Here is a 57,671-nt window from a genome sequence, read left to right as displayed (position 1 = left end):
TGTAATTGGATGATAAATATGACACTCTTAAAAACTCTAGCAATATCAACACTTACCTTGATTTCGCTCGTCGGATGTAAAAGCGTGCCAAGTTATACATCTGATTATCGTGAAGCAGATAAAAATATTACAGGTGTGACTCTTGATCAAGAAAAAGCACAAATGATTGGTAATCGTTTTGTGAATGCCTTTAATACTTTAGGTACACCAGATTTTGTTAAAAATGCCAGTGAATTATATGCAGATCGTCTATTTATCAATGACACACTTTCTCAATTTTCAAATAAACAAGACCTAATCAAACACTTTGAAGGCATGAATAAACGTGTGAGTAATGTCACGGTTAAACTTGTGAGCGCTACACATCAACGTGACTCTGCTTATATTCATTGGTATATGGCATATGACTTTAAAATGTTTGGTCGAACCAAATCTATGGCTTCATACGGTGTCACTCAGATGAAAATAAATGGTTCGAATCAAATCATTTTCCAACAAGACTATTGGGACCCAGCAAATGGTTTGTATCGCTCATTACCATATGTCGGAAGTGGTTATTCTATGATCTTACCGTTCAAAAAATAGTTTAAAATTCAGCCCCCTTTAAGCAGAAAATAAATTATGGAAATCAATTTATTATCAAAACAATTAAAACGGATTAAGGGTTTAATTGTTCTAGCGCTGATCGATGCCTATGATGGTTCGATTCTCGAATACTTTGGTGATGAATTTTTCAATATTGATTTAGCTGCTGCTGAAGGGGCTAATTTACTCAGCTATCAACGACAACTGATGGCTGAGCTTGATTCAAATGATTACTTAGAAGGAGTTTTGGTCACAATGCGCGATCAATATCATATCGTGACGCCATTGGAAACCAATCATACGCTTTTCCTCTATGCTGTTTTAGATCGTACCAACACAAATCTTGCTTTCGCACGGTATGAGATACAGCAAGTTGAACGAAACCTTAATTTCTATACCTATTAAGCTCGGTCTATATAAGGCTAGATCTACATTTGAAAACTGAGGATTTGTTATGTTTTACCACAGAAAAATCATAGTGCTCTCAAGTGTACTATTTCTCTCTCTCACAACAAATCTTAGTCATGCAAGCACTCAATTTTGTAAAAACGCCCCGATTATCGTGACTAAAAAGAATGTTGGTACAGTCAGTTATTATGCTAGTGACTGTGGTCAAAAATGGGATAGTCAAGATATACAGCTCGACTTCATGTACACACGTGATATTCCAGAATGGGCTTTTAAAAGAGCAGCCACCCATTTCCTCAAGAAAAATGTCAGCAATTTTACGGATAATTCTGCGTTAAATAAAATTACATCTTTATATAAGCCTGTCCGTAAAGGTGATCTTTACTCATTAAAATATAGTCATTCCAATCAAACACTTTCGCTGTCTTTAAATCAAAAACCACTTGGAAAAATTACGGATACTGAAGCCAATCAGTATTTTAAAATTTGGTTTGGAAGCCAGCCATTTAATGCTAAATTAAAGCAACAATTACTAAATCAATAACTTGACTATTATTATGAGCAATCAATTTATTCTGATGGTTGAAGATCACTATGAACTTGCAGCGACAGTGTGTGAGTTTCTAGAAGAGCATGGCTTTGTGATCGATCATGCACGCAACCTCGATGCGGCACGAAATTTTCTAAAGAACCAACCCTACCATTTGCTACTTTTAGATATCAACCTTCCCGATGGTTCAGGCTACGACTTATGTGAATGGCTTAGAAATGATCAAGGTAAAGATATTCCTATCTTGATGTTAACAGCGAGAGATACCTTAGATGACAAATTAAAAGGTTTTACTGCTGGAACAGATGACTATTTAGTTAAACCTTTTGATTTTAATGAATTAGTGATGCGTATTCGTGCGTTAATTAAACGATCTCTTGGAGAGGTTTCTTCTAGTAAAATTCAAATCCATGATCTTATTTTAGATAGCTCTACCCAAACAGTTACCCGTGCAGGTCAACATATTGAGTTGCCAAGAATTCAGTTTAAATTACTCAAAATTTTGATGCGCAATTCACCTAAAGTGATCACTAAACAAGAAATTATCATCGAACTATGGGGAGATGAAGAACCTGAAAGTGATGCCTTACGCAGCCATATCTATAACTTACGCAAAATGGTCGACAAACCATTTGACCAAAAGTTAATTCATACCGTCTCAGGTGTTGGCTTAAAAGTCGCTTTTGAAGATTATTAAACTCAATTCATATACACCACAACGATTAAACCCGTTGTGTTTTCCAGTTTAAGATATTTGCGTGTGCTCAAATAATATTGTCGATCAAATAGCTCAACACGCCAACCTAATTGATTACAGAGTTTTTGTACCAACTGTAATCCGATACCATGCCCTTTTGCCTTAAGTTGCAGTTGAGTCGTATTTAATTCTTGAACTTTGGAATCATTCGGCATCGTGATTCCAATCCCATTATCCGCAATCACAATACTATTTTTACGTTGAATAATATGAATGTTTGAGCCTTGGGAATAATTCAGTGCATTACGCAAGATATTGCTCAGAACCATTTTAGTCATCGATGGGTAAATCATACGAGGAAATTCTTGAGGATCGTATTGAACCAGAATCTCCATTCCTTTGCTTTGACTCACTGGATCTAAGTCACTTACCAAATCACGAATGATCGTTGATAGAGTCATTTGTTCAGCGGTTAGCGTGTTCGTGGTGTTTCGAGCAATAGCCAATAGCGTATCAACCAACAATTGCATATCTTCGATAGTATTCGAAATTCGATTTAGTGATTTATCTTCACCATATTTCGCCTGACAAAGTTGCACGTTGCCTTTCAAAATCGTTAGCGGAGTACGCAATTCATGGCTCACATCACCCGTAAACTCTCTTTCTCGATAAATAAATTCAGTTAAAACTTGATGATATTTTTCCAGCGCTTGTTTTAGGTATTCCGCTTCTAAATTGCCATTGGTACTAATGCCTTGAAACGGCGATGCTTCTTTATTTTGATGCGCCCAATCAATATGTTCTAAAGCATTAGCTAATCGGGTTATCGGTGAAAAATAGCGTTTAGCACGGCGATTAGACCACCATAAAATACTATAAAGCACAATAAGGCTAAACATTAACGGTGCGAGTCCGAACATCCATACAATTTTATTAACGTTACTTTCGCCAAAAACCAATAAAACGTGCTGACCATTTCGCTCTCCGTAAACAGTCATACGTTCTTTTCCATCCACAAAGATGCGGTGTACACCTTGTTCTAAACGTTGTCCTTTAAAAGCAGCGGGCGGCATTGCTGTGTTCCAACGATAGCCGTACAAATTCTTTGTGTCAGGTAAATCTGCATTTGGATTACGATCGACTCGAAGCCAATAATGTTCCATCTCTTGCTCGAGTGCAGTTTTAAGTAAAGAACCCTTAATTACCCATGCACTACACACAATACCAATAATGATTGAAAGTGCGATCAGCCCTATTTGCAACCAATAATGACGATTAAACATCTTGCTCAATGGATGTGTATTCACGCCATGATTTTTCGGTTTTAACATAAGCTGATCTGCAATAAACAATAGTTAATTATACGACTTTCTTATTGAACAGGAAGTGACCAATCACCCACTCTTGTCCTTGTTCAAATCCAAATAACTCGGCACAAGCCATAAAGAATATACGCCAACGTTGCCACCATGCATCTGCATCTTGTGCGTAGACTTGCTCAAACAAAGGTCTTAACTCATCGGCATGACGATCCATATTTTCTAGCCAAGCATTAGATGTTTTTTCATAATGTGTGCCTGACCACTGCCAATGCTGCGCAAGCTCTAAATGATCTTGGAAATGTAAGAATGTAGACGTTGATGGCATCAGACCACCCGTAAAAAAGTAACGTGACATCCAGTCATATTCACTTTTGATTTCAAAAGGATAGTGTAAGAAGCGATGACAGAAAATATGACACCACAACTTACCATCTTCTTTAAGCCAAGACTGAATTTTCTCAAAGAGTTTCTGATAGTTTCTAACGTGTTCAAACATTTCAACCGAAACTACACGATCGAACGTATTGGTCTTTAATTCAAGCACATTGACATCGCAAGTGATGATTTGAATATTATTCAAATTACGTTTTTCAGCTTCAGCTAAAATATGCTGGCGTTGAGTTGCAGAATTTGAAACACCTGTGATCTTCGCATTTGGATAACGCTCAGCCATCCATAGGGTAAATGATCCCCAACCACAGCCCAATTCTAAAATCTCTTGACCATCCTGCAACTGTGCACGATCACTATATATTTGCAGTGCAAATTCTTCGGCTTCATCTAGTGTGGTGTGCTCATGTGGAAAGAAACAGGCACTATATTTCAAACGTTTGCCTAAGACAGCCTGAAAGAAAGCAGTCGGCAACTCATAATGTTGCTCATTGGCTTTGTCTGTTTCAATCGCAATCTCACTGTGCTTCAACATATTGAGCACGTCCATATAACGCTGTGCACCTTGCTCAGGATCATAGCGCCCTTCTTGAATCAAACGCTTTTTACTCAATGCACGGATTGCTGCACGAATTGCCTGATCTGGAACTAAACCGCTTTCAACGAGTTTTAAAGATTTTTGAATAATAAAGTCCATGTGCAGTACCTACTGTTTGGGTTTCCACGGAATAAACATTGAAGTTCGTTTTTGATAATTGAGATAATTTTGACCTCGATTTTTTAATGCTTGTTGCTCACTGAATGGAATACCCGTGATGTAATACAAGAATAACCACATCAAAATTGGATAGATCCACAAGCTTAATAATCCTGCAGCTACTCCTATGATGGGATAAGCAAACCAATGCAGCCATTCAAAGAAGTAGTTTGGATGCCTTGAATACTTCCACAGACCTTGATCCATTGTTTTGCCATGATTTTTAGGATTTTGCTTGAAACGATATAATTGTTGATCTGCAACCGTCTCACCGACGAATGCAACAAACATAATTAGACCTGCAATAATCAGATAATCATTGGTATCCATGCTCCAAGACATGCTTGTCACATTGAGCAAGCTCCACATCGGAATGCTAAATAAAATGGCTAATCCAGCCTGAAACATGAAAAATAGAAAGAAACCAAAATGTTGATATTTGCCCATTGCTCTACGCATGTTGGCATATCGACGATCTTCTTCATGCTCAGCTAAATAACGACGGAATAGATGCAAAGTTAGACGCAAGAACCATATTGAACTGAATACGCCGAGAAACAATCTGACATTTAACGGAGCGATCTCAACAAACAATGCTGTAATGGCAATATTGAGAACAATACAGAAACTCCATGCGACATCTACGATACCTGCACGATGGTTTACTGTTGCCCACAACCAACAAAACGTCATCACAAGGGCATCAAGTAAAAACAATTGCCATATCATAACTGCCTCCTTGATGCTTAAAATAATGAGAAATTAATAAGGACTTGCTTCAAATAAAAGGTGTACATCGCTGATCACCCCTTCTTTAAAGCCACCTTCGCAATAGCAAAGATAGAAATCCCACATCCGAATAAAGTTTTCATCAAATCCCAAAGCCAAAACTTGTTCTTTGGCATTTAAGAAACGCTCACGCCATTGATGAATCGTCTCAGCATAGCTCAAACCAATATCTTCAAGATGTTTTAAGCGTAACTGTTGTTCAGATGCCGCTTGTGTTAAAACGCTGATACAAGGGATAAAGCTCCCTGGGAAAATATAGCGTTTAATGTAATCCACGGTATTCAAGGCTTTTTTATAGCGCGCATCTTCAATCGTAATAGCTTGAATCAATCCCAACCCGTTCGGTTTTAATAAGGATCGGCATTTATTAAAGTAGGTCGATAAATATTGCTCACCTACTGCTTCAATCATTTCAATCGAAACCAGCTTATCGAATTTGCCTTCTAACAATCGGTAGTCTTTGAGCTGAACATTGACACGATGACTGAGACCAGCATCGGCAATACGTTTGGTTGCTTCATCGTATTGTGCTTGAGAAATGGTGATCGTAGTCACTTTACAGCCATAATGCTGAGCAGCGTAGATCGCAAATCCGCCCCAACCACTACCGATCTCAACCAAGTGATCCATCGGTTTGAGTTGTAATTTCTGACAAATCAGCTCTTTTTTATAATCAGAAGCTTCTTCTAGAGTCATATCTTTGTGCTTATATACTGCACTGGAATACATCATTGAAGAATCGAGAAAGAGTTTGAAAAAGTCATTGCTCAGGTCGTAATGTTCTGCAATATTTTTTCGACTTCCTGACAATGAATTTTTACGTGTTTTGTACCAAGCTTTTAATACAAGTTGGCTGGCTTGAGAAATCACATTCTGATTAATCTTATCAAGCACATGACGGTTTCTCGCCAAAATTTGAATGACTTCAACGAGGTGTTCACTGCTCCAATAGCCGCGAATATAACCTTCAGCCGCACCAAGTACACCGTTTTTAAAAATCAGATCGATCAATTCTTTATTATGAATATCTATCGTAGCTTCTAAATCTGAAAGCTCTCCCACGGTACCATTCCATTCTCCACGAAAATGAATTTGACCATGACGAAGTTTGAGCAAGCTCCGAAGAACCAAAGGCAGTGAATCGTGTTCACCGAAAATAAGCGTTTTCATCATGTTGTTTTAAATCCTTATCTTTTTTAGGGTGCCGATAAAATGGAACTTTCTTTCGCCACAGATGAAAAGCTTGAAGGTAGATCGAAGCTAACATCTTGAAAGGTTCAAAGATATGATGAATAGCATAACGATTCAGTTGTGAAGGAACTGTGATGCTGGTTAAAGTGAAACGCATCGTTGCATCAAAGATAAATTTATCTGATTGATAAAGCTGCATATGAATCACATTTTGTTCATCTGAAAAGTTAAAGCACCATTTATAGTGAATATCCATCGGCATAAATGGAGACACATGAAAACTCTTTTCAAATTCGAACTCATAACTTTTGAAATGACTGTGCTCTTTTAATTTTTGACGGCAGTCATGCACATAAACTTTACGTTCATTCCAAGGGGTATTGGTGATTTCACTCAATATGAAAACTGGTTGTTTTTGAGGATTGAGTACAAAATAAAAGATGACTGAATTAAAACTAAATCCTAAAGTTCTTGGCAATGCGAGCACACGAATTTCTGATTGAGTCGATAAAATCGTGTCCACTTGCTGCAAAAGGATTTTCTTAATTCGTTCTCTGATCGAACCTGTATAGCCTTTTAGAAAATCATTTTCATAAAGATTTAAGATATTCCAACGCGAAGTTGAACAAAGCCATGAACGATCTAGGTTTTGATCGATACGATCTGGATCAAAACATAAATAGCTCAAACTAGACTGAAAATCGTGTGCTTTGGGATGAAAGCGCCGATGTCTAATCTGAGCTTTGGCTATGGAAAGTGAATCTTCAAACATGTGATCACCTCCAAATTAGTCTTTAATTCTTAATAGCTTATCTACTACACGCTGAGCACTTCTCGCCCCATCTTCATGAAAGCCCCAACCCCAATATGCTCCACAGAATGAACTGCGGTTTTGACCATTGATCAGTTCCCAACGCGCTTGTGACTCAATTGCTTTTTTATCAAAAACAGGATGTCGATAATGACGTTCGACATAAATCTTATCTTTCGCGATCGGCATATTCGGATTCAATGTAGAAAATACCTGCGTTTTACAAGGTAGATTCTGCAAGCTGTTCATCCAATAGGTAAATCCATAGTGTGCTTGATGAGCTTTGCTATTTTTTTCAGGTTTTTCTTGAGCAGTGACATGCACATGCCAACTCGCCCATTGAGATTGACGCTTCGGCATAATCGAAGTATCGCGATGTACCACCATAAAGTTATCTTGATAATCAAAACAACCTAATACATCTCGCTCATCTGCCGAAGGATTTTGAATAAGCTTTAACGTATCATCAGCATGACTCGCAAACACAACCCAATCAAAAGTTTCTTGTTCTTGATTCGTGACAATATGAACTAAATCATTTTCACGAATCACTTGTTGAACTTGCGCTTTCTTCCAAATAATCGATGGGCAAGCTTTTTGAATCGCTCGTATATAAGAAGCTGAACCACCTTTTACTGTCTGCCATTGTGGTCGATCAGCCAACTGCAACATACGATGATGTTGAAAGAAACTCACCACAAATTTGTAGGGTATCTTCCCAACTTGATCAACTGGACTTGACCATAGTGCGCCACACATTGGATAGAGATGTTCTTCTCTAAAAACCTGAGAGTAGTCATTTCGATTTAGATAATCTTCAATACTTAACTCAGCATCACATTGATCCACGACAACATCTTTATTCTCCTGATAAAACCTGATCAAATCAGACAGCATCAATCGAAAGTTCTTATTTAAAAAATTTTGCGGGCGAGTCAATAATGACCATTTTTTAGATGGATTGTACTGTAGACCAGTGACCTGATTATTCACAGAAAAACTCATATCACTATTCTGTGCTTGGACACCAAGTTCAGCAATCATTGCACTGAATAAAGGATAGTTATAGTCATTAAATACAATAAAGCCACTATCTACTGCAACATTCTGTTCATCAATCCAAAGATCGTGGGTGTCAGTATGCCCTCCGAAATAATTCTCTTTTTCAAAGATCGTGACTTGATGCTGCTGTGATAATTTCCATGCGGCATACATGCCTGAAATACCTGAACCTACAATTGCAATCTTCATCAAGACTTCTCACTTTGAATTTTATTCGCGTTCATTTTTAAATTTTGTATTTGAGTTTTGTGCGCATCATAAACGCGCTCAGGTACTGGTTTGATCGCCCAAATGAGACCTAAAAAAGACATCATTTTTAAAATGTAATAAGTAATATCGATTTGCCACCAGAAAAAACCTTGTCGAGTGCTACCTGCATAATAGTGATGATTATTATGCCAACCCTCGCCCAATGTAATAATCGAAAGGAATAAGTTATTTCGACTATTGTCATTAGTCTCAAAATCTCGGCTTCCATACAAGTGAGCAAGCGAGTTAATACATAAAGTTGCGTGAATCAACAAAACTGTTGAAACCACAAAACCCCAAACCAGCAATTGCAAACCTGATGTACCTAGAATTGGATAAGCAACCGCTAACCACTCACCCAAACCATAGATTGATAAAGCCGTCAGTAACACAACGGGTAAACTAAATCGGTCTAACCAAACTAATTCTGGAAATTTGATCCAATCTTTGATGACTTCCTTTCGCGTTGTGAAATTCTGTTCATTTAGGAACCAGCCGATATGGCTATACCAAAAACCATGCTCTGATGAATGTGGATCATGCTCTGTATCGGTAAAACGATGATGATAGCGATGATGAGCAGCCCACCATAAAGGACCACGTTGTGCACTCATCGTTCCAATCAAGACAAATATAAATTGCACAGGACGAGAAGTCTGAAATGTTTTATGTGACAAATAACGATGAAAGAATGCCGTGATCGCAAACATACGAATAAAATAAAAAAACAGCATAAACGCGACTGCAAACCAAGATACACCGACCCAGAAAACGGCTAAACATGCGATATGCAAAAAAATAAATGGAAGGATTCGCAACCATTGAATTTTAGTATCTTTATATGTTTTAAACGTATCAGACTCATTTGTCTCAGAAGTTTGTGTAGTTGACCAACTGTCTATCCATCGCAGAAAAAATTTAAACATTGATTCTTCCTGACCCATTTCTCTTATAATTTTGATTTTATAAAATTTGGTATGAAATTTATGTGAAGATGAATTATATAAAAAATATTAGCAAAATGAGCATGTAAAATGATTTAAAAACAAAAATTTATTTATACTCATTAGCCTATTCCTAAAAATAGGCTAGTCATAGAATTTCATTTTTTAAATATGACACTTTCTATAAAAATAGTACAGAAAGACTTGTCCAAATTAGGTAAACAGCGACACCGATTACAACAGTTGCAAATATCTTTTGCACTGTTTTTAGATCAATCAAATTAATGAGTCGTCGTCCGACCAACATCCCTAAAATGCAAGCAACCACAAAACTGATCGTTACTGAAGCTGGATATTGGAAGCCATCGAGTACGTGGATAGAAATGCTAACACCGCCAATCAGAAAAATAATCATTAACGACGTTGCAACTATACTACGCATATCGAGATCCGTTGCTTTACGCAGCGCTGGAACAATGACAAATCCACCACCGACACCAAGCAATCCAGTCAACAAACCTGCAACCACACCAATAAGACCCAATACACTGGCTGTTTTCACATTCCAAATAAGTTTTCCAGTAGACTGATTAACCTTACATGGTGGATCTTCAAAATCATGAACTTTATTGAAGAAAATTCGATAGGCAACAACCATCATCACTAAACTAAAAGCTAGGCTTAACCATGTGGGAGAGATGATGTTAGATAAATGCACGCCATATCTAGCCGATGGAATACTAATCAAAGCAATCCATATTGCAGCTTTATAGCGTACGATTTTTTTCAATAAGCCTTGTACACTCCCTACAAACGCAGAAAGTGTAATTGCAAGCAGTCCGACAGGTGCAGCTTGTGAGACAGTCCATCCTTGACTCGCCATCAGTGCGGGAACGGCTAAAATTCCTCCTCCCGCACCTGTTAATCCAAGCAAGCATCCGATTGCTAGACCTTCCAAGACTAATAACCACATATCCATAAAGGACCTCATGAAAAATGAGATACACTTTTTCAAGTGTGAAAAAACCTAACCCAGCTCTAAATTTAGAGCTAAGCTAATGATTTATTGGATCTAATGAATAAATTAAAGTTTAGGTTTTACCAGCCACTCATGCCCTTTTAACATGCCATCCCAATACATCGGGGGTAGGATTTGTTCTTTTAATAGCCATGCCATACGTGAAGGTTTTTGACCATCCAAGAACCACTTTGGAAAACTCGGTAGCAGTTTCCCACCATAGCCAAATTCTGCAAGAACGATCTTGCCTCGCTCAACAGTCAAAGGACATGAACCATAACCATCGTACTGAGCAAATTGATCACTACCTTTTAAGTACTGCAAAACATTCACTGCAACAATTGGCGCTTGTTTACGTGCTGCAGCAGCAGTTTTCGCATTCGGAGCATTCATGACATCTCCAAGTGCAAAAATGTAAGGATATTTACTGTGCTGCAAAGTATTTTGATCAACGCTCACCCAACCTGCTGCATCAACTAAATTACTTGCACGAATAAAATCAGGTGCTTGTTGCGGTGGAACGACATGAATCATGTCAAAATCAGTTTCTAACAGTGATGTACTTTCATCTTGATTGACCTTGAACCATGCACGTTTGTTTGCACCATCAACTTTTACCAGCTGATGGTTGAAGTGCAGATTGGCGTTATAGCGTTTCACATATTCCATCAATGCTGGCACATAAGCTTCAACACCAAATAACACCGCACCCGTATTGAAGAAATCAACTTGGATATCTTTCAATACGCCTTGTTTTTGCCAATAATCGGCAGATAGATACATCGCTTTTTGTGGCGCACCAGCACATTTGATCGGCATAGGTGGTTGAGTGAAAATCGCCTTACCACGTTTCATTTGACTGACTAACTGCCATGTATACGGCGCTAGATCATAACGATAATTCGAGGTCACACCATTTTTGCCCAATGTTTCAACTAAACCGTCAATACCGTGCCAGTTGAGCTTCAAACCTGGGCAAACCACCAATACTTCATAGTTGATCGGCTTACAGCCCTCTAACAACACCTGTTTATTGTCTGGATCAAAGGCCGCCACAGCAGCTTTTATCCACTGTACTTGCTTGGGTATCAAACTCGCCATGGTTCGAACTGTTTTTTCAGGTGCAAAAATTCCACCACCGACCATCGTCCAACCGGGTTGATAATAATGAATTTCGGCTGGATCAATCACAGCAATATCTAGATTTGGCTCTCGTGAAAGTAAGCTTGAAGCAACTGAAATCCCAGCAGCTCCACCACCTACGATCACCACCGAAAATTTAGGCACGTTATTTAATTGTGTCGGGTGTTGATTGAGGATTCTTGGAACTAAACCTTGTAAGTCATAACCCAGAGTTTTAGACACCAATAGCATTTGATCCAGACTTAATCCTGAAACCTGAGATAATCCCCAAAGCGTGATTGAACGTGTACCTGTTCGGCAAAACGCCAAGATTGGCTTTTGAGCTGCTTGATAAACTGATTTAAACTCTTCAGCCTGCTCATCAGTTACACGGCCACTCACCACAGGTAAATACTCAACTTGAATCCCGTGAGTAGATGCTACTTCTTGTATTTCAATGATATTGGGTTGATCAGCACCCTCACCATCAGGACGATTACAAATAATTGTTTTGATACCTTTATTTGCAAGTTCAGCCACATCTGGTTGAGAAATTTGATCTGCAACATAAAATTCTTGATTCACTTGTTTTAATTGCATGCCACTCTCTCCTATTACTGACCGCAGGCTTTATTCGCAGGTAAAGCAATATCAATTTTCTTTGGATAAGGAAGATTGAGGTTTTCCATCAAAATAATGAAGTCTTGCTTACTTTTGCCTTCTCCCAATCGAGAGTTATGTAGTCGCTCTTGTCCAACCGTAGAGGACAAACGCCCCTTATAGTCATGACCTGGATATACAATAGTTTCATCAGCTAAAGTGAATATCTGTTGATGAATACTGTCATACAAAGTTGCCGCATCACCTTCTTGGAAATCAGTACGCCCGCACCCATCTATAAGCAATGCGTCACCCGTAAATACCATGCCGTCCACTACATAACTGGTACATGCGTTTGTATGTCCAGGCGTATAGCGAGCTTCAATTAAAATCTCCCCTACGCGAATTGCACTGCGGTCAGATATAAAAATGTCACCACATGCAACTTCGGAGTTGCGATGTAACACTGTTTTACATCCAAAGCGTTCACGTAACAGATTTGCTGCCGTTACATGATCTGCATGCACATGCGTATCAAGGCTATAAACCAGCTTCAAATTATTTTGTTCAAGCATGTCCGCATAACGCTCAATTTCCGATGCAACAGGATCAATCAGTACCGCTTCACGTGTCTGTTCAGATGCGATGAGATAGGTATATGTTGAACTTTCATTTTCAAAAAACTGATGAAATATCATGTGGATCAATCTCGATGTACTTATTTATATATTCTTAAATTGCAAACAAGATGCCAACTCTATGCACAAATTATTATATTCAAATAAAACAATATATTATTACATATTATTTAATGATTTCTTAAATTCATGTTTCACCATCAGTTCATTTTATGTTTCAATTAAACATTCAAAGAAACAACACCTGAAACAATATGAATCAATCCATTGATTTTATAAAACAAGTAGATTTGGAAAACTTCTTAGGATATTTACAACAACTCATTACAGACTGCGCCCTGTTTATTGTTGATCAATCAAACTCAGCTATAATTTATGAGTTCAAATCAACACGTTTTAATCCCTCTATTGCTCAACTGACTAAACAAAAAATACTAAACAATCTATTAGAAACTGGGAAAATTCATCTGCAATCTGCCACAGCTTCAATTGAGCTTTTATGTCACCAACACAATATCCAAGTTTCAGATCAGGATTTCTCTGGAAAGTTGTACTTAGTTCAACCATTGCAACAGGCTGAAACATCAAAAAAAGAAAATAGTGGTCAGAGTTTGTCTGAAACATTTCATAGCCAATCTCCTGAAATGCAACGTATGTTTTCAATTATTGAACGTGTGGCGATTACAGAATTTCCAGTCTTAGTTCGTGGAGAGTCTGGAAGTGGGAAAGAACTAGTTGCACAAGCCATTCATGACCATAGTCAGCGAAAAAACAAAGTTTTTATCGCAATCAACTGCGCAGCTTTAAATGCAAACATCTTAGAAAGTGAATTGTTTGGGCATGTCAAAGGTGCTTTCACAGGTGCGATTCGTGAACATAAAGGAGTTTTCGAGCGAGCTGCTGGCGGAACACTATTTTTAGATGAAATTGCTGAAATCCCACTAGAGTTGCAAGCCAAACTTTTGCGTGTACTTGAAACAGGTGAATTCACGCCTTTGGGTGGTGAAAAATCAATTAAAGCCAATGTACGAATCATCACCGCGACCCACCGAGCTTTGCGCGAAGAAGCGAAACAAGGACGTTTCCGTCAGGATTTATTATATCGCCTAAGAGTTATCCCTATTTTTATTCCACCTTTACGTGATCGTAAAGAGGATATTCCGTTGATCGCTGAATTTATTTTGAGTCAGCAGCAATCTGTATTTCACACACAACCGCATCTATCCGACGAAGCATTAAAAACCTTAATTGCTTATGATTGGCCAGGAAATGTCCGTGAGCTTAAAAACACCCTTTTATATGCATTGACTATGGCAAATGAAAAATCAGAAATTGAAGTTGCTGATCTACCAGATGAAATCATAGATACTCATTTGCATTCATCACAATCACATAATCAGGTATCAGAGAAGCCTGTTTATCCAGAAAAAATCAATAAAAATAAAATTAGAGATGTTTTAATTAAGCATCAAAATGACCTGAATCTTGCTGCAAAAGAACTCAATATGAGTCGAACAACTTTATGGCGATATAGAAAAAAATTTAATCTCTAATAAAAAAGCGAGCTATTTAAAATAACTCGCTTTTACTTATGATGGATGACAAATCCTTAACTTGGCAGATGCGGATTTGCTAAAGGCCGCTCTTGTTTCAGTTCACGATCAAATACATCCGTTAACATACTGTCATAACGCTTAGCATTATATTTCAGTAGTTTATCTGCCTCTGCAGGAGTAATAAAATCAATCGCCACAGCATCATGGATTCTTTCCTCAAAGCTAAGTCCTTTGAACTTATCTTTTGATTCTGCCCGTTTGAACTTATCCCACAACGGTTGCATAGTGAGCAACATCTGGAATGTAGATTCCATACGCCCCATCACATCTGTTGCTTCAGTGGTGTAATACACATGCTTCTTCAATTCTTCACGGAAAGCATTTTCCTGTAAGAGCAATTGAGCTACTTCTTGTTTCAAATGATCTGTTGGTTTTGCGACTGGACGTCCAAATGGGAAACAGATCAATTTCACTAATTTAGCTGCAACTTTTACTGGGAAGTTTTCATAGAATCCAAAGAAAGCCTCTTGTGCATTAAATAAAGCTTTGTTTAATGCCAATTCAGCATGTTTTTGCTCAGCTTCCGTCCGTTTACCACTTTCATAATATTTAAGAATCGAGGTTGCGATAAATAAGTATGAATGGATATCCGCCAAGCGTCCTGAGAGCATTTCTTTACGTTTTAAATCTCCAGCTAAAAGACCTAAAGCCATATCCGCGGTTAGAGCAAAATCAGTGCTCATGCGATTGATAATCACATAATACGGTTTGGTGAAAGCATCAGATTGCTTGGATGCATGACTAGGTCCACCCGTAATACCATACGCTAAAGCTCTCGCACCACGGTTAAAGGTATAAGCCAAATGCTTAAACAACAGCGTGTTGAATTGTCTCAAAGCAGCTGATTTATCTTCTGCTTGCAGAAGTTGTAATTCTTCAAACAAATACGGATGGCAACGCATAGAACCTTGACCAAAAATCATCAATGATCGAGTTAAAATGTTTGCACCTTCAACCGTAATCGCAACTGGGATTGATTGATAAGTCAATGCCAAGAAGTTACGAGGACCAAGCTGAATCGCACGTCCACCAACTACATCCATCCCGTGATTGATCACAGTTCTCATAGTTTCGGTTGCATAATACTTCGCCATAGCGGTCATAACTGATGGTGTACCACCTTGATTCAAACCACAAGTGACCATGTATCTAAATGCCTCTAACATATAAGCATCACTGGCAATATCACTGGTCGCTTCTTGTACACCCTCAAAGTTACCGACAGAAACTTTGAACTGTTGTCGTACACTCGCAAATGCACCAACCAATAAGTAACTCATCTCACCTGCGGCTGTAGCTAATGCTGGTAATGAAATACCACGTCCGACGCCGAGACATTCCATCAACATACGCCAGCCCTTACCAGCATTTTTTTGTCCACCGATGATCCAGTCAATTGGAATAAATACATCTGTTCCTTCGACTGTACCATTCATAAACGGCGCACCTGGATTATGACGTGCACCAATTTTAATTCCTTCATGATTTGCAGGAATTAATGCACAGGTGATGCCATATTCGGTTTTGGATTTATCACCCAGTAAACCATCAGGATCATACAGTTTAAAAGCCAATCCAATCACAGTCGCAATTGGTGCTAGTGTGATCCAGCGCTTAGAAAAATTCATTTTTAATCCAAGCACATCCTGACCTTGATACTGACCATAACAAACCACGCCCGTATCAGGAATTGCACCAGCATCTGACCCTGCTTCAGGACTTGTTAAGCCAAAACAAGGAATTTCTGTACCATCTGCAAGACCTGGTAAGTAACGTTGTTTCTGTTCAGTCGTTCCATAATGCAATAAAAGCTCTCCTGGTCCTAAAGAGTTAGGAACCATACAACTCACAGCTGCAGTTAAAGAGCGTGATGCAATCTTGCTCATAATGCGACTTTGCGCAAATGGGCTAAATTCTTTACCACCAAAAGATTTTGGAATAATAAGACCTAAGAAACCTTTATCCTTGATGAATTGCCATACTTCAGGAGGTAAATCTTTATCTTGATGATGAATTTTCCATTCATCGAGCATGGCGCATAGCTGCTGAACTTCGTTGTCTAAAAAAGACTGTTCTTCAGCTGACAATGTCGGATAAGGATAATCATCAAATTTATTCCAATCAGGAGAACCCATAAACAGTTCTTTTTCCCACCAACTGGTTCCTGCTTCTAGGGCTTCTCTTTCTGTCGTACTCATCGACGGCATTGCTTTTGACAATGCTTTATATGCAGGACGACTGATGAATGCTTCACGTAATGGAGGGAGGAGAAGAATCACACTCGCGAGAATAATTGGTAAGCCAATCAATAAACTCCAAGGTGTGATAAATACACTACATAAAATAGCGATAGTAATTGATAAAATACTACCAATCGTGCGATTTAGTTCGAAATAAAATACAGCCCACAACAAAACAAACTGAATCAACAAGCTAAGCAATATCAATAATAGAGTCATGGTTACTCCTTTGCCTTCAACTTGAACTGAGAAAATTGATTTATTTGAATTACTTCATGTTTGAACTTAGATGGCGATAAGTGAAAAAAGAGTGAATTTTGATTGTACTGATTAAAGACTGATTTGCTTAAATAACTACCATTCATTACACAAGCACATCACAAAAAAACTTTTTAAAATAAGAAAAAAGAATAATTTACAGATACTTAAAATTACCAAAAGATAAATTAAAAGCCAAATAGGTATATGATGATTTATTCAAATCATTGCAATCGGTTTAAATTATATTGAACGCTACAGTCAACTTATAATATTTTGATCAAGTAATTTTTTTGTTCTGTATAAAAGTAAAAATATGTTATCTATCACGATATCTTAATTCGCTTAGCTAATATCATTAATTACTCTATTCTGCGCAGCTTAAATAAACTGATTAGATCAAGAGCTGAAATAACCAGTTTATTTTAAATATCTCTATTTCAAAATCATATCTGTCCAACCTGTAAATGGATTATCAAACTGTTCCCATTCATTTGCCCCAAGTGCCATTTCATCATCTGTTAATAAGCAAGCATCAAATTGCGCCGTTAGTGCGTCTTGATCCATATCCATACCGATCAAAACAATTTCCTGTCGAGCATCACCTGTTAAATCATCCCAATTTCTTTCAATTGCATCACGACTATTTTGATCTTCAGGCCAATGCTCATCAGGTACAGCTGCCCACCAATACCCTGCTACACCGTGTCGAGCCATTGCACCTGCTTGTGACCACGAACCTGCAAACTCTGGATTGGAAGCGAGCCAAAAAAATCCTTTTGATCGAATCACACCTTGCCACTCAGAGTTTACAAAATCAAAAAACCGTTGTGGATGGAAAGGCTTTCTTGCTCTATAAACAAAACTAGTGATCCCATATTCTTCAGTTTCAGGAATATGCTCTCCTCTTAGCTCTTTCAACCAACCAGGCGCTTGAGCCGCTTCATTAAAATCAAATAAGTTGGTATTTAAAATTTTATCTAGCTTCACTTGACCAAATTCAGAAATTTCAATTTTCGCTCTTGGGTTAAGTGAATGTAGGATGCCAAATAAATTTTCTTTTTCTTCACTATTAATCAAATCAACTTTATTCAACACAATCACATCGCAGAATTCAATTTGGTCGATTAAAAGATCAACCACATTGCGTTCATCATCTTCACCCAATGATTCACCTCGTGAAGTTAAGCTGTCTAACGAACTATAATCCTTTAAAAAATTATAAGCATCGACCACAGTCACCATGGTATCTAAACGTGCAAATTCACTGAGTGAAACACCATTTTCATCTTCGAAGGTAAATGTTTCTGCAACGGGTAACGGTTCAGAAATCCCTGTTGATTCAATCACTAATTGATCAAAGCGATTGTCTTCAGCCAAACGACGTACCTCAATCAATAAATCCTCTCGCAAGGTGCAACAAATACAACCATTGCTCATTTCCACCAGTTTTTCATCTGTACGTGATAATTCAGCACCGCCCTCACGAACTAAAGCCGCATCAATATTCACTTCAGACATATCATTGACGATTACGGCGATTTTCCGCCCTTCACGATTGTTCAAAATATGATTGAGCAATGTGGTTTTCCCTGCCCCTAAAAATCCAGATAGAACAGTTACAGGAAGTTTTCTTGGAGTGGCTAAAGAATGATTCATTGGCGTTCTCTCTGATTAAATATGTTGAGTTTCATGTTTGGAAAGACATGAGAAACATTGACCCAATACTTCTAAATATGGGTATCTCGGATTGAATTGTTTGGCTTGGATGGTACTTTCCACACAGGTTTTAAGTTGTGGAATAGCGATGCTTTGCACTCTTTGACATTCTGTACACACGGTAAAAATCCGATAACTCGCTGAAATTTCAGCTTGATTTAATACATACATATTCAAAGTATTTAGTTTTACAATTAGGCACTGCTCTGACAATTTTTTAAGAATTCGATAGATTTGAATAGGTGCTTGAAAGCCATAAGGTTTTGCCTTTTCCAATAACTCATAAGCACTCATGGCTTTATTTTCTGTTTTTAAAATATCTAAAATATTTTGTTGGGCGATAGTGAGCTTCATTTTTAACTACTCATTGTTATTATTAGAAAAATTATTCATACATGGAGATGAGCTGTAACGATGGTCAACACCCCAGGTTCGATAGCCTGCTGCATCAATATGGATTTGTCCTGATGCATACACACCTAAACCCATATTTAATGCTTCACCTTGCTCTATCCAAAATTCACAAAGCTTCTTTTTTGTATTTTCGATATGAATTTGTTCAATCGGATCTGGTGTTTCACTACCTATACGAAAATCGAGTGCGGCATTAAAGACATGTTTAGATCCACCCGCACCACCTGCACATTGATTTAGCGCAAAGCTGCGGTACACAGAAGTTACCGTAATCTGATCAACTCGCCCTTGTTGTAGCAACTTATGCAAAATATTTAATGTGGGAACGATGTTGTTCCATAGCTCTCTGGGGGGAACTTCGTATTCGACATAGTTACACTTTTGCCAATCTCTGGCAGTTTGAAAAAACTCAAAATCTGGAATAAATGTATTAATTCCCTGTACTTTTAAAAAGTTCTTATAAGCTTGTATCTGTTGCTGATGATCAGCTTGCATTGTCCACATCTGATAAGAAGCTGGAATATGCTTGGGTTTAAGAATAATTTTTGGAATCGTAGTTTTTATTTCACGCTTGGATGGCTGATTCAACGAAATCGCTTGGTTTGGAGACTGGCAAGCAGATAGACCACATATGAATCCGAGCATGTAGATTTTTTTCATTTTTGATTCGCTAAGGTCTACTAATTCAAATTAACTTCGCAGCGAGCTTGTCGATGCTTATTGTTATGTTATAACATTACATTAAATATTACAACGTAAGCCATCAACAAATGAATCTTGCTCTTCCTGATATTTCAGCCAACTCCACTTTACCCAAAGCGTATAGCCATTGCCTTGATTGGGTGGGTATGGAAAAAATTGCATTACCCGTTCGTATCGAAAATACGCTATGTCAAAGTCAAGTTAATGCTTATGTCAGTTTGGATGATCCCTTAGCCAAAGGGATTCATATGTCACGCTTGTATACACGACTGTTAGAACTGAGCTCAGTTGGAAATTTAAACTTGATGGTTCTAAAGTCTTTATTACAAGACTTTTTAGAAAGTCATCGTGATCTGTCCAAACATGCAAAAATTGAAATTCAGAGCGAACTGTATATCGAACGACCTGCATTGATCAGCAAGCTTTCAGGTTGGAAAAGCTACCCATTTGTTTTGTCTTGCCAACTTTTAAATGGGCAGTTTTTAGCAGAATTAAACGTTGAAATTCCCTATTCATCAACTTGCCCATGCTCGGCTGCACTTTCAAGAAATATCATTCAACAGCGTTTTGAATCGGCATTGAACAATCAAGTGATTCGTCTCGACCAGCAGGAAATTTTAGATTGGCTAAGCAGTACAGATGCCATTGCTGCGACACCGCATAGTCAAAGAAGCTTTGCGATTCTTAATTTCAGACTTGATCAAAATATCCAACATATCCCACTGATTTTATTTATCAATCAGGCTGAACAAGCCCTCATGACACCAGTTCAAACAGCCGTTAAGCGTATCGATGAACAGGCTTTCGCAATTGCCAACGGTCAAAACCTGATGTTTTGTGAAGATGCCTTACGACGGCTATATGGCACATTTTTAAATCATAAAAGTATTAGAGGTTTTAATTTCAAAGTCATTCATGCAGAAAGCCTGCATGCGCATGATGCGGTGGCTCAAGGTTCATGGCAATGGTAAAGCATTCTATTTTCGAGCAGATGGAACAGGGAAATTTAGCACAACAATTTGATTTTGAAGCTGTGTTTGAACAGATCAAATGGAACCAAGAAGGTCTTGTCCCCGTGATCACTCAAGATCAAACAAGCAAAGATGTATTGATGATGGCTTGGGTTAATCGAGAAGCTCTAATCGAAACCTTGCAAACCAAACAAGTGTGTTATTGGTCGCGCTCACGAAAGTGTTTATGGCGTAAAGGTGAGAGTTCAGGTCATCGTCAATATTTGACGGATGCCAGACTCGATTGTGATGGCGACTGCCTATTGTTTTTCGTCAATCAAACAGGTCCAGCCTGCCACACTCTACGCCCGACTTGTTTTTATCTTGGTCTAGATACAGATCAAGTGACGATTTTAACTCAACCTTTGATTTAACTTATTTTAAGCGGTAATTCTATGCTTCGTAAAAATCCATCTGGTCATTTGCCTGTTATTGATCAATCTGCTTATGTCGATCAAACGGCTATTATCTGCGGCAAAGTCATTGTACATGCCAATGTGTTTATTGGTCCTTATGCCGTGATTCGTGCTGATGAAACCGATGAACATGGCGAAATGGAACCCATTATTATCGGTGCAAACTCCAATATCCAAGATGGTGTGGTAATTCATTCCAAAGCAGGTGCTTCAGTAAAGATTGGCGAGAACTCATCGATTGCACATCGTTCAATTATTCATGGTCCTTGTGAGATTGGTCGTCATGTTTTTGTTGGTTTTAACAGCGTCTTGTTTAACTGCAAAGTCGGTGATCATAGTGCGATCAGACACAATGCAGTGGTCGACGGGCGTGATTTACCGAGTCACTTTTATGTTCCTGCCATGAGCTATATCAACCCTAAAACAGATTTAAGCCAATATCCGCCTGTTGATGTTTCGATCAGTGAGTTTTCTGAAAGTGTGGTCAGCACCAATATCGAGTTAGTCAAAGGATATAAGGCATTACACAATGAATTTTAGACAATTCCCCAAGATCATTATTCGCAATGCCAATCTAGTCAATGAAGATAAACAATTTATTGCCGATGTACTGATTCAAGATGGACGAATCGAGAAAATTGCTAGCAATATCACAGGTGTTTTCAATGCGAAAACCATAGATGCCAATGGTGCTTGGTTAATCCCAGGGATGATTGATGATCAAGTGCATTTTAGAGATCCTGGCTCACCCCAAAAAGGCAGTATCTCATCTGAATCTATGGCTGCAACCATTGGTGGAATTACCAGTTACATGGATATGCCCAATACTAATCCTGCGACATTGAACTTAGAAACTTTGGCACAAAAAAAGCAAATTGCAGCGCAACACAGCATGGCAAATTATGCATTTCATTTTGGTGTAAGTTCAGAAAATTTAGACATTATTGAACAACTTGATCCTAAATTAGTCAGTGGTGTCAAAGTCTTTATGGGTGCATCAACCGGCAATATGTTGGTCGATGATCCTAAAATTCTAGAGCGTTTATTTGCCAATGTACCAACCATCTTATTGACGCATTGTGAATATACGCCTCGGATTAAAGATCAGGAAAAAATATATTTAGAAAAATATGGTGAAAATATTCCAGCAGCAATACATCCTAAAATTCGAGATAAACAAGCTTGCTTTGAAAGTTCTCGACTCGCAGTTTCTTTGGCTGAGAAATACGGCACTCAACTGCATGTTTTACATCTGACCACAGCCAAAGAATTATGTTTATTTAAAGATCTGCCTTTAAATCTAAAACATATTTCAGCTGAAGTCTGTATCCATCATCTTAGTTTTGATGATTCTGACTATGCCGCTCTGGGACATTTAATAAAATGTAATCCCGCCATCAAAACCCAACAAGATAAAGAGACTTTGATCCATGCGATTTCAAATAGTAATCGTTTGGATATCATCGGGACAGACCATGCACCACATACTTGGGATGAAAAACAACAATCCTATATGAATGCGCCTTCAGGACTGCCACTGGTGCAACATGCTATGCCCGCATTGATGGAACTGGTTGCAAATGGATTGCTCAGCATCGAAACGATGGTGCGTAAGACATCTCATCAAGTTGCGGACTTATTTAAGATCAAAGATCGTGGTTATATTCGTGAGGGCTATTGGGCCGATCTAGTCCTACTCAAACAAAATACGCAAAGAATCGCGGTCAAAGATCAAAAAAATTATATGCAATGTGGTTGGACTCCATTCCAAGATAAAACCTTTCGTTATGAAGTTGATACCACCATTGTTTCTGGGCAACTGGCGTGGCATCAAAATCAGTTATTTTTAAATTGTCGTGGACAAGCATTAGAAATTAATCGTTAAACAAGGGATGATTTTATATTTTTAGAGATCAATGAAACTAAAATTCACTGATCTCATTTCATAGATTCAATATTTTCCTGCCTGATTTGATCATCAACTTAGGCTATTAACGTATAAACTAAAAAACTATTTAAAATATAAAAATCAATCACATAAGAAAATATGTTAAGTGCATCACACAAAATTCACAAGCTGATCTGTAAAACTAAAATGTCTAATGCATATAACTACTTTTCAAATTAGGGAAAAGCATAAGACCCATAACAACTTATCAAAAATTTAAACCTAAGATCAAAAAAGTGATCAAGGAGATACTCTATGGACTCTCGCCTACTTATTGCAATCTTGCTAAGTAGCTTTAGTGCAACCACATTTGCTTCAAGTCACCGAGAAGCACCCTCAATCACTAAGCTACCAAAAGTAGATGCTACAGATTTTTATATGTTTAAAAGCTATGAATCTGGGCGCAGTAACTACGTTACATTATTAGCCAATTATCAACCACTTCAAGATGCCTATGGCGGCCCGAACTACTTTTCTCTTGATCCAAAAGCATTATACGAAATCCATGTAGACAATAATGGCGATGCTCAAGAAGACATCACCTTTCAATTCAAATTCAACCAAGAATTAAAAGACCTTCAAGTTCCAGTGGGCGGCAAAAATATTTCTGTTCCATTATCTAACATCGGCAAGATTACCAATGACGGTAGTTCAGCACAAAATACGGCTGAAACCTACACAGTGACGATGATTAAAGGAGATCGTCGTAAAGGTGATCGTAATGTGCTCGGCACTTTCAAAAAACCATTTGATAATGTAGGAACAAAATCTATTCCTAACTATCAAGCTTATGCAGATACTTTTGTACAAAACGTGAATTTCGGAAGCTGTGGTTCAGGTAAAGTTTTCGTTGGTCAACGCCAAGAATCTTTTGCGGTGAACTTGGGAGAAGTATTTGACTTAGTCAATATCAAAATTCCAGCCACTCAACTTGCACCTTCTGGTGTCAATGCTGAAGATCAAGGCTTAAATACAATTGCTGATAAAAACGTCACAACGATCGCTCTTGAAGTTCCACAATCTTGTTTAGTATCAACAAACGATACTGTGATTGGTGGTTGGACGACTGCGAGCTTACCTCAAGCAACCTTATTAAATCCAAATCCTGATAGCAACTTGAACAGCGCATCAAAAGTTGGTGGTGCATGGACTCAAGTTTCACGTCTAGGTATGCCGTTAGTCAATGAGGTTGTGATCGGCTTGAAAGACAAAGACAAATTCAATGCTAGCAAGCCAGCCAATGATGGTCAATTTGCTGATTATGTTACTAATCCAGCACTACCAACTTTAATTGAGGTTCTGTTTAAAGATGCCACAGGCGGCGCTGTTGTAGCACCAACCAACTTTCCACGTACAGACTTAGTGAATGCATTCTTATTGGGTATTCCTGGTCTCAATCAACCAAAAAATGTGAAAGCATCTGAAATGCTACGTTTGAATACAGCAATCGCACCGACAACAAAAGACAAACAAAGTCGTTTAGGCGTCATTGGTGGTGATACTGCTGGTTTCCCAAATGGTCGTCGCCCAGGTGATGATGTTGTAGATATTGAGCTTCGAGTTGCAATGGGCTTGTTGTGTACGATTGATGGTGTAAATACTGCCGTGGGTTGTAAAGCAACTGATGCCAAAGCTGGCGGAATTAGTTTTACTGATGGCGCGTTACAATCACCGCAACAGTTCGGTACAACATTCCCTTATTTAAATACTCCAGTGTCGGGCTCACCGTTTAATACAGCAAGCAAATAATCAGGAGTAAACACCATGAAAAAATATATGCTGTTGTTCATGGTTGCAATTGGATTAGGCGGATGTGGTGGCGATGATAATAAATCTAAACCCAACAATAACAACCAATCTCAAGGTGATGCTGTACTGAAAGAAACGTTGATATTGACCAACCAATCGCAAAGCAACTTTGAACAAGCTGAACCAAAAACTCTGACTGCGATATCAGAAACAACCATAGATAACAAAGCTGAACCTGTAGCAGTTAAATTTTAAAACGAAAGCCCTTGGTTAGATTAACTAACTAAGGGCTTTTTTAGGAGTTTTTCTAAATGTTAATCCGCCAACTTACCCTTGCTGTTTTAGTACTTAGTTACTTTGGCCCTGTACATGCACATCCTAAACATCAACATAAAAATACAAGCTCAGAACTTACAAACAATCAAAGCAGTTTGAATAATCATTATAACGATACAGTGAGAAACCAAATTGTGACCGTATTACTCGAAAAAGCATATGCTCGTGGCGATGGTGATTTATTGGAACAAGCTGAAAACTTAATGAAAACCAGTAAAAATCCTTCCGATGTGGAAAATAAATTACTGGCAACTCGATTAGCGCAGGCTAACCATGATTTTAGTACAGCAGAAAAAACTCTAAAAGAAATACTGAAATCCCAGCCAAACCAATATGATGCTATTTTACAGCTCGCAAATATTTACAGACTTCAAGGTGAATTCGATCAATCGCTTAGCTTATGCAATCAACTAAATGATTCCGAAGTCAAATGGTATCAAGCTGGTTGTATCCTCCAAGTTGAGGCAATGACCAAGAATTATTCAGATTTAAAACCTAAAGCAGATGAGCTTTTAAAAGCGACTTCACGACTTAGTAAAAATGATAAACAGTGGTTTGGAAATATTTTGCTTGAAGTTGCCACACGATTTAATGATCAACAACTTGCGACGCAAGCTATTCCCTTACTTGCAACAGATAACCTACCTAATACTCTCGCCAAAGCAAATTGGTATATCGCTCAACAACAATATCAAACGGCATTAAAGATCTTAGAACCCTATCGTTATCATGATGGTGCTCTTTATCGAATTATTTTAGCGAAACAGAAACTAGGTGATCACTCATCAAATAAAGACCTGAGTGAGTTAAGCTTGCGTGTTCAAACCTTATTAAAAGAGCAAGATCACATCCATTTGAGAGAACAAGCACAATATCTTTGGGTATCAAAGCAATACCAAGAAGGTCTCAAGATCGCTGCGAAAAACTGGGCTATGCAAAGAGAAAATGAAGATTTTGAGGTATATGCAGAACTTGCACTCGCAAGCCAAGACCGTATAAGTGCTGAAAAACTGTTGCGTTGGAGCACGATCACAGGTTATCAAAATCCAACTTATCTTCCACGTTTAAAACAAATGGTTGCTGTGCTTTGATTTTTTTTTATATAAATAATCTTAATCGTTAGGATTCACAGTGATTTCACAGCAAAAAAATTAAGCTAAACCATAAAATTATATAAGTGAAAAAAAATGAAAAAAAAGATCATTTCTTTACTTTTGATGAGTAGTAGCCACTTTTACTTGAGTCAAATGACTTATGCAGGTGGTGAACTTATTCTAGGTCTTCCGACGATCAAGCTCTCAGCTTCATCTTCTACAGATGAGCCATTTGGTATTGCTACGACTGCTTCCCAAGGTACGATCTCTCAAGAGCAAATTCAAACTCGCCCACTCTCTAGACCTGGTGAAGTACTAGAAACGATACCAGGAGTCATCGTAACGCAACACAGCGGTACAGGTAAGGCAAATCAGTTTTTCCTACGTGGATTTAACCTAGATCATGGTACCGACTTTGCCACTTCATTTGATGAGATCCCTATCAATATGGTTAGTCATGCACATGGACAAGGCTATACCGATTTAAATTTTCTGATTCCAGAGCTGATTGAAACGATTCAATATCATAAAGGTGCAACATCAATTGATGATGGTGATTTCGCTTCGGCTGGTACTGCGAAAATTTCAAGTATTCATTCATTAGATCGTCCCTATGTACAAATGACACTAGGGAAAAATGATTTACTTAGAGTTTTAGGTGTTGGCAATCTGCAACTACAGAATGGTGAAATTATTGCTGCTATTGAAAATTTAAATAACGATGGACCATGGATAAATCCTGAGAATTTGTCCAAACAAAATGTATTTCTAAAATACTTTAGCGGAGACCACAGTAAAAATAAGTCCATTGCTTTTCAACATTACCAGTCTAAATGGGATGCAACTGATCAAATCCCCGAGCGTTTAATTGACAGTGGGGATATTGATCGATTTGGCAGCCTAAATACTAGCGACGGTGGAAAATCCTCAAGAACTGCACTCTGGTACAATTCGAAGAATCATGATGAAAAACAATTCTCTGAACTTTCATCATATGCCGTCTATAACAAGCTGAACTTATTTTCTGATTTTAGTTATTTTCTTAATGATCCAATACGAGGGGATCAATTTGAACAAGCGGAGGAACGCACAACGCTCGGTGCAAAGTATCAAAAAGGTTGGGCTACGGTTTGGCAAGATAGAGACGTTTTAAATACATACGGAAGCTCTTTTAGATATGACTACATCGCGGATATCGGGCTTTATCAAACTGAAAACCGTCAACGCTTCCGCACAATTCGCCAAGATGATATTCAAGAGTTCTCTTTTGGTATTTGGGGGCAGAATCAAACCAGTTGGCAACCTTGGTTAAAGACTATATTTGGAGTTCGTGGCGATTTTTATTCATTTGATGTCAATTCAGATCGTAAAGAAAATTCAGGTAATGAAACTGATCAAATTCTCAGCCCTAAACTGAGCATCGTTTTAGGACCTTGGAAAAATATTGAATATTATCTGAATTATGCGTATGGATTTCATAGTAATGATGCTAGAGGTACCACGACAAGATTGAATGTTGACCCAAGAGACAGTAACTATTTAAGTAAAATTGATTCTGTTTCACCATTAGTCAGAACCATCAATTCTGAAATTGGACTCAGAGCTAATTTTATTCCAGAACTTACGAGTACGATTGCTTTATGGCAACTTGATTCTGATTCAGAACTGGTATTTATTGGCGATGCTGGTACAACGGAGGCTAGTCGACCAAGTAAACGCCAAGGGATTGAAATTTCACAGTTCTATCAACCTACTGATGCGTGGATCATCGATTTAGATGCGGCATGGTCAAAAGCAAGATTTAAAAATAACAGTGCTGAAGGAAATCATATTCCGGGTGCGATTGAAAAAACACTAGCAGCAGGATTCACCTATCATGTTAATGATCAATTAAACTTTGGCGGTCGTTTACGTTACTTTGGTTCACGTCCTTTGATTGAAGATAATTCCGTTCGTTCAGACTCTTCAACTTTGGTGAACTTGCAAGGCAGTTATCAATTTAATAAGAACTTCCAAGCACAACTTGAATTGTTCAACGTATTTGATCAAAAAATTAATGATATTGAATACTACTATGCTTCATGCGCTCGACAAAATTTAGGAGATTCAGCATGTTCGCCTAGCTCAACTGAACGTGAAGGTATTCTAGATAAGCATGTCCATCCAACTGAGGGAAGAAACCTCAGAATGACCTTACGTTATTTATTCTGATTTCAACATGAATGCTCAGGAGAAAAGTCATGTGGTCTCAAAAAAAACTTAATGTTTCACAGAGCGCATTTCTCTTTAGCATCATCGCACATGTTGCGATCCTCATCGCACTTTTAAAACCTGATGCTGAAAATAGTTCTGATATTACTTCGACTATGAAAGTAACTTTTGTTTCGGCATCAATTAAAACAAATAATGATACAGTGCGAATATCTTCTGCGCCTTCCTCATCAACGGTCAATCAACTTCAGACTCAGAATTCAAAAAGATTGGATGCCTCCTCGACTGACAGCACCAATTTAGCAAATCAAGTCCCCGATTTTTTTGATCTCACTCAAGATACACAAATGATAGAGGCTAATAATTTATATGATCCATTATTAGATGCACAAAACAGAGCTAAAAAAGCCATCAAAGATGCAAAGGATGTGTCTAATCTGTATCAAACAAATATCAAACCGATGGATACAAATTTTTTGGAAGATTATCAATTACCCATCTCGAAGTCTGAAACCGAATCATTGGGGTTATACAAGATCGATGTCATTGATGATCCTAAAGATTTAGAGCTTTACTCTACTTTGATTGAGCTTAGTATGACATCGCCTTCAAAAGATGATGAATTACAAATTAATCAGCTCACTCAACAAATCACAAAACTTTTACATGAAAATGATTTGAGTCTTATCAAAACGAAACCGACAACGATTGAATTTATGATAGATCCCGTCAATCTGATTGTGCTTATTAAACTTTCTGCTGACTCAATAAGAACACATCACAACCTCAAAACATTATTAGAAAACATGTCATTTGACGCGATTTTTATAAATAGCAATCTGAATGAAAGACCTTATTCTTTTACGGTCGAAGTTTAAAAACTTAAATTCTCAACCATCTGAATCTGATCAAAACTCAATGCCTTTTGAGTCAGCAACTACATTAATTATTTATTAAAATCATACAGAACGAATAACTGGATAAAGATCTGGAAGAAGTGGATAGAGCAAGTTTCTTAATCGCGGTTCAATCATCGAAAGTGGATTGAATGGAGGGTTGAGAAAATGACCTCATCTAACTTAAAACAATGGAATGATTTTGTTGATGGATGTATCGACTTCCGTCCTAAAGATGGTGTATTCCGTATCGCACGTGACATGTTCACCCAACCAGAGCTATTTGATCTTGAGATGGAATACATCTTTGAAAAAGTCTGGATTTATGCATGTCATGAAAGTGAAATCCCAAATAATCATGACTTTGTAACAGTACAAATTGGTCGTCAACCTATCATTGTCAGCCGTGATGGTAAAGGTGAGTTACATGCGATGGTCAATGCGTGTGAGCATCGTGGGGCGACTTTAACACGTGTAGCAAAAGGCAATCAATCAACATTCACATGCCCATTTCACGCATGGTGTTATAAGTCTGATGGTCGTTTAGTCAAGGTCAAAGCACCAGGTGAATATTGCGAAGATTTTGATAAATCTTCTCGTGGCTTAAAACAAGGACGTATTGCAAGTTATCGTGGTTTTGTATTTGTCAGCCTTGATACTCAAGCTACTGATACTCTAGAAGACTTCTTAGGTGATGCAAAACTCTTCCTTGATTTGATGGTTGATCAGTCCCCAACAGGTGAATTAGAAGTTCTTCAAGGTAAATCTTCTTATACCTTTGCAGGCAACTGGAAACTACAAAATGAAAATGGACTTGATGGTTATCATGTCAGCACCGTTCACTACAACTATGTTTCTACTGTACAACACCGCCAACAAGTAAATGCTGCCAAAGGTGGTGAGCTTGATACTTTAGACTACAGCAAATTAGGTGCGGGTGACTCAGAGACTGATGATGGCTGGTTCAGCTTTAAAAATGGACACAGTGTATTATTCAGTGATATGCCAAATCCAACAGTCCGCCCAGGCTACAGCACTGTCATGCCTTATATGGTTGAAAAATATGGTGAGAAATACGCTGAATGGGCAATGCATCGTTTAAGAAATTTAAACCTCTACCCTAGTCTGTTCTTTATGGACCAGATCAGCTCACAGCTTCGTATTGTACGTCCAGTCGCTTGGAATAAAACCGAAGTGATTAGTCAATGTATTGGCGTTAAAGGTGAGTCCGAAGAAGCTCGTCGTAATCGTATTCGCCAATTCGAAGATTTCTTTAATGTCTCTGGTTTAGGAACACCAGATGATTTGGTGGAATTCCGTGAGCAGCAAAAAGGCTTTCAAGCTCGTCTAGAGCGTTGGAGTGATATCTCACGTGGCTGCCAAGCTTGGGAATACGGCACAACTAAAAATGCTCAAGATTTAGGTATCCACCCTGTTATTACTGGACGTGAATTTACTCATGAAGGCTTATACGTCAATCAACATGGACATTGGCAACAATTAATGTTGAAAGGCTTAAATAAGCAAGCCTTAAAAATGCAGGACATCACTTTTGAAAACAATGCCGTCATGGATGAGGTGTAATCATGTCTCAAGACTTACATTTTGCAGTTTCTCAATTTTTATATAAAAAAGCAGAGCTTTGCGATGCTCAAGATTGGGATGCCTATCTCGAACTTTATGATGAAGATAGTGAATATCATATTCCACAATGGATTGATGACCATAGTTATGTTCAAGATCCAAATCAAGGACTGTCTTATATCTATTATGCAGACCGTTCAGGCTTAGAAGACCGCGTATTCCGCATTCGTACTGGTAAAGCAGCTTCAGCTACACCTTTACCACGTACATTGCACAATATTAATAATGTCCAAGTCTCTGTCCTAGAAAATGGATTAATTGAAGCAAAAGTTGGCTGGAATACCTTATATAACCGTCAAGGTTTAGAAGGGCGTTTTTATGGTCGCAGTACCTATCTTTTAAGATCGGTCGAAAATGGATTCCGTATTCGTCGTCAGCACAGTCTACTACTGAATGACAAAATTGATTCCGTTTTAGATTTCTATCACGTTTAGGGGAGAAATAAAAATGGGACATTCTGTTGCACTTAATTTCGCTGATGGCAAAACTTTTTTTATCTCAGTAAATAATGATGAATTACTACTTGATGCTGCTGTTCGTCAAGGAATTCATCTCCCTCTCGATTGTCGAGAAGGCGTTTGTGGCACATGTCAGGGACAATGTGAAACAGGTGTTTACGAACAAGACTATGTCGATGAAGACGCACTTAGTGAAAGAGATTTAGCGGATCGTAAAATGCTTGCATGCCAAACACGCGTCAAATCAAATGCGGCTTTCTATTTTGATCATGACTCAAGTATTTGTAATGCTGGGGAAACCTTAAAAATCGAAACCACAGTGACTGGGGTCGAGTTAGTGTCTGAAACGACTGCGATTTTGCACCTTGATGCTAGTGGTCATAAAGAACAACTGCAATTTCTTCCAGGTCAATATGCACGTCTGCAAATTCCAGAAACTGAGGACTGGCGATCGTATTCATTTGCAAACAGACCCAATAAAACCAATCAATTACAGTTTCTCATTCGTTTATTACCAGATGGTGTGATGAGCAATTACTTACGTGATCGCTGTCAAGTTGGACAAAGCTTATTTATTGAAGCTCCTTTAGGTAGCTTTTATCTACGCGAAGTTGAACGTCCTTTGGTATTTGTTGCTGGTGGTACAGGTTTATCTGCTTTCTTGGGAATGTTAGACAACCTTGTAGAACAACCCGATGCGCCTGCTGTACATCTTTATTACGGAGTGAATTCTGAGCGTGACCTATGTGAGCAATCTCGTCTTCAAGCTTATTCCGAAAAACTTACAAATTTTAGTTATCACCCGATTGTTACGAAAGCGTCTGAAAATTGGCAAGGTAAAGCGGGTTATATCCACGAACATTTAGACAAGGATCAATTGGCTGAACAAGCTTTTGATATGTACTTGTGTGGACCACCACCAATGATTGAAGCAGTAAAAACATGGCTTGATCAGCAGCCTATTCAGAATTATCGCATCTACAGTGAGAAGTTCTTACAGAGCAATACCTCACGTACTTGAACTTAAGTAACTTCTGAAAACTGGATTAAAGCTATGTACAAAACAATCGAAACCATATTAGTCGATATCCCAACGATACGTCCACATAAGCTATCTGTGACGACCATGCAAACCCAAACCTTGGTATTGGTCAAAATCACAACAACGGATGGTCTTGTGGGTTGGGGTGAAGCGACCACGATTGGCGGACTTAATTATGGTGAAGAAAGCCCTGAAAGTGTCAAAGCAAATATCGATACTTATTTTGCCCCACTCTTATTGTCGATCAAATCTTCGATAAATGTGGCTCAAACACTCAAATTAATTCGTAAAACTATCAATGGCAATCGCTTTGCAAAATGTGCCATTCAAACTGCGCTCTTGGATATTCAAGCTAAACAACTCAATTTGCCACTGAGCGAAGTATTGGGTGGTCGTCTACGTGATCGTCTCCCTGTGCTTTGGACTTTGGCTTCGGGTGATACTGAAAAAGACATCGCTGAAGCAAAGAAAATGATTGAGCTCAAACGCCACAATATTTTCAAGTTAAAAATCGGTTCCAATCCTGTGCAACACGATGTTGATCATGTGATTGCCATCAAAAAAGCTTTAGGACCTGAAATCAGTATTCGTGTTGATGTAAATCGTGCTTGGTCAGAATTGGAATGTATTCAAGGCATTCAACAGTTGCAGGATGGCGGCATTGATTTAATCGAACAGCCTTGTGCGATTGAACAAACTCAAGTGTTGGCTCGCCTCACGCAGCGTTTTGATGTGGCCATCATGGCAGATGAAGCTTTGACAGGTCCTGACAGTGCTTATCGTTTAGCGAAACAGCATGCGGCAGATGTTTTTGCTGTGAAAGTTGAGCAATCAGGTGGTCTGATTGAGGCTTGTGAAGTGGCCAAAATCGCTAAGTTGGCGGGAATTGATCTGTATGGCGGCACTATGTTGGAAGGTCCGATCGGCAGCATCGCTTCGGCGCATGCCTTTAGTACTTTTGACAGCCTTGCCTTTGGTACAGAGTTATTTGGTCCTCTCTTACTGACTCAAGACATTTTAAAAACACCATTGCGTTATGAAAATTTTGAATTGGTGGTGCCAAATACTACAGGTCTAGGCATCGATATTGATGAAGACAAAATCGAGCAGTTGCGTCGTAAGGTTTAAGGGAGAAAGCGCATGTTATTTCAGGTTCGTATGGATGTGCATCTTCCTGTGGAGATGCCTGCTGAACAAGCCAATCAGATTAAAGCAGTTGAGAAAGCTTATTCGCAAGATTTACAGCGTCAAGGTAAGTGGCGTCATATTTGGCGGATTACAGGACAGTATTCAAACATCAGTATTTTTGATGTCGAAAGCAACGAAGAGCTACACAACATTTTACAGGGCTTGCCCTTGTACCCCTACATGGACATTGAAGTGATGGCATTGAATCGTCATCCCTCTTCGATCCGTGAGGATGATCGTTAATTCACAACACCCCATCGTCACTCGACAGCGTCATCACATGCTCAGAGTGTCGTAGAGATAAGGACAGTGGTACAGCATAACGGATTGAATGACTCTCCGTTTCCCCACCACCTACGCGAGATGCATAGTTAAGGAGAAATCATATGAATCGTCAGGATATTGATGCATTAGTGAAAAAAATGAATGTTGATACTGCTACAGGTGCAGTCGATCAACGTGTTCAAAGCATCGTGGTACGTTTATTGGGAGATTTATTCCAAGCAATTGAGGATTTGGATATCCAAGCTTCAGAAGTATGGAAAGGTCTAGAGTATTTTACAGATGCAGGTCAAGCCAATGAATTGGGCTTACTCGCTGCGGGCTTAGGTCTAGAGCATTATTTAGATTTGCGTGCTGATGAAGCCGATGCCAAAGCAGGTGTTTCTGGTGGTACGCCACGTACGATTGAAGGTCCACTGTATGTTGCGGGTGCACCTGAGTCTGTAGGTTTCGCCCGTATGGATGATGGTTCTGAATCAGACAAAATCGATACTTTAATTATCGAAGGTACAGTGACGGATACAGACGGCAATATCATCGAAGGTGCCAAAGTTGAAATGTGGCATGCGAATAGTTTGGGGAACTATTCTTTCTTTGATAAGTCTCAATCTGATTTCAATTTACGTCGCACCATTCTTTCTGATGTGAACGGTAAATATGTGGCTTTGACCACCATGCCTGTAGGTTATGGTTGCCCACCTGAAGGAACGACTCAGTTTGTTCTGAATAAGTTAGGTCGTCATGGTAACCGCCCTTCGCATGTTCATTATTTTGTTTCTGCACCGGGTTTCCGTAAGTTAACGACACAGTTCAATATCGAAGGCGACAAGTACCTGTGGGATGACTTTGCTTTTGCAACACGTGATGGTCTTGTAGCGACTGCTGTCGATGTCACTGATGAGGCTGAAATTCAACGTCGTGGTTTAGATAAACCATTCAAACACATCACTTTCAACATCGAATTAGTTAAAGAAGCGGCTTCTGCGCCTTCTACTGAAGTTGATCGTCGTCGTGCATGTGCTTAAGCATTCAACGTAATTGGTGAACCAAGATATTTCTTGGTTCACCTCAACTATCCAAACTCTGCAAGCACTTATTTTTATCCTTAATCATTTATATATCTGCCCATAAAACTTCTAGATGATTGAGGATAGAAACGTTGTTTTGTTTCGCATCAAAAGGATTATTGTATGATCGACAAATCACAAGCTTCACTAGTTGAAGCACTCTCCCAAATCCAAGATGGCTCAACCATCATGATTGGTGGTTTTGGAACCGCAGGACAACCTGCTGAACTCATCGATGCTCTGATTGAACTCGGGGTTAAAGACCTTGTCATCGTCAATAACAATGCAGGCAATGGCGATTATGGTCTTGCCAAACTCCTAAAAACAGGTGCAGTCCGTAAAATCATCTGCTCTTTCCCACGTCAGTCTGATTCATGGGTGTTCGATGAACTCTACCATGCAGGCAAGATCGAGTTAGAACTCGTCCCACAAGGTAATCTCGCTTGCCGTATCCAAGCTGCTGGGATGGGCTTGGGAGCTGTGTTTACACCGACTGGCTTCGGAACATTATTGGCAGAAGGTAAAGAAACCCGTCATATCGATGGCAAAGACTACGTTCTTGAATATCCAATCAAAGCTGACTTTGCCTTAATCAAAGCTCACAAAGGCGATCGTTGGGGCAATTTAGTTTTTAATAAGTCGGCACGTAACTTTGGACCGATCATGGCCATGGCGGCAGATGTCACCATCGCTCAAGTTTCTGAAGTAGTAGAACTCGGTCAGCTTGATCCTGAACACATTATTACCCCAGGGATTTTTGTTCAGCATGTGGTTGCTGTTAAAGCAACATCACCTGTCGCTGCACAATAAGGAGAATAACAATGAGCTATCAAAAACTCAGCCGTGATCAAATTGCAGAACGTGTTGCACAAGATATTCCTGATGGTGCCTATGTCAATTTAGGTATTGGCTTACCGACCAAGATTTCAAATTACTTACCTGCCGATAAAGATGTCTTTCTGCATTCTGAAAATGGTTTATTGGCATTTGGCCCACCACCAGCCAAAGGCGAAGAAGACCCTGAACTGATTAATGCAGGCAAAGAATATGTGACCATGCTTACAGGGGGATGCTTTTTCCATCATGGGGATTCCTTTGCCATGATGCGTGGGGGTCATTTGGATATCGCGGTACTGGGTGCATTCCAAGTCGCAGCCAACGGTGATCTTGCCAATTGGCATACAGGTGCAGCCGATGCGATTCCTGCTGTGGGTGGTGCAATGGATTTGGCTGTAGGTGCAAAGAAAGTGTTTATCACCACCGATCATATCACCAAACAAGGTGAACCTAAAATTGTTGAAACACTGTCTTATCCTGCAACGGGTCTGAAATGTGTTGATCGTATTTATACCGATCTGTGTGTGATTGATGTGACCACAGAAGGTTTAAAAGTGATTGAGAAAGTGGATGGTCTAAGCTTTGAAGAGCTGCAGGCTTTGACGGGTGCTAAATTGATTGATGCGACACAGGGTTAATGTTTACCAGCCAATAATTACGGGTTAAAGCAAAAGCTTTTTGTATAGGCGGCATCTTACTTTTTAAGGATAAAAAGTAACAAAAATCCTTTGTTACTCAGACACAACATCCGTGTTGTGCTGAGTAACGAGGCGACATCCATGTCGCCACAGCGAAATACTGATTGGAATGATTTAAATGCAGTTTTTTACTCACTTATATTTAGATTTTTTCCCGTAGTTAACTATCGTGACAGGCGACATGGATGTCGCCCGTTGGACAGGGAGGCAAGGAAGTCTCCTCTGTTCAACAATGGGTTTTGTCACTTTTGCCCTGTCAAAAGTGAGGCATTGCCTACGCAAAGGAAGTATGACTGAACCCGTAATTTGTGGCAGTGGTCCCAACAGATTGAAATATGGAAGTGTAAGACTATGAAAAATGCATACATCATTGATGCGATTCGTACCCCCTTTGGTCGTTATGCAGGTGGTTTAGCCCCTGTACGTGCAGATGACCTTGGTGCAGTTCCGATTCAAGCCTTAATGCAACGTAATCCAACGGTCGATTGGAAACAGGTGGATGATGTGATTTACGGCTGTGCCAATCAAGCGGGTGAAGATAACCGTAATGTGGGGCGTATGTCCGCATTATTGGCTGGCTTGCCTTATCAAGTCCCTGCAACCACAGTGAACCGTTTATGTGGTTCATCTTTAGATGCGATTGCCATGGCTGCACGTGCGATTAAAGCAGGTGAAGCAAATCTCATTATTGCGGGTGGTGTCGAGAGCATGAGCCGTGCACCCTATGTAATGGGTAAATCGGACAGTGCTTTTGGTCGTAGCCAAAAAATCGAAGACACCACTATGGGATGGCGTTTTATCAATCCAAAGCTCAAAGAAATGTACGGTGTAGACACCATGCCACAAACTGCGGAAAACGTGGCAGAGCAATTTAAGATTAATCGTATTGATCAAGACCAGTTTGCCCTAAACAGCCAACAACGGACTGCAGCAGCACAAGCCAAAGGCTTTTTTAAACACGAAATCATTCCAGTCACGATCCCACAACGTAAAGGTGATGCAGTCGTTATCGATACCGATGAACACCCACGTGCATCCACCACCATTGAAGCATTGACGAAACTCAAAGGTGTGGTGAAAGCAGACGGCACAGTGACTGCGGGTAACGCTTCAGGTATTAACGATGGTGCAGCAGCACTATTGATTGCCTCAGATGATGCGGTTGCTCAATATCAACTTAAACCACGTGCCAAAATCATCGCAGCCACGACAGTGGGTGTTGAACCCCGCATTATGGGTTTTGCCCCTGCGCCTGCAATCAAAAAGTTACTGAAACAAGCCAATCTGACCTTAGAACAAATGGATGTGATTGAGTTAAACGAAGCCTTTGCAGCTCAAGCTCTAGCGGTGACTCGTGATTTAGGTTTGGCAGATGATGATGCGCGTATCAATCCGAATGGTGGAGCAATCGCTTTAGGTCATCCACTGGGTGCATCGGGTGCGAGATTAGTGACCACAGCGCTGAACCAACTTGAACAGATCAAGGGACAATATGCTTTGTGTTCGATGTGTATCGGTGTGGGTCAAGGGATTGCTTTAATTATTCAGCGTGTTGATCTAGATACAGGAGAACAGTAATGCCGATATTTCAATCCGCAGATGTCATGATTCATTATCAGACCTTTGGTGATGCAAATGCCCCTGCTCTGGTGTTCTCCAATTCCCTAGGTACGAATTTTGGGATGTGGCAACAGCAGTTTAATTTTTTTAAAGATCGCTTTTTTGTGATTTGTTATGACACTCGTGGTCATGGTTCATCTTCTACTCCAACTGGTCCTTACACTTTACAGCAGTTAGGTGAAGATGTGATTGCTTTACTAGATCATTTGAAGATTGAAAAAGCCGCCTTTTGTGGAATTTCAATGGGCGGTCTAACTGGACAATGGTTAGCGATTCATTATCCATCGCGTTTTAGTCATGTGATTATTGCCAATACAGCAGCGAAGATTGGACAGGAACAAGCATGGCAAGATCGTGCCGAACTGGTACGAAAGCAAGGTTTAGAACCAATTGCTTCAACCGCAACATCTCGTTGGTTTACCGATCCCTTTATCCAAAGTCATCCTTCAGTTGTCAGCCACCTATGTAACGACTTAAGTGCTGGCAGTGCACTGGGCTATGCCAATTGTTGTGAGGCTTTGGCTAAAGCGGATCTTCGTGATGAACTAAAACAAATCACGATACCTGTTTTAATTATTGCAGGAATTCATGATCCAGTGACCACTGTTACAGATGCTGAATGGATGTTGCAACACATACCAAAGGCTCAGTTGGTTGAAATTAATGCTTCGCATATTTCAAACGTTGAAGCACCTGTTGAGTTTAATCAATCAGTTCAACAATTTATTCAATAAAAATTAAACTCTACAACTTAGCCAAGCTTTTGCTTGGCTTTTTTATGTCTAAAAATTGGAGATCTAAAACGTAAAACTCCAGAACGAATACATTGCTACTAAATGGGAGGAATATTAACTTTTTTTATATGCATAAAAGTCAAAATGACCAGTCATCGCTTTTGGAAAATATGGATGAATTTCAGGAAATTCTGGATAGTGAAGCGCTGCTAGAAAAGGTTCAATCTTGATTATGTACCTAATTGTTTTCTAAGCAATTAGGTACATGAAGGAACAATAAATTTCCCAAAGGAAGGTATTCAAGAATGGATAGACCAGAGTCAAAAGCAGGATCACACACACCTATGATGCTACTTAGTCTGCTAAGTTGTATCACTATATCCACATATACTCATTCCGCTGAAGAAGAATGGAAATTCACTCTAAAAAATGCATATATTGATCGTGATTTCAAATCTGATCACTTAAAAGATGTAGGTAGTTGGTCTCAAGCAGCATCCCTTTTTTATACTTCTAAAATGCAGGATACACCGCTCTTAATCGCAGGTGAACCCATAAAAATCGGTGCCAATGCATCTACACAATATGCAGTACGACTAAGCTCAGATAAGCATGTTGCTGATGCTGTTTTACCTTTTGATAAAGCTAATCAATCACAGGCTTCTGATTATTTAAAATACGGCGCTACCTTAAAGCTTGGTTATCAAGATACATTATTAAATCTTGGTGAACTTTGGTTAGATCTTCCATTCACAGTCGTCGACGGTAGCCGACAATTACTGACCTCTTATTGGGGTACAAATTTGCGGACTAAAATAAATGATAAAGTGCAAATTGAGCTTGGACGTGTCAACAAAGTCTCTCCACGTAATGAAGAAGACTTTCGTAAATTTTCCTTTACATCGAAAGGTGTTACAGGATATTCAGATGGCTTAAATTACATAGACTTACGTTATCAGATCAGCCCAAATCTCAAGACAGAATACTACTTTGGTCATTTGGAAGACTTATTTAATAAACATTATCTCGGCATAGAACATACATGGACCTCAAATCATTTTTCATTAAACTCCAAACTTAAATATTTTAATGACCAAGATAATGGCAACCAATTCAAAATTGATTCTCAAAATATCGCGTTATTAGAAACCTTAAAAATTAGTAATCATAGTTTTGGTTTAGGGTATCAACAGTTGGTTGGTGATACAGGGTATCCACTATTAGATGGATTTTTACCTGAATATTATTTTATTAACTGGAACGCCACAGGTTTTGTTAAAAAAGATGAGCAATCGTATCATCTAATTTATGGCTATGATTTTAAAGACTATGTTCCTGGTCTCAACACAACGCTCAAATATGTCTATGGAGATAATTTCAAGACTAATGATGGTTTAGAAAATCATGAATCAGAAACCAACTTCATCCTCAACTATGCCTTCCAACAGCCATTCATCAAAGGGCTAAGTCTGCAATATATCCTTATAGATTACGACGTTAAACATGGAAATGATTTCACTGAAAGTCGTTTGTTTGTTAATTATAGTAAAAAATTCTAATCATTTTTAAAGGAATAGAAATGAAAACAATTAATGTAAACTCGGTGATTGATCAAGAAAAACTCTCACCACTGCAATGGCTTGTCTTTACACTCGGATTCTTGGTTTTTTTCTGTGATGGACTAGATACAGGCATTATCGGTTTTATTGCACCAGCTCTTTTAGATGACTGGGGCATTACAAAACCACAATTGGCACCTGTTTTAAGTGCAGCACTAGTCGGTATGTCAATTGGAGCAATTCTTTCAGGTCCTCTCGCAGATAAATTTGGTCGCAAGAAAGTAATCATCATTACAACATTACTTTTTGCTGTTTTCACTGTGCTTTGTGGATTTGCAAACTCGACTCAAGACCTAATGATTTATAGATTGATTACGGGTATTGGATTAGGTGCAGCCATGCCGAATATTAGTACTATAGTGTCTGAATATATGCCTGCAAAGCGTAAGGCCTTTCTGACTGGATTGGCTGGTTGCGGGTTTATGTTGGGCATCTCTTGTGGTGGTCTACTCTCCGCTTACTTACTAGAAAGTTTAGGCTGGGCCAAAGTGATCATCATTGGTGGTTCTATCCCCTTACTCCTTGTTGTTGCTCTTATTTTAAAACTTCCAGAATCAACCCAATATTTAATTAAAAGCAATCGCCACACAGAAGCACAACATATATTGGAGAAAATACAAGGTTTTCCTTTTAATGAAACTGTTTCATTAGAGCTTGCTCAAGCCGAAACACAATCAAATGAAAGCCCAGTTAAACAAGTACTTGGTAAATATCTTTGGAGTTCAAGCATGCTCTGGTTATGCTGCTTCATGAGTTTATTGGTGTTTTATCTATTAACCAGTTGGATGCCAACAATTCTGAAAACGGCTGGATTCAGTACACAACAATTTAGCTTAATCGCAGCAATCTTTCCATTCGGCGGTGTGATTGGCGCCACCATCATGGGATGGTATATGGATAAGGTCAATCCAACGGTCGTAATTAAGTACTCTTACCTCATTGCATTCTGCTTATTCCTTGTAGCAGGTTTTGTAAGCTCTAATATGGTTATGTTAGGTATGGCTATTTTCTTAATTGGAGCACTACTTGCGGGTGCACAATCGTCTTTGTTACCTTTAGCAGCAATTACATATCCATCAACATGCCGTGCGGTTGGTGTATCTTGGATGCATGGTATAGGTCGAGTCGGTGCAATCTTAGGTGCTTTCTTTGGATCACTAATTTTTACCTTTGACCTTGGATTAAGTGGTTTATTCTACATTCTAGCCTTACCAACATTCATTTCATTTATGGCATTGAGCTTTAAAGTTTTAAAAGAGAAGAAAAACGTAGCGCAAGTATTAAAAATCGAAGAAGTGGCTTAGTCATTTGACCATAAAAAGCCGATTTAGAAATTTATCTAAATCGGCTTTTTTTATATCATTTGAATTAAAGCGATTTACTTTTTGTCTCGCTTGGCTTCTCACCAAACTCATCCTTGTACTCTTGCGAAAATCGACTCAGGTGATTGAACCCCCATTCATAAGCCAATCTTGAAATTGAAATCTTTTTCTTAGATGCTGAGGTGCTTAATATTTTGTAAATCTGCTGTAATCGGTATTTTTTTAAGAATGCTATTGGGCTCGTATTGTAAAAATGCTGGAATTCCTCATAAAGTTTTGACTTAGAAACACCTGCCATACGATGTAAATCATCTGCACAAATCTCTTCATGGGCATGTGCGATAATGTAATCCCTTACTTTACGAATGTAATTCGGTACAAACTGATTAGATAAATTTCTTAGTGCGTCGGAATAATTATTTTCTTGGGACAATAATAGTCCTTTTATGATGAAATTCTCATAGTCTTCAGACAACATTTGCAACCCATAAAAGCTCATATATTGTGATTTAAGTTGCAAAAAATTTTGAATGTTTTTCCACCAAACATCAACCAACTGCTCAGCTTCTAGATCCATCTCAGGATTAAAAATAATAGGACTTTCTATTGATGTATTGAGTAAGTCTGATAATACAATTTGCATACTACGTTCAGGAATAACGACTTGTAGCTTTTTACAATCTTTATCAATCATCAAATCCTGATAGTCATTATTTGAAACAATCAGTCCTTTATTCGCATTTGAGCAATAGTGCGCTCCACGTATATTTAAAGATTGCTGACCGTGAATGGGCAAACTAATGCTATATGCTTTTAAGTTTGAAATATTGATTGCAACATTAGCACCATAGCTAATAGTACCAATTGCCATTTTTTTATTCGGTAAACGCATACCGTCATAGTGAAAATCAAGTTTATCTTTGTGGATTGTGTCTAAACGGTGTTCACCACATATCATAGACATTAAATTCTGTGCGAAATCAGCCTCACGAGAGTGATGATTCAAATCAACTTGTTGGCTTAGTGATGTCATATCCTTGTCACCTAGCTAGTTACCTATCTTCAGATAGGCAAGTTATGTGCCAGTTAATATCCGTTAACTGACTACTTATTTATTATATTTTTACCATGAATATAGGAAATTAGCTAAGCATTTAAGATAAATGAACTTACGACTTGAGTAGCATTTAAAGTTAATAAAGCTAAATATATTCACCATCTGATTTGATAAAAAAAAGCCCTTGTAAAAACAAGGGCTTTTTTCGATATTTGGCGGAAGCGGTGAGATTCGAACTCACGGAGGACTCACACCCTCGTCGGTTTTCAAGACCGGTGCATTAAACCGCTCTGCCACGCTTCCATGTGCGTAAGAATACAAAGCTTGATTCTTTTATTCAAGAAAAATTTAACTGCAATGTATTCAAATGCATAATGTTTCATCAATTATCAAAGTTTTGCTGCTAATTCAGCACCTTCACGAATCGCACGTTTTGCATCAAGCTCAGCAGCAAGCTTTGCGCCACCAATAATATGATAATTGGCAAAGGTATTCTCACCTTCTTTTGGCATCAAATCTTTTACAGATTCTTGACCAGCACATACCACGATCGTATCAACACGCAATAACTGATCATGACCATTGTGCTCGATCCACAAGCCTTCATCAGTCACAGATTTATATTGAACGCCTCTTAACATACGTACTGCATGTTTTTTGAGTTGTGCTCGATGAACCCAACCAGATGTTTTACCTAAACCAATACCAAGAGGTGTCGTTTTACGTTGTAATAAATAAATTTGGCGAACTGGCATTTCCACTTCTGGACGTTGCGTTCCACCTTCAGAAATATAGTCTGGATTTGGATCAACACCCCATTCACGCTGCCATTCAGCTAAAGGTTGTGGTTGAGGCTGATGCGGCGGTTTTAACAAAAATTCAGACACGTCGAAACCAATACCACCCGCGCCGATAACTGCGACTTTATGCCCAACTTCAGCGCCTCTTAAAACTTCAGCATAAGATAAAACTTGTGGAGCAGTACTACCCTGAATTTTTAAAGCACGAGGAACAACACCTGTTGCCACGATAACTTCATCGAAACCTTCACGTTCGAGTTGCTCACGATTTACACGAGTGTTCAAACGTAAATCAACCCCAGTTTGTTTAAGTTGAACTTTAAAGTAACGAATAGTCTCATGGAATTCTTCTTTCCCAGGAACAACTTTCGCTAAGTTAAATTGACCACCAACGTCATCACTTGCTTCAAACAGTGTCACTGCATGACCACGACTTGCAGCAACTGTAGCCGCTGACATTCCAGCAACACCACCACCTACAACAGCTATACGTTTTGGTTTTTTAGTTTTAATATAAACCAATTCAGTTTCATAACACGCTTGTGGGTTAACTAAACAACTCACACGTTGATTTTTAAACGCATGATCTAAACATGCTTGGTTACACGCGATACAGGTATTAATCTCATCTACACGATTGGTTGCGGTTTTATTTACCCAGTATGGATCAGCTAAAAATGGTCTTGCCATTTGCACCATATCTGCTTTACCTGAAGCAATAATTTCTTCGGCAACATCAGGCATATTAATACGGTTTGAAGCAATGATTGGAACAGAAACATGCTGTTTAACATGAGCCGTATAGTCTACAAATGCAGCACGAGGCACAGAAGTGACAATCGTTGGGATACGTGCTTCATGCCAGCCAATCCCTGTGTTTAATAAAGTCACGCCTGCTTTTTCAAGTGCCTTTGCTACAACGATCACTTCCTGCATTGTATTTCCGTCATGCACGAGATCCAGCATGGATAAACGGAAGCAGATAATGAACTTCTCACCCACTTTGGCACGGATTGCTTTTACAATTTCCACAGGAAAACGCATACGGTTTTCAATATCACCACCCCAGCGATCGGTGCGCTTGTTCACGTGGCTGCTAAGGAATTGGTTGATTAAATATCCCTCTGAACCCATGATTTCAACACCGTCATACCCTGCTTTTTTAGCTAAGCTTGCACAGCGTGCATAGTCATCAATTGTAGCCAGAATTTGTGAATCTGACATTTGACGTGGTTTAAATGGGTTAATTGGTGCTTGAATTGGCGAAGAAGAAACTGAAAATGGATGATATCCATAACGACCAGAATGCAAAATCTGCATAAGAATTTTTGAACCATGCTTATGCACAGCGTGAGTAACAAGACGGTGATGAGGAATATCCACCAAACTATTCATCGTACCACCCGCTGGCAATAACCAACCTTGACGGTTTGGAGAAATACCACCAGTAATAATAAGACCTACGCCCCCTTTTGCACGCTCACCAAAATAAGCTGCAAGTTTAGGATAGTTAAAAAAACGGTCTTCTAAACCAGAGTGCATTGAACCCATCACAACACGGTTTTTAATGGTCGTAAAACCCAAATGTAATGGTTTTAAGATATTTGCATAGCTAGTCATGGTATTCCTTCTATATTTATTGGCTTTGCAACTTGTTGCATAGTACTTTAACTGAATTTTTATACGTGTTTATGACTTTTTTTAAGAAAATGCTGACACTAAAGTCAAAAGAAATGTAACCGTTATGATTTACATCTTAAAAATTCAATATTCCACATGAAAGCGCACATAATTTTTCTGCTTAGTTTTTTCTTTCGGGAAAACAAGCTCAATGAAAAGTGTTACAATAGCTCCGATTTTTTATTCTCAAGACCACCTATTCGGGGTCTTTACTAATAAACGTTAGGACAAGCAATGACTGATAATGCAACTATCTTGCAGCACGTACCTGTAGGCAAAAAAGTTGGGATTGCCTTTTCTGGTGGTCTCGATACTTCAGCAGCTTTATTGTGGATGAAGCAAAAAGGTGCGGAACCTTATGCTTATACAGCAAACTTAGGTCAACCTGATGAAGATGACTATGATGCTATTCCAAAGAAAGCTGAACAATACGGTGCAGTCAAAGCTCGATTAATCGATTGTCGTTTACAACTTGCTCTTGAAGGTATTGCTGCAATTCAATGTGGTGCCTTTCATATTAGCACTGGCGGTGTACCTTATTTCAACACAACACCTTTAGGTCGTGCAGTAACAGGTACTATGCTTGTGACAGCAATGAAAGAAGATGATGTGAACATCTGGGGTGATGGTTCTACTTATAAAGGTAACGATATTGAACGTTTCTATCGTTATGGTTTATTGACCAATCCAGCTCTAAAAATCTACAAACCGTGGTTAGACCAAACCTTTATTGATGAGTTAGGCGGTCGTGCGGAAATGTCACAGTTCCTCATCGACAACGGTTTTGACTATAAAATGTCAAAGGAAAAAGCGTATTCAACTGACTCTAATATGTTGGGTGCTACTCACGAAGCTAAGGATTTAGAATACCTCAATGCAGGTATCAAAATCGTAGACCCAATTATGGGCGTTGCTTTCTGGAAAGAAGATGTAAAAATTGATGCAGAAGAAGTATCAATTACTTTTGAAGAAGGTTTCCCTGTTGCATTAAATGGCCAGCGTATTGAAGATCCTGTTGAGCTGATCTTAGAAGCTAACCGTATCGGTGGTCGTCATGGTCTTGGTATGTCTGACCAAATTGAAAACCGTATCATCGAAGCAAAATCTCGTGGTATTTATGAAGCGCCTGGTATGGCTCTATTGCATATCGCTTATGAGCGCTTAGTTACAGGTATTCATAACGAAGACACGATTGAACAATATCGTATCAATGGTTTACGTTTAGGTCGTCTACTTTACCAAGGTCGTTGGTTCGATTCTCAAGCGCTTATGCTTCGTGAAACAGCACAACGTTGGGTAGCTAAAGCGATTACTGGTACTGTCACTTTAGAATTACGTCGTGGTAATGATTACACGATTATGAATACCGAATCTCCTAACCTCACTTATGAAGCTGAGCGTTTAACAATGGAGAAAGGTGATTCAATGTTTACACCAATGGATCGTATCGGTCAGTTAACGATGCGTAACCTCGACATTACCGATACTCGTGCAAAACTTGGTATCTACACTGAAACAGGTTTACTTGCTGTTGGTCAGGGTTCTGCAATTCCTCAATTGGAAAGCAAATCAAAGTAAGTGACTGATAAGTAAAATCATCTTACAGAAAAGGCTGAATATAATATTCAGCCTTTTTTAATAGCTCAATAAAAATCATTAATAAAAAATCATTCCATAAATAGAACAATATGTCGCAATTAAAGACTATTTATAACCATTATGAATCGATATTATTACTATCAAGCAAAACATAAGAATTAGGAGATGAAAGATGAATGCTTATCTACATCGTAGTGAAAATCGCGGTCATGTAAAAGCTGGCTGGTTAGATACTTACCATAGTTTCTCATTTGGTAGCTGGTACAATCCGAAATATATGGGTGTGAGTGCATTACGTGTAATTAATGACGATACGATTGCAGCACATAATGGTTTTGGTACGCATCCGCATGACAATATGGAAATTCTAACCTGTGTACTTGATGGCACCATTTCTCATAAAGATAGTATGGGTAATGAAGGTCAAATTAATGCAGGTGAATGGCAATTAATGAGTGCGGGTACAGGTGTAACCCATAGTGAAATGAATAAGCATGATAAAGCAGTGCATCTATTACAGATTTGGATTCAACCAAATGTTCAAGATGCTGCACCGACTTATCAGCAAATTCAGCTCAACCCAAAGGATCACCCTAACCAATGGCATCTAATCGCAGGCGATGAATCTGCACCAATGTTGATTCGTCAAAATGCTGAAGTAAAAACAGCTGTACTTGAGAAAGATCAACAATTAGAAATCACAGCAACGAAAAAAGTGAACTATGTTCACGTGGTTTCTGGTGAAGTTATGATTGCTGATCATCATGTAAAAGCTGGCGATGCTTTATTGTTTGATGAGACTGCAACAATCAAGGGGCTTGAAGATGCCCAAATGATTTGGTTTGACCTACCATAAGTCGAAGTTTAACTCGTATCTCTCCCTCTGAGGTACGAGTTTTTTAATCATGGTTACTACTATCACAACTGTTAGAATCCGAATTTGATTCATCACTAGAACGACATTCATCAGAATGCCGATCGTCATGTTCCTGATATGAATTAGATGCGGAAGTTGTTGAAGAATATGAATGACTATAATCAGCATTATCCTGTATAGGCTTAGCTTTCTTCGCTAATAAGATTAAGAAAACCAAACCAATGGTAAAGACTAAAATAATCAATATCAGCACCACAATCCCCTATTGCTACTCTAATTTTTGTTCCAAAATATAGCTTAGATTTTCTTTTAAAAAATTGGCATTAAAAAAGCCCGATTAACGGGCTTTTCTACAACCTTGAACATTTTTAAAAACAATCAAAATTGTTTCGTTCGTTGTTAGCTGTGTATTCAGGTTGTCATATCTTTGTTCATTTAGGAAAGATTTCTCTTTAATCCTAAATAGTATATGACTTCCTTATTGATTAAATTATCACCAACACCAGTCTCAGTCAAGTAGCATAAAATGACAAAATCCAGAGTTAAATGCTTTGCAATTTTAACCCAGCATAATCATAGTTATTTTCAATTAATAGATTAATTAAATGGCATGTTCTTTAAATCTATAAAATATTTTATCTTTTATAACTTTATATTTGCGATTGAGATATAGTTCAAAAGCTTTACAAAGATGTTCTACCTACTCATCCTCCTTTGTATTTAAAATAAGGATTATTTCTAAATATATGATTTTTATAAAAATTAAATTTTTATTTTTTCAACCCAAGAAGAATATTGAAACTTACAGAGTTTCAGACTCTAGAATTGCTAAGCTTTTTAGCAAAGTATCACTCTGTCCTGACTTACAAATCCAAACGTTGAAGAACATCTGATTATTCACATTTTCTATACCAGTTGGTTGCTATTTATAAATAGATAAACAGCACTATCAATTGACTTGAGGGTATATTGGAAACCGTAAAATTTTGGGAAATTTCCCATAAAATTTTTTAAGACAGGAAACTTCATGATTACATTACATCACTTAGACCAATCACGCTCTTTCCGCATTTTGTGGTTACTTGAAGAAATCAAACAACCGTATGAATTGCAACGCTATTACCGTGACAAAGTTACTCATTTGGCACCTGAGTCACTAAAAAACATGCATCCTCTAGGAAAATCTCCTGTGATTGAATGGCAAGGTAAAGTTATTGCGGAATCAGGAGCTATCGTAGAGTTACTGATTCAAAGACTTGCACCACATCTAGCACCAGATACAAATGACGCTAGTTATGCAGATTACCTACAATGGATCCACTTCGCAGAAAGCTCTGCGATGGTGCCATTTTTATTAAAAACGTTTAATCAGATAGAAACTAAACACGGCACAAAATTAGTATTTCTAGAAAACTATACTCAAATCGAGTTTGATAAAGTTTTTGGTTATTTAAATGATTTTTTAAAAGATAAATTATTTTTGGTGGGCGATCGTTTAACTGGCGCCGATTTTATGATGGGATTTGCCCTTCACGGATTAATTCACCATATGAAACAAGGCGAAAAATTCCCACATATCAGAAGCTATGTCGAACATTTGAGTTCATTACCAAGTTGGAAAGCTGCAGAAAAAATTGAACAAAATGATTGGTTATCTGAAAAGGATAAGAATAGTTAAGGTACGTTTCTAAAAATCAACCTGTGAACCAAGCCCTCTTATGAGGGCTTTTACACAAACTCCAACATGAAGATTGTTATTGATCGTATGTGCTGAACACCCTGAGTTTATGCACAAAAATTAAAACACTCACAATCAATGATATAAGCGTTTGCAATGATTAACTTTTTTTTATGCGATTCGATTATTGATCCAGCCATAGAAAAATTGCTCCTGTGTAGGATTACGTTCGCATATTTCGATATAGCGTTGCCCTTGCATGATGTTCAGCACTCGCACTAAAACCTTTTCATCATCTTTACCGCATTTGACCATATAGGTTTTGAGAGCATTTAAAGTGGCTGGACCATAAATCCCATCAACTACTAAATCTGGCCATCCGCCTTTACCTTGATTGTTTAAAAGATTTAAAGCATGTTGCAGTAATGGTTTGGCAAAGCCAGTCCCACAGTTGACACCTGTATCCAGTAACTCTTCAGCCACGGCGTTACTAATCAAATTGACTTGATCAAATCATAGCGTAATCCTGTATTGTTTCGATATATGTCTTTGGCCACACTTGATGGCAGACATGGCATGTCAGCTTTGAAGCCACTTGCACGTGCGGCCCTTCAGTGATCCCAAACTTAGTCGCTCCTCCACGATCAGTGGGATTATTTAGATAGCCATCTTCACGTTTAATTAATTCATTAAAATATTGTTCGATGTTCATTTTTGCTTTCCTTTGGGCAATAAAAAACCGCTTTTCGGCGGCTTTTAAATTCATAATATAGACCTCCCGAAGGAGGTCTGAGGTATTGTTTATTTTTTAATCATTTAACAATCAGAAACACTCGTATCTAATTTGTTAGATATTTACGCATTTGTCTTTGTCTTCTAGTGAGTCCAAGAATCTCTTTTCTACTTAGTATTTCTTCTTCATCAAAACCAAGATGTTTAATTAGCTCGTCTATTGGTAATTCACTATTTTCGATCAAAAAGCAGTCTTGATCAGTTGTCCATTTTGTAAGTAGATACTCAGGTTTCTTGCGCGATCTTTTCATGTTAGTGCTGTTTATCAAACTTATGAGATGTGATCAGAAGAACAAATGAATAAAGGTGCCCTGATATTGCTTACACATGACATTTCTCAGAGCATTAAAAACGCTCACATTACTGTGAGCGTTTTGGTATTTCTCGTCTTTCCGAGTGTCAGTCGTTTGCCCAGTTAGGCGATGTATAAACCCGTCTAACCTGATATAGAAAGTACCTACAATTTAAGTATCAATCAATTATTTTATTCCGTAATATTTTGATAATTATCACTTTTATTTCACACTAAATCTGATTTTAATTTGATTTGCACAGAAGTTTCTAGCTGTGATTTTTCACTAAGCTAAAAACTTAACTCAAGTTGAAAAAGTATCTATTTTTTCAACTCTAAAAGAATCCGATGTTAAAAAATTTTTTTGTAAAATTAATTATTTCCAATCCTTATACAAAAATTAGTTGACCCAATGTCTTGTATCTCCATGCTATAAACAGGCTTTCCATTATTCTTATCTTCGTTAATTAATAGTTTAACAACACCATAATTCTTCTCACCTGTTATTTTAACTTTATAAAAGTATATAGGTTGTGTGGATTCATCTTTACTTGGACTGCCAACCGATCTAATACTATAGTCTGTAACTTTGCCATACTCTCTTCTTATCGCATCATCGGTATATATTACAGACTCAACACGCTGAACATTATTCTTACTATTAATCATAAAATGTACTCCCGAATATATAAGTAAAAATACACTTATAAGAGCAATATTTCTTTTCTTCTTCAAATCTTTAAATTCTATAAACATCTAAGGGGGAAACCTTTTGAAAATATTCAAACAAATTATAAAAATCGTTACCTAATTGTACCCACTACAAAAAAAAGCTTGCGTCAACAAGCTTTTAAAAACTTAGTGAACTCTTTATAACTCCGCTCACTATAGTAGAAATATGCCGTAGCCTTTGTACAAGGCCAAGTTAAGATATTTATAATTATTCAATTCCTCTTACAATTTAAACAGCTCCAATAGAAGAAGCTATAGACAAGAAGATTGCTGGTATCTCAATAGCGACAAAGAGTCTAATATCTTGCCCAAAAATCACCTTATCGTATTTCCATGCTAAATAACTAAGTTTAAACAAGTTAATCAGAGTTTGTTTTAAGGTATCTTTTTAGTCCATCGAAATACCCAAAGCTTATGCTGGTCATGCGACTGAAAAAATGACAGATCACTACCTACAAGGACATGAAGAACCGAAGCCGCGACGCGTCAGTTTTAGATGATTTTTTAAGTTCAAAATACGGCGATTTATTGTACTTATTCACATTAAAACCGAACGGAGTTCCCCAAAAACACCCCGAAAAGTCTCCTAAAATAAAAAAGCCCACTTTTTGATTGGGCTTTAATATACTGTTTTCACAGTGAATTTTGGTAGGTATATCCAGACTCGAACTGGAGGCCTCTACGATGTCAACGTACTATTTTATTTTTACAATCAAATATTTAAATAGTATTGGTGTCAAAATAGAGTTACATTTTCTTTGTAACTCTATATTACGAATTCAGATAATTCATCCATAAATTAGCGAAATTGAAATTAGATGTAAAGCAGCCATTTGTGATGGCTACTCCCTCAGCTAAGATAAACACAAATCAATATGAGGCAGCTTCATTTTAAAGATACCTCATACTTGAAAGGCTGGATTACACAAATCGAATTAAAGCTTTCAAAGTTAACGTCTTTTAGTCTTTAATATCATTTCCATGAATAAGATACACCTGCACCAACTGCTGTATTCTTGCCACTATTTAATCCACTTGAGAAAGAGCCTTTAATGGCAACTCCATTTTCAAAGTAGTGACTTGCACCAATAGCTAGGGCCGACTTACTATCATAATTACCTACACCCAGACCGACACTTGTCGTCCCTTGTACAGCTGGCGTTGGAATATTGCTCATAGCTGCAATCCCTGCAATCCCTTCTGCGGCAATCTCTCTATTTTTCTCCATATTGTGTGCTAAACGATTTGAGACATCACGAAACTCATTTTCTAAATCTGTAAACTTCGTATCAGCATAGCTTTTGGCTTCAGATAAAACTTGAGCATCGGCAGATTTATACTCTTGACGTATCACAACCTCACGTTCATTTGTATAGGTCTTCGCACTTTCTAAAGCAACTTTATTTCCCGCATCTGCATGAGCTTTTGCATCATTCAATACTGTCTTATCTGCTAAAGCAAAATCATTACGGATCGAAACTTCTCGCTCATTTGTGTATGTTTTAGCGTTAATTAAAGTCGCTTTATCTCCTGAATCAGCATAAGATTTTGCATCATTCAGTACTTGAGTATCGGCATCTTTCATTTGTTTCAGATTAACCGCATCAGTATCTTCAGTACCAGCGGCAACGTGAATAATTTGACGCTCCTTCTCCGTAGCACCCACAGATACTGTATTGTCTCGATTTGATGCCGAATCATTACCCAATACAACAGCATTTTGAGCCGAAGTATTGACATTATTTCCAAGAACAAAGGTTTTACCATCGCCATTAATTGTATTGTTATTACCAATGGCGTAACTGTCATCTGCATTAATATAACTTGGATCACCTATTGCCCCAGAGCGATCTCCTGTCACTTGGTTACCCACACCAATGCTAATCGATTGATCACCTTGTGCAGAAGTATTTGCTCCAATTGCAATTGCATCTTGACCAGTCGCTTCTGCTTTTGGTTCAATTTTTGGTGTATTTGATTGAATTTGGATATATGAATTACTTATTGAATTTGACCATTCTGCCTCTGTGCCCAAAAAGCCATTTTCTTTTGCAATCTCAAATGCACTCTTACCAGTAGCTCCTGTATCACCCTTAGCTCCAGTATCGCCTTTTTCACCAGTAGCACCTGTATCACCTTTAGCTCCAGTATCGCCTTTGGCACCATCAGCACCCGTATCACCTTTAGCTCCAGTCGCGCCTACTGCACCCGTATCGCCTTTAGCTCCAGTTGCACCTACTGCACCCGTGTCACCTTTGGCTCCTGTATCGCCTTTGGCACCATCAGCACCCGTATCACCTTTAGCTCCAGTCGCGCCTACTGCACCCGTGTCACCTTTAGCTCCAGTTGCGCCTACTGCACCCGTATCACCTTTAGCTCCAGTTGCACCTACTGCACCCGTGTCACCTTTGGCTCCTGTATCGCCCTTGGCACCATCAGCACCCGTATCACCTTTAGCTCCAGTCGCGCCTACTGCACCCGTATCACCTTTAGCTCCAGTTGCACCTACTGCACCCGTATCGCCTTTAGCTCCAGTTGCACCCGTATCGCCTTTAGCTCCAGTTGCACCTACTGCACCTGTATCGCCTTTAGCTCCAGTTGCACCATCAGCACCCGTATCACCTTTAGCTCCAGTTGCGCCTACTGCTCCTGTATCGCCTTTGGCTCCTGTATCGCCCTTGGCACCATCAGCACCCGTATCACCTTTAGCTCCAGTCGCGCCTACTGCACCCGTGTCACCTTTAGCTCCAGTTGCACCTACTGCACCCGTGTCACCTTTAGCTCCAGTATCGCCTTTGGCACCATCAGCACCCGTATCACCTTTAGCTCCAGTCGCGCCTACTGCACCCGTGTCACCTTTAGCTCCAGTTGCGCCTACTGCACCCGTATCACCTTTAGCTCCAGTTGCACCTACTGCACCCGTGTCACCTTTAGCTCCAGTTGCACCTACTGCACCCGTGTCACCTTTAGCTCCAGTATCGCCTTTGGCACCATCAGCACCCGTATCGCCTTTAGCTCCAGTTGCACCCGTATCGCCTTTAGCTCCAGTTGCACCTACTGCACCTGTATCGCCTTTAGCTCCAGTTGCACCATCAGCACCCGTATCACCTTTAGCTCCAGTTGCGCCTACTGCTCCTGTATCGCCTTTGGCTCCTGTATCGCCCTTGGCACCATCAGCACCCGTATCACCTTTAGCTCCAGTCGCGCCTACTGCACCCGTGTCACCTTTAGCTCCAGTTGCACCTACTGCACCCGTGTCACCTTTAGCTCCAGTATCGCCTTTGGCACCATCAGCACCCGTATCACCTTTAGCTCCAGTCGCGCCTACTGCACCCGTATCGCCTTTAGCTCCAGTTGCACCTGTATCGCCTTTAGCTCCAGTTGCACCTGTATCGCCTTTAGCTCCAGTTGCACCTACTGCACCCGTATCACCTTTAGCTCCAGTCGCGCCTACTGCACCCGTATCGCCTTTAGCTCCAGTTGCGCCTACTGCTCCTGTATCGCCCTTGGCACCATTAGCACCCGTGTCACCTTTAGCTCCAGTATCGCCTTTGGCACCATCAGCACCCGTATCACCTTTAGCTCCAGTCGCGCCTACTGCACCCGTGTCACCTTTAGCTCCAGTTGCACCTACTGCACCCGTATCACCTTTAGCTCCAGTTGCACCTACTGCACCCGTGTCACCTTTGGCTCCTGTATCGCCCTTGGCACCATCAGCACCCGTATCACCTTTAGCTCCAGTCGCGCCTACTGCACCCGTATCACCTTTAGCTCCAGTTGCACCTACTGCACCCGTATCGCCTTTAGCTCCAGTTGCACCTACTGCACCCGTATCACCTTTAGCTCCAGTCGCGCCTACTGCACCCGTGTCACCTTTAGCTCCAGTTGCGCCTACTGCACCCGTATCACCTTTAGCTCCAGTTGCACCTACTGCACCCGTGTCACCTTTAGCTCCAGTTGCCCCTACTGCACCTGTATCTCCCTTAGCTCCCTTTAAAGAAGCAAGCCACTCTGTTTCTGTTCCTAGGAAACCATTATCTTGAGCTATTTCATATGCACTCTTACCATCTAGCCCCGTGCCACCACCTGACGGTAAATGATTAATTTGAGTTTGGAGATCATTTAACTTGGAATTTACCGCAGTAAAAGCAGTCCCGACAGTCGTATAGTCTGAGCCTTGAATTGAGTAGGTAGGTGCTGTATAAACACCCGAAGCATTAAAACTGCCGCCTAACACCCCCACTAATGCATTTAATTGAGCAAAGTTGACTGCATCTTTATCTTGTGTACCTGCAAGTATATTTGTCAGTTTATTGTTATTAAATGAGATTTCTTTGTTTGTTGCTGGTCCATTCACAGCACCTTTGGAATCAATACCACCTGCCCCCACTCTTAAAGTATCGGTAGAAATGGTAACTGCCATATCCTGATTAATGCTTGCAGTATTTGCATCCAAGTTAAATGCCGTACTTACAGGATTGGTAGCACAAATCAGATCACCTCTAGTCTCTGATGGCGTTGCTGTGTCTATACCTGTTGCATTACTTACAATAACATTACTTATAAATGTGTTTGCACCATTGATATAATCACATTTGATAATGGCTTCAGCCATCACATTTTGGCTACTTAATCCACCTAAACAAAGCGACACAGCAACCGCTATTGGCTTTAAATTAAAAGTAGGAGCAACTAAATACTCAAGTTTTTGACTTTCTGCGCTCGGCATAGTGATTTGTTCTGATTTCCCACTACTTTTGGCGTGTTCTGACACGACAACAATTCGTCCTAAAGTCTTATTCCATATTTTTTTAAAGATATGATTCACAATATTCCCCTAAAAGTGCGACGATACTCGCAAAACATTACAAAACATTTTTTAGGCTTTGGAATCACTGAAAATAATGAGTAAACAAAAAAACTCTTCTTTTTTTTCAAGAAGAGTTGCTTTCAAGGACATAAAACACACTAACCGCTTAAATTAAATTTGCGAAGTTTTCTCATTCTCTATCGCATCAATAGTCTTAAGTTCAGCCGTAGTAGCAAGATAATATACCCAAAGTTGATTTTTAAATTAAACTTATGGCATAGGTGGATAAGTTCCATGGACGCAAATAATAAAATTTAGACTTAAATAGGGATTGGTTACATCAAATGCTAAACCAGAACCCTCCATAGCAGTCATTCCAGAAAGTTCCGTTTCGATACTTGCTTGAATAGGACGCATATTTTTTAACCCCGACGTGTTCGTGCTATAAATAGTCTCGCCAGTTGTATGTGCCCAAACTGCATTGCTAGGATCGGGTGTATCTCCCATTTCCTGACTAGCTAGAGGAGTCAGAGATAGATTGGCTTTAATTTTTTGCTCATTTAATTTATGTTGATGCGTTGGCAGATTGCGGGCATCTAAACGAACCGACGCACTGCCTCCTTTTTGAGCAAGAGAAAAAGATTGTTTATCAGTTAATCGCTCTCCTGCACAGATTGGCATGCGCCCTCGTAAATCGGGTAATGCAAATGTTTTATCTTTCTCACCGCCATATGTATTACCTAATAAATTATATAAAGACGAATGTTCCTGTACATTTAACAGTCGTCCATCACAAAACATCCAGCCTTGTGGCACAAAATGAAATGCAACCATACAGATTTCACCTAAAAATGCTTCTCGTAGCATATACTTTCTCCCTAAACGAATTTTTATTTTCAAGATAACGACTTATCTCTACTTTCATTAGAGAATACTTTTTTTGTTTTGGAATCATTGAAACTAATGAATAAGCTCAAAAAAATGCAAGAGGCTTTGATATTTCGTATAAAATTCTATGCTGATGCTTTATAGTTTTCTTAGACGTAAATATTACCTATGTGACTATACGGCTAAATTGACTTATACCTTTCTAAGTAAGAT

Annotated in this window: 49 protein-coding genes, 1 tRNA gene and 1 pseudogene; 29 read left to right on the top strand and 22 right to left on the bottom strand. The window is 38.9% G+C overall.

The window, feature by feature from the left end:
* The first annotated feature begins 18 nt into the window (after positions 1-18).
* Genes H2677_RS06315 through H2677_RS06300 form a run of 4 tightly spaced genes read left to right on the top strand, consistent with a single transcriptional unit; the run spans position 19 to position 2,240 of the window.
* Complete coding sequence (locus H2677_RS06315) at positions 19-585, top strand: nuclear transport factor 2 family protein (protein ID WP_004953479.1); 567 nt, start codon at positions 19-21, stop codon at positions 583-585.
* A gap of 36 nt (positions 586-621) precedes the next feature.
* Positions 622-990 carry a roadblock/LC7 domain-containing protein gene (locus H2677_RS06310; RefSeq protein WP_005402805.1) on the top strand — a complete coding sequence of 123 codons (369 nt, stop codon included), beginning with the start codon at positions 622-624 and terminating at the stop codon, positions 988-990.
* Positions 991-1,039: 49 nt separating this feature from the next.
* On the top strand, positions 1,040-1,537 hold the full coding sequence (locus H2677_RS06305) for a chalcone isomerase family protein (protein WP_212639399.1): 498 nt from the start codon (positions 1,040-1,042) through the stop codon (positions 1,535-1,537).
* A 13-nt stretch (positions 1,538-1,550) separates the two neighbouring features.
* A complete protein-coding gene (locus H2677_RS06300; RefSeq protein WP_004959303.1) occupies positions 1,551-2,240 on the top strand; it encodes a response regulator transcription factor in 690 nt (229 codons plus the stop codon).
* A 2-nt stretch (positions 2,241-2,242) separates the two neighbouring features.
* Here H2677_RS06300 and H2677_RS06295 read toward each other — a convergent pair whose 3' ends face one another.
* The 10 genes from H2677_RS06295 to H2677_RS06250 form a co-directional block, all read right to left on the bottom strand.
* Positions 2,243-3,571, bottom strand: a complete 1,329-nt coding sequence (locus tag H2677_RS06295; RefSeq protein ID WP_212639398.1) for a sensor histidine kinase — start codon at positions 3,569-3,571, stop codon at positions 2,243-2,245.
* 28 nt (positions 3,572-3,599) lie between these two features.
* Positions 3,600-4,649 carry an SAM-dependent methyltransferase gene (locus tag H2677_RS06290; RefSeq protein ID WP_004914975.1) on the bottom strand — a complete coding sequence of 350 codons (1,050 nt, stop codon included), beginning with the start codon at positions 4,647-4,649 and terminating at the stop codon, positions 3,600-3,602.
* Positions 4,650-4,658: 9 nt separating this feature from the next.
* Positions 4,659-5,438: a DUF1295 domain-containing protein gene (locus H2677_RS06285; RefSeq protein WP_212639397.1), complete on the bottom strand. Its 780-nt coding sequence runs from the start codon at positions 5,436-5,438 to the stop codon at positions 4,659-4,661.
* 33 nt (positions 5,439-5,471) lie between these two features.
* Complete coding sequence (locus tag H2677_RS06280; protein WP_004914971.1) at positions 5,472-6,671, bottom strand: SAM-dependent methyltransferase; 1,200 nt, start codon at positions 6,669-6,671, stop codon at positions 5,472-5,474.
* Positions 6,646-7,461 (bottom strand): DUF1365 domain-containing protein, encoded by an 816-nt coding sequence (locus tag H2677_RS06275; protein ID WP_099948461.1) that lies wholly within the window; start codon positions 7,459-7,461, stop codon positions 6,646-6,648. The genes H2677_RS06280 and H2677_RS06275 overlap by 26 nt, the downstream gene beginning before the upstream one ends.
* A 15-nt stretch (positions 7,462-7,476) precedes the next feature.
* Positions 7,477-8,751, bottom strand: a complete 1,275-nt coding sequence (locus tag H2677_RS06270; protein ID WP_212639396.1) for an NAD(P)/FAD-dependent oxidoreductase — start codon at positions 8,749-8,751, stop codon at positions 7,477-7,479.
* The gene (locus tag H2677_RS06265) at positions 8,751-9,737 is read right to left on the bottom strand and encodes an acyl-CoA desaturase (RefSeq protein ID WP_039047249.1); all 987 of its coding nucleotides are present in this window, start codon (positions 9,735-9,737) and stop codon (positions 8,751-8,753) included. Before H2677_RS06265 ends, H2677_RS06270 begins: the two co-directional genes overlap by 1 nt.
* Before the next feature lie 199 nt (positions 9,738-9,936).
* The gene (locus tag H2677_RS06260; RefSeq protein WP_099948459.1) at positions 9,937-10,734 is read right to left on the bottom strand and encodes a sulfite exporter TauE/SafE family protein; all 798 of its coding nucleotides are present in this window, start codon (positions 10,732-10,734) and stop codon (positions 9,937-9,939) included.
* Between the two features lie 105 nt (positions 10,735-10,839).
* A complete protein-coding gene (locus H2677_RS06255; protein WP_212639395.1) occupies positions 10,840-12,495 on the bottom strand; it encodes a bifunctional protein tyrosine phosphatase family protein/NAD(P)/FAD-dependent oxidoreductase in 1,656 nt (551 codons plus the stop codon).
* 14 nt (positions 12,496-12,509) lie between these two features.
* Positions 12,510-13,193 carry an MBL fold metallo-hydrolase gene (locus tag H2677_RS06250; RefSeq protein ID WP_112986136.1) on the bottom strand — a complete coding sequence of 228 codons (684 nt, stop codon included), beginning with the start codon at positions 13,191-13,193 and terminating at the stop codon, positions 12,510-12,512.
* 194 nt (positions 13,194-13,387) lie between these two features.
* Between H2677_RS06250 and H2677_RS06245 the strand changes: the two genes are divergently transcribed.
* The gene (locus tag H2677_RS06245) at positions 13,388-14,686 is read left to right on the top strand and encodes a sigma-54 interaction domain-containing protein (protein WP_212639394.1); all 1,299 of its coding nucleotides are present in this window, start codon (positions 13,388-13,390) and stop codon (positions 14,684-14,686) included.
* 56 nt (positions 14,687-14,742) lie between these two features.
* Here the strand turns inward: H2677_RS06245 and H2677_RS06240 are convergent, their stop codons facing one another.
* The 4 genes from H2677_RS06240 to H2677_RS06225 form a co-directional block, all read right to left on the bottom strand.
* Entirely contained in the window at positions 14,743-17,208 is a 2,466-nt protein-coding gene (locus H2677_RS06240) for an acyl-CoA dehydrogenase (protein ID WP_212639393.1), read from the bottom strand.
* 474 nt (positions 17,209-17,682) lie between these two features.
* Positions 17,683-18,906 (bottom strand): zinc metallochaperone GTPase ZigA, encoded by a 1,224-nt coding sequence (gene zigA / locus H2677_RS06235; RefSeq protein WP_212639392.1) that lies wholly within the window; start codon positions 18,904-18,906, stop codon positions 17,683-17,685.
* Between the two features lie 15 nt (positions 18,907-18,921).
* Positions 18,922-19,320, bottom strand: coding sequence for a transcriptional repressor (locus H2677_RS06230; RefSeq protein WP_212639391.1), 399 nt, complete (start codon positions 19,318-19,320; stop codon positions 18,922-18,924).
* 6 nt (positions 19,321-19,326) lie between these two features.
* Entirely contained in the window at positions 19,327-20,040 is a 714-nt protein-coding gene (locus H2677_RS06225; RefSeq protein WP_099948452.1) for a D-Ala-D-Ala carboxypeptidase family metallohydrolase, read from the bottom strand.
* A gap of 110 nt (positions 20,041-20,150) precedes the next feature.
* Between H2677_RS06225 and folE2 the strand changes: the two genes are divergently transcribed.
* From folE2 to H2677_RS06120, 21 genes are all read left to right on the top strand, one after another.
* Complete coding sequence (folE2, locus tag H2677_RS06220; RefSeq protein WP_212639390.1) at positions 20,151-21,053, top strand: GTP cyclohydrolase FolE2; 903 nt, start codon at positions 20,151-20,153, stop codon at positions 21,051-21,053.
* Positions 21,047-21,466: a phosphoribosyl-AMP cyclohydrolase gene (hisI, locus tag H2677_RS06215; RefSeq protein WP_129262480.1), complete on the top strand. Its 420-nt coding sequence runs from the start codon at positions 21,047-21,049 to the stop codon at positions 21,464-21,466. The genes folE2 and hisI overlap by 7 nt, the downstream gene beginning before the upstream one ends.
* Positions 21,467-21,487: 21 nt before the next feature.
* Positions 21,488-22,048, top strand: coding sequence for a gamma carbonic anhydrase family protein (locus tag H2677_RS06210; protein WP_099948449.1), 561 nt, complete (start codon positions 21,488-21,490; stop codon positions 22,046-22,048).
* On the top strand, positions 22,038-23,393 hold the full coding sequence (locus H2677_RS06205) for a dihydroorotase (RefSeq protein WP_199955165.1): 1,356 nt from the start codon (positions 22,038-22,040) through the stop codon (positions 23,391-23,393). The genes H2677_RS06210 and H2677_RS06205 overlap by 11 nt, the downstream gene beginning before the upstream one ends.
* A 318-nt stretch (positions 23,394-23,711) precedes the next feature.
* Positions 23,712-25,205, top strand: coding sequence for a DUF4331 domain-containing protein (locus tag H2677_RS06200; RefSeq protein ID WP_099948447.1), 1,494 nt, complete (start codon positions 23,712-23,714; stop codon positions 25,203-25,205).
* 15 nt (positions 25,206-25,220) lie between these two features.
* Complete coding sequence (locus H2677_RS06195; protein WP_212639389.1) at positions 25,221-25,460, top strand: putative periplasmic lipoprotein; 240 nt, start codon at positions 25,221-25,223, stop codon at positions 25,458-25,460.
* A gap of 56 nt (positions 25,461-25,516) precedes the next feature.
* Positions 25,517-26,632: a tetratricopeptide repeat protein gene (locus H2677_RS06190; RefSeq protein WP_212639388.1), complete on the top strand. Its 1,116-nt coding sequence runs from the start codon at positions 25,517-25,519 to the stop codon at positions 26,630-26,632.
* Between the two features lie 96 nt (positions 26,633-26,728).
* On the top strand, positions 26,729-28,846 hold the full coding sequence (locus tag H2677_RS06185; protein ID WP_212639387.1) for a TonB-dependent receptor: 2,118 nt from the start codon (positions 26,729-26,731) through the stop codon (positions 28,844-28,846).
* Positions 28,847-28,875: 29 nt separating this feature from the next.
* Complete coding sequence (locus tag H2677_RS06180; RefSeq protein ID WP_212639386.1) at positions 28,876-29,724, top strand: hypothetical protein; 849 nt, start codon at positions 28,876-28,878, stop codon at positions 29,722-29,724.
* A 186-nt stretch (positions 29,725-29,910) separates the two neighbouring features.
* Positions 29,911-31,326 (top strand): anthranilate 1,2-dioxygenase large subunit, encoded by a 1,416-nt coding sequence (gene antA / locus H2677_RS06175; RefSeq protein WP_212639385.1) that lies wholly within the window; start codon positions 29,911-29,913, stop codon positions 31,324-31,326.
* Positions 31,327-31,328: 2 nt separating this feature from the next.
* Complete coding sequence (antB, locus tag H2677_RS06170; RefSeq protein WP_212639384.1) at positions 31,329-31,820, top strand: anthranilate 1,2-dioxygenase small subunit; 492 nt, start codon at positions 31,329-31,331, stop codon at positions 31,818-31,820.
* Between the two features lie 7 nt (positions 31,821-31,827).
* A complete protein-coding gene (antC, locus tag H2677_RS06165) occupies positions 31,828-32,865 on the top strand; it encodes an anthranilate 1,2-dioxygenase electron transfer component AntC (protein ID WP_171478288.1) in 1,038 nt (345 codons plus the stop codon).
* A 33-nt stretch (positions 32,866-32,898) separates the two neighbouring features.
* A complete protein-coding gene (locus tag H2677_RS06160) occupies positions 32,899-34,014 on the top strand; it encodes a muconate/chloromuconate family cycloisomerase (protein WP_212639383.1) in 1,116 nt (371 codons plus the stop codon).
* Between the two features lie 12 nt (positions 34,015-34,026).
* The gene (catC, locus tag H2677_RS06155; RefSeq protein ID WP_004911173.1) at positions 34,027-34,317 is read left to right on the top strand and encodes a muconolactone Delta-isomerase; all 291 of its coding nucleotides are present in this window, start codon (positions 34,027-34,029) and stop codon (positions 34,315-34,317) included.
* Positions 34,318-34,460: 143 nt separating this feature from the next.
* Complete coding sequence (catA, locus tag H2677_RS06150) at positions 34,461-35,381, top strand: catechol 1,2-dioxygenase (RefSeq protein ID WP_212639382.1); 921 nt, start codon at positions 34,461-34,463, stop codon at positions 35,379-35,381.
* Positions 35,382-35,546: 165 nt separating this feature from the next.
* Positions 35,547-36,233 carry a 3-oxoacid CoA-transferase subunit A gene (locus tag H2677_RS06145; RefSeq protein WP_004911194.1) on the top strand — a complete coding sequence of 229 codons (687 nt, stop codon included), beginning with the start codon at positions 35,547-35,549 and terminating at the stop codon, positions 36,231-36,233.
* 11 nt (positions 36,234-36,244) lie between these two features.
* Positions 36,245-36,898: a 3-oxoacid CoA-transferase subunit B gene (locus tag H2677_RS06140; RefSeq protein ID WP_212639381.1), complete on the top strand. Its 654-nt coding sequence runs from the start codon at positions 36,245-36,247 to the stop codon at positions 36,896-36,898.
* Between the two features lie 411 nt (positions 36,899-37,309).
* Entirely contained in the window at positions 37,310-38,536 is a 1,227-nt protein-coding gene (pcaF, locus tag H2677_RS06135) for a 3-oxoadipyl-CoA thiolase (protein ID WP_212639380.1), read from the top strand.
* Positions 38,536-39,312, top strand: a complete 777-nt coding sequence (pcaD, locus tag H2677_RS06130; RefSeq protein WP_212639379.1) for a 3-oxoadipate enol-lactonase — start codon at positions 38,536-38,538, stop codon at positions 39,310-39,312. The genes pcaF and pcaD overlap by 1 nt, the downstream gene beginning before the upstream one ends.
* A gap of 305 nt (positions 39,313-39,617) precedes the next feature.
* Positions 39,618-40,871, top strand: coding sequence for an OprD family outer membrane porin (locus H2677_RS06125; RefSeq protein WP_212639378.1), 1,254 nt, complete (start codon positions 39,618-39,620; stop codon positions 40,869-40,871).
* Between the two features lie 20 nt (positions 40,872-40,891).
* Positions 40,892-42,235 (top strand): MFS transporter, encoded by a 1,344-nt coding sequence (locus tag H2677_RS06120; protein ID WP_212639377.1) that lies wholly within the window; start codon positions 40,892-40,894, stop codon positions 42,233-42,235.
* A 64-nt stretch (positions 42,236-42,299) separates the two neighbouring features.
* On the opposite strand, the gene H2677_RS06115 is transcribed toward H2677_RS06120, so the two are convergent.
* The 3 genes from H2677_RS06115 to H2677_RS06105 all read right to left on the bottom strand — a co-directional run bounded on the left by H2677_RS06115 (position 42,300) and on the right by H2677_RS06105 (position 45,730).
* On the bottom strand, positions 42,300-43,286 hold the full coding sequence (locus H2677_RS06115; RefSeq protein ID WP_099948432.1) for an AraC family transcriptional regulator: 987 nt from the start codon (positions 43,284-43,286) through the stop codon (positions 42,300-42,302).
* A gap of 237 nt (positions 43,287-43,523) precedes the next feature.
* Positions 43,524-43,613 (bottom strand) — tRNA-Ser (locus H2677_RS06110).
* 86 nt (positions 43,614-43,699) lie between these two features.
* Positions 43,700-45,730, bottom strand: coding sequence for an NADPH-dependent 2,4-dienoyl-CoA reductase (locus tag H2677_RS06105; RefSeq protein ID WP_212639376.1), 2,031 nt, complete (start codon positions 45,728-45,730; stop codon positions 43,700-43,702).
* A 294-nt stretch (positions 45,731-46,024) separates the two neighbouring features.
* Between H2677_RS06105 and argG the strand changes: the two genes are divergently transcribed.
* From argG to H2677_RS06090, 3 genes are all read left to right on the top strand, one after another.
* On the top strand, positions 46,025-47,368 hold the full coding sequence (gene argG / locus H2677_RS06100; protein WP_004913003.1) for an argininosuccinate synthase: 1,344 nt from the start codon (positions 46,025-46,027) through the stop codon (positions 47,366-47,368).
* A 193-nt stretch (positions 47,369-47,561) separates the two neighbouring features.
* On the top strand, positions 47,562-48,245 hold the full coding sequence (locus tag H2677_RS06095) for a pirin family protein (RefSeq protein WP_004953417.1): 684 nt from the start codon (positions 47,562-47,564) through the stop codon (positions 48,243-48,245).
* A gap of 1,048 nt (positions 48,246-49,293) precedes the next feature.
* Positions 49,294-49,944, top strand: coding sequence for a glutathione S-transferase family protein (locus H2677_RS06090; RefSeq protein ID WP_004953412.1), 651 nt, complete (start codon positions 49,294-49,296; stop codon positions 49,942-49,944).
* 171 nt (positions 49,945-50,115) lie between these two features.
* On the opposite strand, the pseudogene H2677_RS06085 reads toward H2677_RS06090, so the two are convergent.
* The 5 genes and pseudogenes from H2677_RS06085 to H2677_RS06070 form a co-directional block, all read right to left on the bottom strand.
* Positions 50,116-50,656, bottom strand: a pseudogene (locus tag H2677_RS06085) (glycoside hydrolase family 108 protein).
* Between the two features lie 127 nt (positions 50,657-50,783).
* Entirely contained in the window at positions 50,784-50,987 is a 204-nt protein-coding gene (locus H2677_RS16005) for an acyl-CoA thioesterase (RefSeq protein ID WP_099948427.1), read from the bottom strand.
* 413 nt (positions 50,988-51,400) lie between these two features.
* Positions 51,401-51,784: a hypothetical protein gene (locus H2677_RS06080; RefSeq protein WP_228301668.1), complete on the bottom strand. Its 384-nt coding sequence runs from the start codon at positions 51,782-51,784 to the stop codon at positions 51,401-51,403.
* A gap of 949 nt (positions 51,785-52,733) precedes the next feature.
* Positions 52,734-56,588 carry an ESPR-type extended signal peptide-containing protein gene (locus tag H2677_RS06075; RefSeq protein WP_212639375.1) on the bottom strand — a complete coding sequence of 1,285 codons (3,855 nt, stop codon included), beginning with the start codon at positions 56,586-56,588 and terminating at the stop codon, positions 52,734-52,736.
* A gap of 252 nt (positions 56,589-56,840) precedes the next feature.
* On the bottom strand, positions 56,841-57,437 hold the full coding sequence (locus H2677_RS06070) for a phage tail protein (RefSeq protein WP_212639374.1): 597 nt from the start codon (positions 57,435-57,437) through the stop codon (positions 56,841-56,843).
* Between the last annotated feature and the right edge of the window lie 234 nt (positions 57,438-57,671).

It is taken from the genome of Acinetobacter junii (assembly GCF_018336855.1).
Taxonomy (GTDB): Bacteria; Pseudomonadota; Gammaproteobacteria; order Pseudomonadales; family Moraxellaceae; genus Acinetobacter; species Acinetobacter junii.
This window is presented reverse-complemented; position numbering and strand designations above follow the sequence as displayed.

Coding starts and splice junctions, on each gene's coding strand:
- H2677_RS06315 (WP_004953479.1), top strand. CDS start 19: ATGACACTCTTAAAAACTCTAGCAATATCAACACTTACCTTGATTTCG.
- H2677_RS06310 (WP_005402805.1), top strand. CDS start 622: ATGGAAATCAATTTATTATCAAAACAATTAAAACGGATTAAGGGTTTA.
- H2677_RS06305 (WP_212639399.1), top strand. CDS start 1,040: ATGTTTTACCACAGAAAAATCATAGTGCTCTCAAGTGTACTATTTCTC.
- H2677_RS06300 (WP_004959303.1), top strand. CDS start 1,551: ATGAGCAATCAATTTATTCTGATGGTTGAAGATCACTATGAACTTGCA.
- H2677_RS06295 (WP_212639398.1), bottom strand. CDS start 3,571: ATGTTAAAACCGAAAAATCATGGCGTGAATACACATCCATTGAGCAAG.
- H2677_RS06290 (WP_004914975.1), bottom strand. CDS start 4,649: ATGGACTTTATTATTCAAAAATCTTTAAAACTCGTTGAAAGCGGTTTA.
- H2677_RS06285 (WP_212639397.1), bottom strand. CDS start 5,438: ATGATATGGCAATTGTTTTTACTTGATGCCCTTGTGATGACGTTTTGT.
- H2677_RS06280 (WP_004914971.1), bottom strand. CDS start 6,671: ATGATGAAAACGCTTATTTTCGGTGAACACGATTCACTGCCTTTGGTT.
- H2677_RS06275 (WP_099948461.1), bottom strand. CDS start 7,461: ATGTTTGAAGATTCACTTTCCATAGCCAAAGCTCAGATTAGACATCGG.
- H2677_RS06270 (WP_212639396.1), bottom strand. CDS start 8,751: ATGAAGATTGCAATTGTAGGTTCAGGTATTTCAGGCATGTATGCCGCA.
- H2677_RS06265 (WP_039047249.1), bottom strand. CDS start 9,737: ATGTTTAAATTTTTTCTGCGATGGATAGACAGTTGGTCAACTACACAA.
- H2677_RS06260 (WP_099948459.1), bottom strand. CDS start 10,734: ATGGATATGTGGTTATTAGTCTTGGAAGGTCTAGCAATCGGATGCTTG.
- H2677_RS06255 (WP_212639395.1), bottom strand. CDS start 12,495: ATGCAATTAAAACAAGTGAATCAAGAATTTTATGTTGCAGATCAAATT.
- H2677_RS06250 (WP_112986136.1), bottom strand. CDS start 13,193: ATGATATTTCATCAGTTTTTTGAAAATGAAAGTTCAACATATACCTAT.
- H2677_RS06245 (WP_212639394.1), top strand. CDS start 13,388: ATGAATCAATCCATTGATTTTATAAAACAAGTAGATTTGGAAAACTTC.
- H2677_RS06240 (WP_212639393.1), bottom strand. CDS start 17,208: ATGACTCTATTATTGATATTGCTTAGCTTGTTGATTCAGTTTGTTTTG.
- zigA (WP_212639392.1), bottom strand. CDS start 18,906: ATGAATCATTCTTTAGCCACTCCAAGAAAACTTCCTGTAACTGTTCTA.
- H2677_RS06230 (WP_212639391.1), bottom strand. CDS start 19,320: ATGAAGCTCACTATCGCCCAACAAAATATTTTAGATATTTTAAAAACA.
- H2677_RS06225 (WP_099948452.1), bottom strand. CDS start 20,040: ATGAAAAAAATCTACATGCTCGGATTCATATGTGGTCTATCTGCTTGC.
- folE2 (WP_212639390.1), top strand. CDS start 20,151: ATGAATCTTGCTCTTCCTGATATTTCAGCCAACTCCACTTTACCCAAA.
- hisI (WP_129262480.1), top strand. CDS start 21,047: ATGGTAAAGCATTCTATTTTCGAGCAGATGGAACAGGGAAATTTAGCA.
- H2677_RS06210 (WP_099948449.1), top strand. CDS start 21,488: ATGCTTCGTAAAAATCCATCTGGTCATTTGCCTGTTATTGATCAATCT.
- H2677_RS06205 (WP_199955165.1), top strand. CDS start 22,038: ATGAATTTTAGACAATTCCCCAAGATCATTATTCGCAATGCCAATCTA.
- H2677_RS06200 (WP_099948447.1), top strand. CDS start 23,712: ATGGACTCTCGCCTACTTATTGCAATCTTGCTAAGTAGCTTTAGTGCA.
- H2677_RS06195 (WP_212639389.1), top strand. CDS start 25,221: ATGAAAAAATATATGCTGTTGTTCATGGTTGCAATTGGATTAGGCGGA.
- H2677_RS06190 (WP_212639388.1), top strand. CDS start 25,517: ATGTTAATCCGCCAACTTACCCTTGCTGTTTTAGTACTTAGTTACTTT.
- H2677_RS06185 (WP_212639387.1), top strand. CDS start 26,729: ATGAAAAAAAAGATCATTTCTTTACTTTTGATGAGTAGTAGCCACTTT.
- H2677_RS06180 (WP_212639386.1), top strand. CDS start 28,876: ATGTGGTCTCAAAAAAAACTTAATGTTTCACAGAGCGCATTTCTCTTT.
- antA (WP_212639385.1), top strand. CDS start 29,911: ATGACCTCATCTAACTTAAAACAATGGAATGATTTTGTTGATGGATGT.
- antB (WP_212639384.1), top strand. CDS start 31,329: ATGTCTCAAGACTTACATTTTGCAGTTTCTCAATTTTTATATAAAAAA.
- H2677_RS06160 (WP_212639383.1), top strand. CDS start 32,899: ATGTACAAAACAATCGAAACCATATTAGTCGATATCCCAACGATACGT.
- catC (WP_004911173.1), top strand. CDS start 34,027: ATGTTATTTCAGGTTCGTATGGATGTGCATCTTCCTGTGGAGATGCCT.
- catA (WP_212639382.1), top strand. CDS start 34,461: ATGAATCGTCAGGATATTGATGCATTAGTGAAAAAAATGAATGTTGAT.
- H2677_RS06145 (WP_004911194.1), top strand. CDS start 35,547: ATGATCGACAAATCACAAGCTTCACTAGTTGAAGCACTCTCCCAAATC.
- H2677_RS06140 (WP_212639381.1), top strand. CDS start 36,245: ATGAGCTATCAAAAACTCAGCCGTGATCAAATTGCAGAACGTGTTGCA.
- pcaF (WP_212639380.1), top strand. CDS start 37,310: ATGAAAAATGCATACATCATTGATGCGATTCGTACCCCCTTTGGTCGT.
- pcaD (WP_212639379.1), top strand. CDS start 38,536: ATGCCGATATTTCAATCCGCAGATGTCATGATTCATTATCAGACCTTT.
- H2677_RS06125 (WP_212639378.1), top strand. CDS start 39,618: ATGGATAGACCAGAGTCAAAAGCAGGATCACACACACCTATGATGCTA.
- H2677_RS06120 (WP_212639377.1), top strand. CDS start 40,892: ATGAAAACAATTAATGTAAACTCGGTGATTGATCAAGAAAAACTCTCA.
- H2677_RS06115 (WP_099948432.1), bottom strand. CDS start 43,286: ATGACATCACTAAGCCAACAAGTTGATTTGAATCATCACTCTCGTGAG.
- H2677_RS06105 (WP_212639376.1), bottom strand. CDS start 45,730: ATGACTAGCTATGCAAATATCTTAAAACCATTACATTTGGGTTTTACG.
- argG (WP_004913003.1), top strand. CDS start 46,025: ATGACTGATAATGCAACTATCTTGCAGCACGTACCTGTAGGCAAAAAA.
- H2677_RS06095 (WP_004953417.1), top strand. CDS start 47,562: ATGAATGCTTATCTACATCGTAGTGAAAATCGCGGTCATGTAAAAGCT.
- H2677_RS06090 (WP_004953412.1), top strand. CDS start 49,294: ATGATTACATTACATCACTTAGACCAATCACGCTCTTTCCGCATTTTG.
- H2677_RS16005 (WP_099948427.1), bottom strand. CDS start 50,987: ATGAAAAGATCGCGCAAGAAACCTGAGTATCTACTTACAAAATGGACA.
- H2677_RS06080 (WP_228301668.1), bottom strand. CDS start 51,784: ATGTTTATAGAATTTAAAGATTTGAAGAAGAAAAGAAATATTGCTCTT.
- H2677_RS06070 (WP_212639374.1), bottom strand. CDS start 57,437: ATGCTACGAGAAGCATTTTTAGGTGAAATCTGTATGGTTGCATTTCAT.